The following is a 57671-nucleotide window of genomic DNA, read 5'->3' on the forward strand; positions in this document are numbered from 1 at the left end:
AAAGCTAAAACCGTTATAGCAGATGGAGCTTATGATACGCAGGAGTTTAGAAAGATAATATATGATTGGGGAGCACAAGATTTAATGCCCCCAGCACGAACATCTAAGTCACAAGATGAATTAAAGAATAAAAGCAAGGTAGAGAAAGAACATTTAGCTTACAGAGATAAAGTAATAAAAGGAATTAGAGAATATAAAAATTTTGATGAAGGTTTAAAAGCATGGAAAATTAATAGCGGCTATCATCAAAGGTTAAGGGTTGAATCGTTTATGTTTAGGTTGAAGCGAACGTTTGGCTTTAACTTACAACAAAAAACAGAGAAAGGAAGAAAAAACGAAGTAATTACTAAGATAAATATATTAAATGAAATGATTGCCCTTGGGAAAGCTCAATATAGCTTTTAGAATTATATAAAATTTAATTATTTTTATACTCTAAGCGCTATATTGACTTTTTTTAATCTCCACGCAACAACGCCTTGCGAGGAGGGACATAGTCCCGACATGGCAATCTTGTCAAAAATTCTGAGATTACGGACGTACAAATTACTACGTAATTCTTCTCGCAATGACGAAAAACAACCAACCAAATAAATAAAAAACATGTTCATAGATAAAATCAAAGCAAAAGCAAATAATGACGAAATAAACGTAATTATAGAAATTCCGATGAATAGCGGTCCAATCAAATACGAATTTGACAAAGAATCAGGAGCGGTTTTTGTTGATCGCTTTATGCAAACTACCATGAGCTATCCGTGTAATTACGGCTTTATTCCTCATACTCTTTCAAATGATGGTGATCCGGTAGACGTACTTGTCGTAGCTCATCATCCGGTAGTGCTTGGGTCGGTTATAAAATGCCGAGCAGTCGGCGTATTAATGATGGAAGACGAATCGGGGCTTGATGAAAAAATAATCGCAGTGCCGACTTCTAAACTCGATATTACTTTCGATCATATTAAAGAATTAGATGATTTATGTGAAATGCTAAAGAAACGTATCGTGCATTTCTTTGAGCATTATAAAGATTTAGAAAAAGGTAAGTGGGTTAAAGTTACCGGATGGGAAAATAAAGCAAAAGCAGAAGCTTTAATCAATGAAGGAATAGATAGAGCTAATAGCCAGTTGTAACAGGATTTAGAGGCATTGCTGCATGGCTCTTCCGATTATGTCATTCTTAACAACGGCGGGAATCCATTAAAGTAAAGCTTTTTGAAAGCTTTACTTTAAAAACACTATATAATAAAAAATTTTTAAAATTAAAGATTTTTTAGCATGGATCCCTGCTTTCGCAGGGATGACATCAGGAAAATTTAAGATAAAAAATAAACAGTGACCGACTTCTTACATAACGTAGCTAATAAAGAGGAATTTGAAGGAAACGCGGATGTGCATGCCACCGCAGCGTACACTTTAGTACGTGAGGATGCGAGTACCGGATTGACGCACAAATTACCTTTAGAAGCAAGTTATGCAGGAAGTCGATTATTTCGTTCAGGGGTCGTAGTAGCTTTTTTCACATTAATTTCTCGCATATTCGGGCTTGTGCGTGAACAATTTATCGCATCATTATTTGGCTCTACGCCTATGGGGGATAGCATTAATGTTGCTTTTAAACTACCGAATCTATTTAGAAGAATTTTCGCAGAAGGAGCATTATCAAGCGTATTCATTCCTATTTATAATGAAAAAATGCTTATTTCTAAGAAAGCCGCTAATAATTTTTCAGGCGAGGTATTTACCCTTCTACTTCTGACATTAATAGTAATAATAACATTAATGCAAATCTTCATGCCGCAATTAATGTTGTTTATTGCTCCTGGATTTCACGGTAAAAAAGAAAAATTTGAGCTTACGGTATTTTTATGCCGAATTACAATACCTTATTTAATATTTGTTTCATTAACGGCTCTACTTGGCGGAATATTAAACTCTGTAAAGAAATTTGCAGCCTTTGCTTTTTCACCGGTTATTTTAAGTGTATGCGTAATAATTTTTACTTTAACATTTGATAATTATATAGAGTCTACTATCTCAATTAGCTTATCTTTAATAATTGCCGGAATATTGCAAGTTTCTTTTATGTTTGTCTGCGTGAAAAGAGTGGATTTAAACTTTCCGATAATTTTTAACCCAAGCGATCCCGATGTAAAAAAGCTTTTGATTAATATGGGACCGGCAACCATTAGCTCCGGCGTACAGCAATTAAATCTTTTCATATCCCAATCTATTGCTAGCTTTATTGAAGGTGCTATTTCTATATTATCTTATGCCGACCGGATATATCAATTTCCTTTATCGATAATAGGTACTAGTTTCTCTACTATATTGCTACCTGAACTGTCAAAAATCTATAAATCAAATGATATATTAGCTGCAAAAAAAATACAGGATAACGCTATTAGAATGGGGCTATTGTTATCATTGCCTGCAACATTTGGTATTATCATTCTATCTCATCCGATTATTAATATAATTTATGAAAGGGGAGTATTCACGCACCAAGATACTACAAATACAGCCGAGGTTATTTCTGCATTTGCACTCGGACTTCCTGCTCTTATTTTGGCAAAAATTTTAACTCCTATTTTTTATGCTAACGGAGATACTAAAACACCGCTCAAAATAACCTTATTTTCAATAATAATTAATACCGGTATGAATCTATTATTAATGGATTCGTTGAAGCATATTGGTATTGCAGTTGGTACATCTATTGCAGCTTGGTATAATCTAGGTTTATTATATAGCTATACTACAAAACAAAATAAGCTACATATAGAAGCAGGTATAAAGCTTTTCTGTGGTAAAATTTTGTTATGCTGCATAATAATGTCTATCATCATTGCTTTAATAAAATATTATTATTTAGAATATTTTTATTCGGAATATTTATTGATTAAAGTTTGCATGCTAGGGGGTACAATTGCAGTTGGAATGGGAGCATTTTTCGGCACGGCATATTTATTAAAAGTGGTCAATTATGATAATAACAAGAAATAAGCACCAATCAAATTACCAGGATTTGCTAAAAACCTTAGCTATTATAGCTATGATTATTGATCATGTTGGTTTATATCTATACCCTGAATTAACTATTATGCGAATTATAGGTCGCACGGCTATGCCGGTATTTTGCTTTTTTGCCGGTTATAATTTTCATGATAAGCCAAAAACCCATATAATAATATTCGGTGTTTTATTACAAATATATACTACTGTACTATTTAAACAGTTTCTTACTACAAATATTCTAATCTCTATCTATTTAGGGCAATGGTATATTTATTATTTTCGTAATTCTTTAACTCACTTTCTCTATAGCGGTTATTGTCATGTAATTATAATGGTAATATTATGGTATATTAGCTGGGCTTTGATTGATTACGGGACTCTTGTAATTGCTATAATGATACTTGGATTTATTTCAAAACATGAGCAGACAAATCTAAAACTTTGCTACTTTATAGCAATTTTTGCTTCTTTCATGCATTCAACTCTTTTTACTCTTGCAATTTCCTTTAATGATTTTCATTTTTCACATACTGAATTAATTTTAGATCTCATCTTCTTAATGATTACCTATACATTAATGATACTAAAAGATTACTCACAAAAAATACCGATAAATTTAAAACGGATAAGCCGAAATGTTTTATATATTTACTGCATACAAATCATAATCTTACAATTTATATTCAACTATAAATACACATATGGTTTTAAAAATTGGTAAGTAAATATTAATCATTAGTGACAGTGGTCTTAGATTAATATTAATATGATTTAGATAATATTGATGTTACTTATATGGATTTAATAGGTCGTCTAATTTCGGGTAATGAACAATATAAAGAGCAATTTAGAAAAAACAAACTATTTGAAATTAAGTTAGATAGTACCCTACGAAAAAATAAATTTCTTAAATATTTTAGGATTTGGTCAGACGAATTTCAAAAAATGGTATTAGCAAGAGTAGTATTTTCTGAAACAAAAGAATTTAAACAACTTGCATGGGAGCATCTTACCGATGAATTTGGACATAATATAGAATTATCCCAAAATCTAGAAAATAGTGAAGAAACTACAGATTTTATTTTTGAAGCCTTAGGTTCTTGGTTTACACTAAAAATGATGACTCTTGGAGATAGTGAGCGAGCTGTTCTTGTCCATTTAGTAATAGAGTCTTGTGCTACTATATTCTATGAAAAACTAGGATCAATATTTTTAAATCATAAGTCAGCAAAACATTTCAAAACACATATGCATCTTGATCCAGAACATGAACAAATGGGAATAGATTTATTAAAACAAATAAATATTAATGATCCTTCTTTACTCACTATTCAAAAAAAAGGCTGGGATATGATTGATGCTCTGTTTACTAGACTTGCTGAAATTACTCAAGACTGATTTTATCCTCGCAAAACTCGTTTTACAATATTCGGTTCTTTCTCAATAATTTTAAGAAGTAATTTTACAGATCTTGTAGGTAATCTTCTTCCTTGTTCCCAGTTTCTTACAGTTGCTACGCTAATACCGAAAGTTATGGCAAATTGCTGTTGGGTTAATTGCAATTTTTCTCTTGCCTCATGAACATCAACATCAGGTAATGAAATGCTATGCTTTTTTTTACTTTTAGTTTACCTTTAGCATATGATAATGCTTCTTGCATTCCTATTAATATACTTTCCTCTGTTTGATTAAGTTTTTTATTATTCATTTTTGCCTCTATTAAATTATCCTTATACCGCCACTTTTTCCTTTATTATTACTACCTAGAGCAAACCTCAATTTTCTTATTCCGACCCACAATATCCCCCTTCTCAGGATTAGCAGCAATATAATTTACTATTTCCGTGCATTCTTTTTCATTCAAAAAAGCCTTAGCAAATTTTTGAAATTCAGACAGCTCAGTAACTGTAATAAATTTTTTGTTCATAAAAGTAATAGTACGCCATTAGCGTACAAAAATATTGACATTTAAATCCATTATATGTGTATCACTAAGGCTTATTTACATATTAAAAATTTTTAATATGTAAGCTATATGAATATTAAACAATATTAATGGATTAAGTTATGCCAATACTCCGCGTACTAACAGCAACACCAAAAAGCATTTTTAGTAAACTTACTTATAAATACGATTTAGCTACTACTATACGGGCTTATAATGCTGTAAATATACCTCTAGATGAAGCTTTCAAAACTTCATTACAAAATAATTCTTACAAAACTGCAAAACTACTACTTTCATCAGGTCAACTTAATCTTAATTATAAGGACGCCGAAGGAAATTCAGTTTTAATGAATATACTTCAATCACAAAATACTCCTCTACTAAAAAATTATTTTAGCAAGGCAAAAGTAGATAGTAGTTTTAAATTACCTCTTCTTATGTCTAATAACGGCGGCGATACAATCTATAACATTGCATATAACAGCACAACAGTTTCAAATATTCTTTTTAAGAATGTAGCGAAACTTCAAGCTCTTGGCAAAATAGAAGTTCAAAAATTACAATCCGATACAACAACAAACCTTCTCGAATCACCACCATCTTATTATGACCTTTGTCCTAATAGCCTAAATACTTCACATGAGGTAAATCTCAATGGAGAAATGCCAAAGGCACCGATAGAGTAAAATACTAATAGTCTTAGTATTAGTATTTGGTCCTATAGTATTGGACAGTTTTTGAAAAGACCTCGATGTCATCCCCGCGAAAGCGGGGATCCAGAATAAAAAATCTTAATTTTAAAGATTTTTATTATATCGTTTTTTTCAAATAAAGCTTTAAAAAGCTTTATTTGACTGGATTCCCGCCTCCGCGAGAATGACATAGAATAGAAATTGTCCGGTACTATAATTTGGTCCAGCCGCTAGTGTATGAACGTTGCCAAATCGTCATTGCGAAACCACAAAGTGGCTGCGGCAATCCAGAAAAATAATTAAAAAATTCTGTAAATCAGAATTTTTTACTGGATTACTTAGTCAATTGCTATGCAATTTCCTCGCAATGACGAAAATCACTAAACCTAAACCAGCTCGCTTAGTTGCGTTTTGGCGAAGAGCTTTATCTGAAAGTTAACAAAATTTAAATTACCTTTTGAACCTATTTCTGCAAATTTATGAGCTTTAAGTAATAGATCATAATCTTTCGCCAAATCAGCAAAGAAAAACTCCATTTCACCACTTTGTTTTACTCCTAAAATCTCACCGCTACCTCGAAGTTTTAAATCCTGCTCAGCGATATAAAACCCATCATTAGTTTGTTTCATTATCTCAAACCTACCTCGTGCAACTTTTCCAAGCCTTTTAGGATTATAGAGCAATATACAATATGACTGCAAAGAGCCTCGCCCTACTCTACCTCTAAGCTGATGAAGCTGAGCGAGACCAAACTGCTCGGCGTTTTCGATAACAATTAAAGTTGCTTCAGGTACGTCTATTCCGACTTCAATAACGGTTGTTGCAACTAATAACTTAATTTCGCCTTCCTTAAATTGCTTCATCACAGCATCTTTCTGCTCATTCTTCATCTTACCGTGAATAATACCGGTATAACCTTGGTAAATATTTTCAATCGAATTAAAACGACTACCCACATCCATCAATAAACTATCCTCTTGGTCCTCCATTGTCATCCCGTGGCTTGACCACGGGATCCAGTCTTTTTTAATTTTTTTCTGGATACCGCGGTCAAGCCGCGGTATGACATCATGGGAGGGACTCTGCTCTATCAATGGACATATCCAATATACTCGCTCACCTGCTACAAGCTTCTTATTTATCGCTTCGATAATATGTTCTATCTTATTAACTGACATGGTGTTCGTAGCGATAGGCAAACGATTTTTCGGCTTACCCATTAGCTTTGAGATAGTCATATCACCAAACATGGTAAGCGCAAGACTCCGAGGAATCGGTGTTGCAGTCATAACTAAAACATCGGGATTTACTCCTTTATTTATTAGATTCAAACGCTGCTGCACTCCAAATCTATGCTGCTCATCAATCACTATATAACCTAGCTTCTTAAAACTTACTTTCTCTTGAAATAACGCATGAGTACCAACTAATATATCAATCTCACCGTTTTCAAGTTGTATCATAATATTTTTACGAGCTGCCCCGAGTATCTTACCTGTAAGTAATGAGACTCTTATATTAGTATTTTTTAAGGCTTTAACAAAAAACTCGTAATGCTGATTGGCAAGTAAATCGGTTGGAGCCATAAGCGTTGCTTGAAGTCCTGCCTCCACCGTGTTTACCATCGTCAGCAGAGCTACCAGAGTTTTACCGCTGCCAACGTCACCTTGCAATAATCTCATCATTTCTACTTTATCGCTTTGCTCAAGCTCTATTTCTTCTATGACTTGCTTTTGATAGGAAGTTAGCTCAAACCCCAGCTCATTTAATATATTTGCTTGTATAGCTACAGCTTTAGGATAAATATTACCTTGTTTTCCGGCAATTTGCATACGTACATTAAAAAGAGATATTTGATTAGCGATAAGTTCTTTGGCGGCTAGTTGTTTTTTGGCGTTAGCATATAAATCGTCATTGCGAAGCCCCATCATGTCATTCCCGCGAAAGCGGGAATCTATTACTTTTTTTTCCGGATTCCCGCTTTCGCAGGAATGACATAGAGGGAGGGAATGACATAAAGAGTGCAACATCTTCAAACTCTGCAATACCTCATCCAAATAATCCTTTACCTCCTTATCTTCAAGCTCCTTGCACTTCTCCTCAAACATATCCATCGCTTTTATGATATATGAATATAGCTGCTTGTTACTAAGTAAATATGTCAGGGAATAAATAGGTTCTATTTCCTTTGTAAGTTTAGGATTTGTAATAAATTCAGGATGCGAAATCTGTAAGTAATGATCAGAAAATTGTACTTTACCACTAATAATATGCTTCGTTCCTACTTTCAGCTTATTAAAAATAAACGGTGGAGGCTTATGAAAAAACACTAATAACAACGAACCGGTATCATTGCTAGCCGTAATCTTTAAAGGCTGATTACTTTTCTTTGGTAAATTAATGCTCTCAATTATAATTTCCGTTTGGATTATTTCGCCGTCTCTAATTTCGGTTAAATTAGGCGATAATATTTTATTTTGATAAGAAGTGGGTAAATAAAATAACAAATCCCGAATATTATTAATACCGAGCCTCTTAAGAGCTGATACGGTATCTTCACGTATATTGATGAACGTTTTTACAGGAGCAAATAAAAATTTTTCTAGAATGGTTAGCATACACACTTCTGATAAATCAAGATATTCTAAATTATTTTGCTGAGAAAATTAATAAGAATTTTTAGTTTACATGATTATATTTGTTTGCTATTTTATGACAAAATTAAACAAAAGGTTAATATGCTTACTAATGAACAAGAAACAGTACAGGATAAAGCTAAAGAATTAAGAAGTAAATTCCAAAAAGCAATGGATGAAGATAATGTAGAAGATTTAAAAAAAAATTAATGCTTGAAATTACTAATTTTATCAGTACGTTCAGTATACAGCCGAACTCCGTGATATTAGAAGAAAAAACCTTATAAAAATTGCTAAACTTGATTCTATCATCTCTCTGACTTTTCTTACTAAGATATGTTTACCCTCAGAACAATCGCACTCCTCTATTATAGACAAAGCTTTAACAGATTGCATCAAATCTCAAAAAATAATAGGGGTTGGCACTTTATTATCATTATTATTCCGCTTAACAGGTAATAACATTCAAGATGACAATAAATACCTTTATGAAGGGATGAAAACAGGGAATATAGAAATAGTAACTAATCTTATACGCTACGTTGATTTAGATCAAAAAGCATTTAATATAGCTATGGAGAAAGGGGGAGAAATTAAAGATTTTATATGTCAAAGAGGTCGTGCCTCCGTATTGCAGTTTAGAGTAAATAGTCTATAATCCTCAAACAGTAATAAGAGAGAATTATAGTTAAGGAGTTATGGCAAAAATAGATGTTAAGTGTAGATATTGTAACAACACAGAAGAAGTAATAAAGTCAGGATATTCAATTTCAAAACAACAGAGATATCAATGCAAGCGGTGTAATCGATATTTTTAATTGGAGTATATTAATAATGCATCTAAGCCTGGAGTTAAGGAGCAAATAGTAGAAATGTCAATCAACGGCTCTGGAGTTAGAGATACAGTAAGAGTATTAAATGTAGAAGTCAAGATTTAATCTTACAGACATTATAAAAATTATATCTGAATGTCTGATAAGTTATGACTGTCAGATGAGTATTCAAGATATAAGATTTCGTTATTCTTTTCAACAGCTAACTTTTTACTATCCATAAAAGTCTGCATAGGTGTTTTTCCATAGCAATATTTACCGGAATGCGGTCTTTCATTATTATAATATTCTAGCCAAATATCAAGATCTAGTTGTAGATCATCAAGATCAGTATAGATCTTTTTACGCATAGCAGTATCAAAGAATTCTTGTTTCATAGTTTTATTAAAACGTTCACACATACCATTTGTTTGAGGAGAATATGCTTTAGTAGTAGTATGCTCAATACCCTCAATGCTTAAGAACAATTCAAAAGCATGATGTTCTATATTACCTTTATACCCACCACCTCTATCAGTTAAAATACGAAGTACTGGTATTTGCTGACTCTCATACCATGGTAACACTCTATCATTAAGCATGTCAGCAGCGGTAAGTGCTGTTTTATCAGTATATAGTTTAGCCTCTGCAACCCGAGTGTAACTATCAATAAACACTTGAGAATATACCTTGCCTATGCCTTTAAAATTACCTACATAATATGTGTCTTGGCATCCTAGATAACCTGGATGCTGTGTATCAATCTCACCATGAGCTTCTTTCTCGCTACGCCGTTTCTCTAATACTTGTAACTGAGCTTCGGTAAGAACAATACCATCCTGAGCCATTTTGGCTTCTAATGCTTTAAGTCTTTTATTGATATTATTTAAATCATTACGTAGCCAAATAGATCTAACTCCTCCAGGTGATACAAGAATACCAGTCTTTTTAAGCTCATTTGATACTCGCAGCTGACCATAAGCGGGGTATTCTATTGCCATATCTAATACTGCTCTCTCTACGGCAGGATCAACTCTATTCGCTATAATTGGCTTCTTCCGACTAATCTCATATAATGCTTCTTCTCCTCCTGTTTCATATAACTCTTTAAACCTATAATAACTGTCTCTACTGTAACCCATAGCTTTATATGCTGACGATATACTACCAAGACTCCTAGCTAATTCTAGTAATCCTATTTTTGGCTTTATTATTTTTTGATTTAGATTCATCTCTAATCCTCCATTTAATATTATCTTAATTTTACTAAATGTAAGATTAAATCTCAACTATTACAGATTATAGACTATTTACTCTAAACTGCAATACGGAGGCACGACCCATAATATAACTCTTTTAAATATTCTTCACAAAATGTGAAAATTATTGTTCCTCTTTTCTTTAAACTTCTGTTATATTCTTTCCAGTTGCAAACTTTTTGTAGCTTTGACATACACACTTGTGGTTAAGTTTTTTGTCAATTTACTACTTTTCTTAGTTCGCAGCTACTTTTTTTATATCTACGCAACAAGGTCTCCTCGCAATGACGGTTTTGGTATCTATGCAAGCAAACCTTTCTTGTAATGATAATAAAAATACACAACAAAAACATATGATTTGGAACTCTGAAACGCTAAGTAAAGCACTAGCTATAACAATCTCTAATTCTATCAATTGTAATGAAGTGCAATTTAACTCCAAGGATGTTAAAAAAGGTGATTTATTTATAGCACTTCAAGGTAATAGAGACGGTCACGATTATGTTCTAGATGCAATAGATAAAGGAGCGGCAGCCGTAATTGTTAGTAAGCAAGTAGAGATAAATGATAAAGATAAAATTATCCTAGTTGATGATGGTTTTGAGACTCTACAAAAAATGGCTTTATATAAACGAGAGAATTCAAAAGCTAAATTTATAGCTATCACCGGTAGTGTCGGTAAAACCTCTACTAAAGAAGCACTGAAGATATTATTGCAACATGATTCTCTAGTTTTTGCGAGTCGAGGTAACTTTAATAACCATTTGGGGTTACTCATTAATCTTGCATCAATGGCTGATGATATGGAATATGCCATTTTTGAGCTTGGCATGAATCATAAAGGCGAAATAAGGGAGCTAGTTCAAATATTAAAGCCGAATATTGCTATGATTACCAATATTTCGGAGACTCATTTAGAATTTTTTAACTCGCTCGAAGAAATAGCTGAAGCTAAATGTGAGATTTTTGAAAATTTTAGCAAGAATGATATTGCTGTTATTAATGCCGATACTAATTGCTATAACAAAATATTATCGATATTAAAAAATCTCTCTATTAATAGGGTATATAACTTCGGCATATCGCATAATACGCCTGCACAATTAGTTTTATATGAGAACCTAGGAGAGCAAGTTTATTTAAAGTATAAGATAAATAATAAGTCTTTAAGTGTAACTATACCGTTCATTCCTAGGCATTTTGCCGAAAATTATACAGCTATACTTTTAATTATCGATATATTAGGTAAAGATATAGAGATAGCTGCAAATCACTTGGCAAATATTCCTCCTAACAAGGGAAGAGGGGAAATTATCAATATACAAAACTCTCGTATAATTTGTGATTACTATAATGCAAGCCCGCAGTCAATGAAAGCTGCATTAGAATATTTAAAACAAGTACCTGCTGAAAATAAAACTGCTATAATAGGCGATATGCTGGAGCTTGGGGAAAATTCTAAACGGTTACATGAGGAGCTAGTACCTTATATATTAGATGCCGGTTGTTCTAAAGTTTATTTAGTAGGAGTAAATACTAAATATATTTATGATTTACTACCTCCCAAAATAGCTAAAAAATACTTTGAAAATGTTGATGAATTAATTACGCATATCACGGATTTATTTGAAGGTAATGAGCGTATCTTAATAAAAGGTTCAAGAGGTATAAAACTTGATAAGATTGTTGATTATTATAAATAAATACATTAGGATATTTTTAATGTTGTGCGGCTTAGTTTTAACGTCATTGCGAGGAGAAACATAGTTTCGACGCGGCAATCTCAGGAGTTTGTTATTACTTCATGGGATTGCCACGCAGCCTATGGCTGCGTAGCTCATGACGATTTTATGCAATAAGAACAACATCAAAATATACTTTTTAATTTAAATCTACAAATGTTATATAATCTTTTACTTCCTCACATTCATAATTCACATATAGCTAATTTATTTCACTATATTACTTTTCGTAGCGGTCTTGCTATTATTATAACTCTAAGCCTTAGCTTTATCACGGGTCCGATATTAATAAAATTTCTGCGTTCTCTTCAAAAAAACGGTCAGCCTATACGCTCAGACGGACCTGAATCGCATCAAACAAAAGCAGGTACTCCGACAATGGGAGGCATTATGATTATTTTGTCTAGTTGTCTTTCTACTTTATTACTTGCTGATTTAACTAATAAATATATTTGGATTACGTTATTTGGTTTTATTAGCTTTGGTATTATAGGATTTATGGATGATTATGCTAAGGTAACTAAGAATAATCATTACGGGGTAAGGGGAAAAAGTAAGCTTTTACTGCAAGGAATTATTAGCTTAATGATATATGTTTTACTAGAATATCTAGATAAAAATCCAAGTCATTTACTTCACGTACCGTTTTTTAAAAATTTAAGTTTGGATCTTGGTTATTTTTATATAGTTTTTGCTATATTTGTTATAGTCGGCTCTTCTAATGCCGTGAATCTAACGGATGGGCTTGATGGTCTTGCTACCGTTCCTATTGCTTTTACTGCCGGTTCTTTTGCTTTAATAAGTTATTTAGTAGGAAATCTAATTTACTCAAATTATTTGCAAATAACCTATATACCGAATACCGGAGAGTTAACGGTTCTATGTGCGGGGTTAGTCGGTAGCTGTCTTGGATTTTTGTGGTTTAATGCACAACCGGCAGAAGTTTTTATGGGCGATACCGGTAGTCTAAGTCTTGGTGGTGTACTTGGCATTATTAGTGTCATTACTAAGCACGAAATAGTTTTAGCTATTGTCGGCGGCTTGTTTGTTATTGAAACTGCATCCGTAATTTTACAGGTATATTATTTTAAAGCTACTAAAGGAAAAAGAATATTTAAAATGGCGCCGCTTCATCATCATTTTGAAAAACACGGTTGGGCAGAATCAAAAGTCGTAATAAGATTTTGGATTATTTCAGTTATATTTGCTCTTATAGGCTTATCATCCTTAAAATTACGTTAATGATATACTCGTCCCACTTGCAAAATTGGCTGTGTCGCCTTTGTAAGCCCTCGGATGTGCTACGTTAATTATACGCTCCGCTCCTCGTCTTATGGACTCCTTGCTCTTTTCGGTCATGCCTCCATATTGCAGTTACGCCTATTAAAAAGCTATACGTTCAATAAGAGTACCAATAACCTTATCATGAATATCCAATGACTTGGAAAAGCAGATTGTCTTACGTGCAAGCCTCTTGCATCTCGTTCTAAGGTTCAAGTTACTTCGTTCTATCCGTTGAGTGTATTTTTTACTGATAATATGCTTTTTAGGGTCTAATAACCTAGCATAACTCCCCCATCCATCTGTATAGTAAAAAGTCACCTTGAAATTCTCTAGTTTTTTCAGTAATGATTCTAATGTGCTATCACATCTTGTACCAAACGTATAAGCAACTACTTTTAACGAAATCTTATCCAAGGCATACCAAAGCCATCGTTGTCTGGATTTATTCTGTACATAAGACCATTGTTCATCTATCTCAGGAGCAATAATTACTTCTGTTGTACTGATAGAATGATTTATTGTTTTTTAATACTAGATTTTTTTAAAACACGGATAACTGTATTGATACCCACTTTTAATACTCTTACTGTATCTCTAACTCCAGAGCCGTTGATTGACATTTCTACTATTTGCTCCTTAACTCCAGGCTTAGATGCATTATTAATATACTCCAATTGAAAATATCGATTACACCGCTTGCATTGATATCTCTGTTGTTTTGAAATTGAATATCCTGACTTGGTCGTGCCTCCGTATTGCAGTTTAGAGTAAATAGTCTATAATCCTCAAACAGTAATAAGAGAGAATTATAGTTAAGGAGTTATGGCAAAAATAGATGTTAAGTGTAGATATTGTAACAACACAGAAGAAGTAATAAAGTCAGGATATTCAATTTCAAAACAACAGAGATATCAATGCAAGCGGTGTAATCGATATTTTTAATTGGAGTATATTAATAATGCATCTAAGCCTGGAGTTAAGGAGCAAATAGTAGAAATGTCAATCAACGGCTCTGGAGTTAGAGATACAGTAAGAGTATTAAAAGTGGGTATCAATACAGTTATCCGTGTTTTAAAAAAATCTAGTATTAAAAAACAATAAATCATTCTATCAGTACAACAGAAGTAATTATTGCTCCTGAGATAGATGAACAATGGTCTTATGTACAGAATAAATCCAGACAACGATGGCTTTGGTATGCCTTGGATAAGATTTCGTTAAAAGTAGTTGCTTATACGTTTGGTACAAGATGTGATAGCACATTAGAATCATTACTGAAAAACTAGAGAATTTCAAGGTGACTTTTTACTATACAGATGGATGGGGGAGTTATGCTAGGTTATTAGACCCTAAAAAGCATATTATCAGTAAAAAATACACTCAACGGATAGAACGAAGTAACTTGAACCTTAGAACGAGATGCAAGAGGCTTGCACGTAAGACAATCTGCTTTTCCAAGTCATTGGATATTCATGATAAGGTTATTGGTACTCTTATTGAACGTATAGCTTTTTAATAGGCGTAACTGCAATATGGAGGCATGACCCAATTGAAAATATCGATTACACCGCTTGCATTGATATCTCTGTTGTTTTGAAATTGAATATCCTGACTTTATTACTTCTTCTGTGTTGTTACAATATCTACACTTAACATCTATTTTTGCCATAACTCCTTAACTATAATTCTCTCTTATTACTGTTTGAGGATTATAGACTATTTACTCTAAACTGCAATACGGAGGCACGACCCTCTTTTTCACGTTGAACTTCGTCTATCTACTTCTCATTTATTGAGAATATATTAACATAAATTAACTTTCTCTTTGCTTTTGTACAAGAAATTTACTATAATGCCGACATTAATTTATAGTAGGTGTATGGCGTGGCTAAAGAAATAGATATAAATAAATTATTAGCGCAAGAAAATAATGCTTTAAATACTATATTAAGCCAAGTAAATGAATTATGCGAACAAAATAAGAAGTTGCAAGGTTTAATCGAAATACAAAATGAAACTAAAAAACTAGAAAAAGAACATAATAGATCGTTACCTTGGTTTAAAAGACTTGTAAAAACAGTTTCTAATGTAAAGTATATTTTTGTAACAAGTGAAGAACAGTTAACAAATGAAGCAATAAAGTATAATAACAAAATATTAAAAGATATTGATAATAAGATATATAATATAGCGAAAAAATCTGCACCTTTAAAGCAAGAATTACAAGAAGAAATCGAAAAAAATTTTAAGGATTTAACAAAGAAAGATTTATCCAAAGAACAAAGAGAAAGATTATCGGAAGTATATTTTAGTTATAAGAGTAAACCTGAAAGATTTTCAGCTCTAAATATGACAAATCCCTTACAATTTATTAAGGCTGAAGAACTAGAGAAACAATATAATTCTTTAAATGCTACAAAACAAAACATCCAAAATTTAATATCTGAGAATTCTAATATCAAAGAACTTAAGGAAATACAAAAGCGGGTTGCTGAAATTAGGGAAGAAATACCTTATACATTTTTTGAAAAATTAAATAATATTTGGCAAAATGTTAAAAATATTTTTGTAAATAATAGTGAGCAGGTTTTAGCAAAAAACAAAGAAAGTAATACTAGAACAATTAGAAAGATTGATGAACAATTATATAAAACGGAGCATAAATTTGAGGAATTAATTGAAAATAAGGAAAGAAATATTAATGATATAATTGCAAAGTTACCTGACAATGAGGAGTTACAAAAGATAGTAAGTAATCTTGCAAATCATATAACTTCAAAAAAGGAGCCAATATTAGAAAATTCATCCCTAGCTAAACCTTCGGAAAATAATGTAACACCGCCACCTCCTTTATCACAAAATAATATTCCATCGCCACCGCCGCCACCCCTTTTGTCGGAAAATAACATTCCACCACCACCTCCTTTATCGAAAAATAACATTCCGCCACCGCCACCGCCTATGCCTACTATGGCTCCGGCCCAGACTGAGACATTATCTAAACCTGTAGGAGTTACTACTACGGTTAAAAAACCGGAAAATCAACTACGTCCTTCTATAGATACTTCTGATTTAATGAGAGAAATAGAAGGACCAAAAAATCTAAGAAAAGTTGAGTTTGATCCTAATACAGGAAAACCGGTTGCTCATTCGCATAGTAAGCCTGCTCAGAATGTTAGCAAACCTAATGGAGTTGCATCAATTTTAGCACGAAGAGTTGCTATGGAGATGAGTGATAGTAGTAGCAGTAGTGGCAGTGAAAGCGATAGTGGTAACTGGAGTGATGCTAGTGTTAATAGCAATAAACCAAAGACTCTAAAAACTAGAGGAGAACGAGATGCTAAAATGACTACGCATGCTCAAAAAATTCTAAGTAATAGGAGTTCACAAAAACCATCATTTGTTAGAAGTTAATCTTTAATTATGCTTTGTTGCGTGGATACCTAAGCCGTCATTGCGAGGAGCCGTAGACATTGTTGCATGACTCGGTTTTTGTCATTTCTGTGAAAGCAGGAATCCACCGTTGTCATACCGCGACTTGATCGCGGTATCCATAAATACAACTTAAAAATACTAATAATTTTAGTATTTTAACTGGATCCCGTGGTCAAGCCACGGGATGACAGAGGTGAAATTGAACCACGCAACAATGCCTACTCGTAATGATGATTCGGGTTCTATCCCTTAAACTTCTTAGTTATTTCAACTATTCTTTTACCAAATAAATTAGCAGTTTTTAAATCGCCCACGGTAGGAGTAATATCAGGAGAGGATTTGTGGTGAGATTGCGTCATAAGTCCTGACCAGCTACCTAAGCTGTAATAGTTGAGATTTAATCTTACATTTAGTAAAATTAAGATAATATTAAATGGAGGATTAGAGATGAATCTAAATCAAAAAATAATAAAGCCAAAAATAGGATTACTAGAATTAGCTAGGAGTCTTGGTAGTATATCGTCAGCATATAAAGCTATGGGTTACAGTAGAGACAGTTATTATAGGTTTAAAGAGTTATATGAAACAGGAGGAGAAGAAGCATTATATGAGATTAGTCGGAAGAAGCCAATTATAGCGAATAGAGTTGATCCTGCCGTAGAGAGAGCAGTATTAGATATGGCAATAGAATACCCCGCTTATGGTCAGCTGCGAGTATCAAATGAGCTTAAAAAGACTGGTATTCTTGTATCACCTGGAGGAGTTAGATCTATTTGGCTACGTAATGATTTAAATAATATCAATAAAAGACTTAAAGCATTAGAAGCCAAAATGGCTCAGGATGGTATTGTTCTTACCGAAGCTCAGTTACAAGTATTAGAGAAACGGCGTAGCGAGAAAGAAGCTCATGGTGAGATTGATACACAGCATCCAGGTTATCTAGGATGCCAAGACACATATTATGTAGGTAATTTTAAAGGCATAGACAAGGTATATTCTCAAGTGTTTATTGATAGTTACACTCGGGTTGCAGAGGCTAAACTATATACTGATAAAACAGCACTTACCGCTGCTGACATGCTTAATGATAGAGTGTTACCATGGTATGAGAGTCAGCAAATACCAGTACTTCGTATTTTAACTGATAGAGGTGGTGAGTATAAAGGTAATATAGAACATCATGCTTTTGAATTGTTCTTAAGCATTGAGGGTATTGAGCATACTACTACTAAAGCATATTCTCCTCAAACAAATGGTATGTGTGAACGTTTTAATAAAACTATGAAACAAGAATTCTTTGATACTGCTATGCGTAAAAAGATCTATACTGATCTTGATGATCTACAACTAGATCTTGATATTTGGCTAGAATATTATAATAATGAAAGACCGCATTCCGGTAAATATTGCTATGGAAAAACACCTATGCAGACTTTTATGGATAGTAAAAAGTTAGCTGTTGAAAAGAATAACGAAATCTTATATCTTGAATACTCATCTGACAGTCATAACTTATCAGACATTCAGATATAATTTTTATAATGTCTGTGAGATTAAATCTTGACTTCTACACATCCAGGTTATCTAGGATGCCAAGACACATATTATGTAGGTAATTTTAAAGGCATAGGCAAGGTATATTCTCAAGTGTTTATTGATAGTTACACTCGGGTTGCAGAGGCTAAACTATATACTGATAAAACAGCACTTACCGCTGCTGACATGCTTAATGATAGAGTGTTACCATGGTATGAGAGTCAGCAAATACCAGTACTTCGTATTTTAACTGATAGAGGTGGTGAGTATAAAGGTAATATAGAACATCATGCTTTTGAATTGTTCTTAAGCATTGAGGGTATTGAGCATACTACTACTAAAGCATATTCTCCTCAAACAAATGGTATGTGTGAACGTTTTAATAAAACTATGAAACAAGAATTCTTTGATACTGCTATGCGTAAAAAGATCTATACTGATCTTGATGATCTACAACTAGATCTTGATATTTGGCTAGAATATTATAATAATGAAAGACCGCATTCCGGTAAATATTGCTATGGAAAAACACCTATGCAGACTTTTATGGATAGTAAAAAGTTAGCTGTTGAAAAGAATAACGAAATCTTATATCTTGAATACTCATCTGACAGTCATAACTTATCAGACATTCAGATATAATTTTTATAATGTCTGTAAGATTAAATCTTGACTTCTACAATAAGAGAGAATTATAGTTAAGGAGTTATGGCAAAAATAGATGTTAAGTGTAGATATTGTAACAACACAGAAGAAGTAATAAAGTCAGGATATTCAATTTCAAAACAACAGAGATATCAATGCAAGCGGTGTAATCGATATTTTTAATTGGAGTATATTAATAATGCATCTAAGCCTGGAGTTAAGGAGCAAATAGTAGAAATGTCAATCAACGGCTCTGGAGTTAGAGATACAGTAAGAGTATTAAAAGTGGGTATCAATACAGTTATCCGTGTTTTAAAAAAATCTAGTATTAAAAAACAATAAATCATTCTATCAGTACAACAGAAGTAATTATTGCTCCTGAGATAGATGAACAATGGTCTTATGTACAGAATAAATCCAGACAACGATGGCTTTGGTATGCCTTGGATAAGATTTCGTTAAAAGTAGTTGCTTATGTAGAAGTCAAGATTTAATCTTACAGACATTATAAAAATTATATCTGAATGTCTGATAAGTTATGACTGTCAGATGAGTATTCAAGATATAAGATTTCGTTATTCTTTTCAACAGCTAACTTTTTACTATCCATAAAAGTCTGCATAGGTGTTTTTCCATAGCAATATTTACCGGAATGCGGTCTTTCATTATTATAATATTCTAGCCAAATATCAAGATCTAGTTGTAGATCATCAAGATCAGTATAGATCTTTTTACGCATAGCAGTATCAAAGAATTCTTGTTTCATAGTTTTATTAAAACGTTCACACATACCATTTGTTTGAGGAGAATATGCTTTAGTAGTAGTATGCTCAATACCCTCAATGCTTAAGAACAATTCAAAAGCATGATGTTCTATATTACCTTTATACTCACCACCTCTATCAGTTAAAATACGAAGTACTGGTATTTGCTGACTCTCATACCATGGTAACACTCTATCATTAAGCATGTCAGCAGCGGTAAGTGCTGTTTTATCAGTATATAGTTTAGCCTCTGCAACCCGAGTGTAACTATCAATAAACACTTGAGAATATACCTTGCCTATGCCTTTAAAATTACCTACATAATATGTGTCTTGGCATCCTAGATAACCTGGATGCTGTGTATCAATCTCACCATGAGCTTCTTTCTCGCTACGCCGTTTCTCTAATACTTGTAACTGAGCTTCGGTAAGAACAATACCATCCTGAGCCATTTTGGCTTCTAATGCTTTAAGTCTTTTATTGATATTATTTAAATCATTACGTAGCCAAATAGATCTAACTCCTCCAGGTGATACAAGAATACCAGTCTTTTTAAGCTCATTTGATACTCGCAGCTGACCATAAGCGGGGTATTCTATTGCCATATCTAATACTGCTCTCTCTACGGCAGGATCAACTCTATTCGCTATAATTAGCTTCTTCCGACTAATCTCATATAATGCTTCTTCTCCTCCTGTTTCATATAACTCTTTAAACCTATAATAACTGTCTCTACTGTAACCCATAGCTTTATATGCTGACGATATACTACCAAGACTCCTAGCTAATTCTAGTAATCCTATTTTTGGCTTTATTATTTTTTGATTTAGATTCATCTCTAATCCTCCATTTAATATTATCTTAATTTTACTAAATGTAAGATTAAATCTCAACTATTACAAGTTATCTATAAAATCTAAACGATGAAATAAGCTATTTTCTGCTTTGGCAAAATATTTTACAATATTATTATTTTCTAAAATATATCTATATTCTTTATTAGCGGGGATTTGATGATCGTATTTGCTATAATTAATTTTCAACCTCTCTTTATAGATTAATTCATTTAAATTTTCTGAATTATGCTGTAGAAAATATGCTATCTCCTCACCATAACCATAATTATCTATAATTCTGTTAATTCGGTACTTTCCGGATAATTTTGAAAAAATTTCTTTTACTGAATCATTTTTTGAGGGTATTTTGTATATATCTATGTCATTTTTGTGACATTTTGGCTTTGTTACATTGCTGTTTATGTCATTCCTGCGAAAGCAGGAGTCCATTAGTCAATAAGTATAAATATAAAAGATTTAAATAGTTTCATTTTTTTCTAGATTCTCGCTTTCGCGGGAATGGCATAGTACTTTACTAATTCTGCAATATTTTCATCAGCAAATTAATCTCTTCGCGTAATTCTATATCGTTTTCCAGTAATTCTTCTACTTTCTTAATAGCATGCATAACCGTCGTGTGGTCTTTTTTACCGAATTTTTTACCGATATCTGCAAGGCTTTTCGGTGTTAATGCTTTACTAAGATACATAGCTATTTGACGTGGTCTTGCAACTTCTCGTAATCTCCGTGACGAAGACATATCAGATAATTTAATATTATAACGACTAGCTACCTTTTTCTGAATATCTTCAACGGTAATTATTCTTTCATTAGAACGTAATAAATCTCTTAAAATATTTTGTGTATTTTCGAGTGTAATTTCTTTTAAAGTAAAATTAGAATGAGCTATCACTTTATTTAAAGCTCCTTCAAGTTCTCTAACGTTTGAAACGATTTTAGATGCTAAAAAATCAATTACGTCTTTCGGTATTTTAACGTTCATCTGTTCAATCTTAGATTCTAGAATACCGAGTCGTAGCTCATAAGTAGTGCTATGAACATCGGCCACTAAGCCCCACCCAAGTCGAGACTTTATCCGATCTTCAATATTATCTAAATCTGAAGGTGACCTATCACAAGAAATAACCATTTGACGGTTATTATCAATCAATGTATTAAAAGTATGGAAAAATTCTTCCTGCGTACTATCTTTACCGCAAATAAATTGAATATCATCAATCATCAACACGTCAACCGAGCGGAATTTCTCTTTAAACGAGATTACTTCTTTATTACGCAGAGCTTTAACAAACTGATACATAAACTTCTCTGCAGACATATATATCACTTTGCGGCTTGGGTTATTCTGCTTGATATACCAACCGATTGCATGCATTAAATGCGTCTTACCGAGTCCAACCCCGCCATATAGAAAAAGCGGATTAGATTCAGAAACCGCACCTGATGATTCCGCAACAGCTCTTGCTGCTGCATAAGCTAGTTCATTTGGGGCTCCAACCACAAAATTATCGAAAGTAAAACGTATGTCAAGAGTTGAAAAGATATTTTCCGAATTAAGCTCACTGCTTCCGATATCAGCAAAAGTCTTAGTAGGTAATTCTATAACTGTTTGGGTTGTTCCAGGTAACTCTTTAGTAATTATTTCAATCGACTTAATGGTATTATTATAATGTTGAAATAGTTGCAATATGACCATAGAGTATTTGGATTTTATCCAATCTCTAACAAAGTTAGTAGGGGCACAAAGAATAACGGTATTTAATGAAGACTCTATAAAATTGACTTTACTAAACCAGCTATTATATAGAGTTTCACCGTAATGATTGTAAAGATCTTGAGTCACGTAACTCCAAACATTTACATAATTATCACCTTGATCCGTTAAAATTATTTGATTAGTACTCACTTAAAACTGCCACGGTAAGTTATTTTGTTTCCAGCCTTTGTCTTGATTATTTCCTTCAAAGCCGTCACTAATATTATAACAATTTTTATAACCCATATTAGCTATAAAATTTGCTGCGATAAATGACCTATATCCTGAACGACACAGAAAAATATTGCTGCATCTATTTTATCTTTAATTATAGATAAAAAATTATCTTCAAAATCTTTATTCAATTGCCAACTTAGAAAGACCAACTTATTTTTATTATCTAAATGAGGTATTCCAACTTGTTGCCGCTCTTCTTTAGTTCTAACATCCACAAGAAAAGTATTATCATTTGAAATTAATATATCATAAGCTCTTGTAGAACAGATATTTTGAACCGGCATATTTACGCTTTTTGCTGTTATTGATAATTTGAAAAGTTTACGTCATTGCGAGGAAAATTACGTAGTAATTTGTACATCCGCAATCTCAGGAGTCCTGCTTTATGAGATTGCCACGCCCCTTTTAGTCGCTCGTAATGACGGCATTAACTGCTTCGAGGCAATGCCTAAAGCATTTTAAAATGATCTTGGTATCTGATAAATTTAATAATATTATTATAAAAAAATTTTGCAAGATGTTATAGATGAATAAATTAAATAAAAACTCTTTACAAAAGAAACTTTTTTACCGTAGTCAAAACCGCGGTTGCAAAGAAATGGATTATATACTCGGTAGCTTTGCCGAAAAGTACCTATCCTTAATGGATGAAAAAAAACTTAGAAGCTATTCTTTAATACTTGATCAAAATGATAATGAACTTTATAATTGGATTAATAATAAATCTTCTGCTCCTTCTTATCTAGATGCCGAAATAATTGATAAATTACGCAAAATAGCAAAAATATAAATTCCTGTAGAATGTTACAACAAAAATTTCCGGCTACTGCCAAATCTTTCTTTGCAACCCATAATTTTACCAAGAATCTTAAGCAAGATTTTATCTTGAGTAGCAGTAATGAAGATGAAGCGTTGCAATTATACAAGCAAGCTTTATTTTTTTCTTCTAATGAAAATATTTATTACTTTCCAAGCTATGATACTATCCCTTACGACCATACGTCACCAAATGCAAATATCTTATCTAGACGTGCAGAAATATTAACCAAGCTAACAACAAATAATAGTAACGGCAAATTACTCATCACTCATGCAGCGAACTTATTAAACAAATTACCGCCGAAAGATTTTTTTTCTAAATATTTTTTAAAATTATCTCCTAAAATGAAATTTACTACGGATCAGCTTGCTATGTTTCTAGTAGAAAATAGTTTTACAAGAAATGCGAGTAGCATCGATGTCGGGGAATTTGCGGTTAGAGGCGAAATCATTGATATAATATTGCCTAGTCCTAAAGCTTATAGAATTAATTTTAGCTGGGATTATATTGAATCAATAAAAGAATTTGATATTGATACACAAATTTCAACTAAATCTTGCAGCGAACTCGTTATTAGTCCTGCAAATGAGATAGTTTTAAACTCTGAAACAATCGGTAATTTTAAGAATAATTACTTACGAAATTTTGGAGTTAATCATACCGATAATCCTTTATATGAGGCAGTGATATCAGGAAGAAAATTCGCAGGGTATGAACAATTACTTCCGTTATTTTATAATTCCTACTCTAACTTAGTAGATTACCTAAACGATCCTATTGTCATATTCGATAATTTATCAAAACAAGCCATTTTAGAGTTTGAGCATAGTTATAATGATTTTTATTCAGCAAGGTCAGAGGCGAATAAACTTAAATTTAATAGTTTCTATCCCGCCCTTTCACCGACTAGTTTATATTTTACTGCTTCTGAAATAACGGAATTACTAGAACAAAAAAATAATATATTGATTAGTTATGAAAATTCTGAGCAAGCAACTCTAATTGAAAATATAGCTGCCACAAGCTTTATAGGAAAGAAAACGGTTTTTGATAAATTATTTGAGATTATTAAAACTCATTCTTCTAAAAAAATCGTAATAGGTGCAGCTTCTTTAAGCGGTCTTGAGCGAATTAAAAGCATCACCCAAAATTATGAATATAAATATAATGAGATAAATAAATTAGATGAGGCTAAGGATTCAGTAATAAATGTCGGGATAATTCCTTTAAATCAAAGCTTTTGTACTAAAGAATATTTATTTATTACCTCTAGCGAATTATTGGAAGAAAAATCTAGCTCTACAAACATTAACAAAAAGCTTAAAAATATCTTGCTGGAGCTTGATAATTTAGCTGAAGGTGAGTTTGTAGTACACAAAGATCATGGAATAGGGCAGTTTTTAAAGCTAGAAGCTTTAGAAATCAAAGGCAAACTACATGATTTTTTAAAGATTTTATATGCCGGTAATGATAAATTATATATACCGGTTGAAAATATAGAGGTAATAAAAAAATACGGTAATGATAATGCAGAGCTTGATAAGCTTGGCAGCGTCTCATGGCAAAGAAGTAAGGCGAAACTTAAAAACCGTATAAAAGAGATAGCACTGCATTTAATACAAATAGCAGCTAAAAGGAAACTTAATAGCAGTGCTTCCGTTGAATTTGACCTTGAAGAATATGATAAATTTTGTGCTAATTTCCCTTTCAGCGAAACAGAAGACCAGTTAACCGCTATAAACGATATTAAAGAAGACTTGAGGAACGGTATGTTAATGGATAGGTTAATATGCGGTGATGTCGGGTTTGGTAAAACAGAGGTAGCAATGCGTGCCGTCTTTATGGTAGCAAAATCTCTAAATGAACATTTACCTCAAGTAGCTGTAGTTGTACCGACAACTATTTTATGTAGTCAACATTTTTCAAGATTCATAGAAAGGTTTAAGGGATTTGGTTTAAATATTAAGCAATTATCTAGCGTTATTAGTGCTAAAGAAGCAAAAATTATAAGATCAGAGCTTGAAAACGGTAAAATAAATATAATAATAGGTACTCATTCTTTATTACACAAAAATACAAAATTCTTTAATTTAAAATTGTTAATAATCGATGAAGAACAGCATTTCGGTGTCGGTCAAAAAGAATTTCTTAAATCGCTAAAATCCTCTTCCCATGTACTTGCAATGTCGGCAACACCGATTCCTAGAACCCTGCAAATGTCAATGACCGGTTTAAAAGAACTTAGTATTATTGCAACGCCGCCTCTAAACAGGCTGGAAGTGCGGACGATGGTTATGCCGTTTGATCCCGTTATTATCAGAGATGCATTATTACGCGAACATTTTAGAGGTGGAAGAAGCTTTTATGTGGTTCCGAGAATTAAAGATATAGAGGATATCGAAAAACAATTAAAACAAATCGTGCCGGAATTAAGTTATAAAATAGCTCACGGAAAAATGACCCCGAGTAAAATTGATGAGGTTATGAGCGAGTTTTATGCCGGTAAATTCGATATACTAGTCTCAACTACTATTATAGAATCAGGAATTGATATAGCCGAAGCAAATACCATGATCATACATAAGGCCGATATGCTGGGGCTTAGCCAGCTATATCAATTGCGTGGTCGGATAGGTCGAGGTAAAGTGCGGGGCTATGCCTATCTAACAGTAGCAAGTCATAAAAAGATGACGCCGCACTCCTTAAGACGTTTAGAGATAATACAAAATAGTTGTGCTTTAGGCTCAGGTTTTACTATTGCAAGCCATGATATGGATTTACGAGGCTTCGGTAATTTAATCGGTGAAGAGCAATCAGGACAAATTAGGGAAGTAGGTACGGAGCTTTATCAAGAAATGCTGGAAGAGCAAATAGCTCTCTTTAAAGATGAACCTATTGTTTCGGAACAACCTTTTATTCCGAATATTAATTTGGGATTATCCGTCTTTATTCCTGATAATTATATATCCGATTCAGCACTTAAACTTGGGCTATATAGAAGAATAGGTAATTTAAGTAATGAGATAGAAGTAGAGAAATTTAAAGACGAGATGATTGATAGATTCGGCTCACTACCGATTGAATTTAATAATTTACTTGATATTGTAAAAATAAAACTATTATGCTTTAAGTTAAATATTGAGAATTTGGATTCAGGAGATAACGGATTTGTGATTAAATTTTATAAAAATGCCGATATGACCGATAAAATTTTGAAGTTCGTTAGTACTTACTCTAATCAGGCAAAAATCAAACCGGATAATAAATTAGTATATATCAAGAAATTAGTAGATAAAAATATAATTGTTGAGGCGAATCAGTTACTTCGGAAATTAGGGGGGGTGTAGATTCGATGTCATTCCTAATACGTCATTGCCTGCGTGGATACTAGAACCGTCATTGCGAGGAGCGAAGCGACGTGGCAATCTCATAAAGTAGGACTCCCGAGATTACTTCGTCAAAATTTTCAATTTTTCCTCGCAATGACGGAAAAACCGATTCTCGCAATGACGATAACACTTTTTTAACGTAACAAACATGCCCTATAACCTAAAACAATTATTCCAAAAACATAAAGTAAAAGGTTTGTCGATTAATTCTAAAACCGTTAAGGATAAAGACGTCTTTTTTGCGATTAAAGGACAAAATGTCGATGGAAATGATTGTATTAAGGATGCTTTAAACAAAGGTACAATATTAGTAATTACAGACAATAAAAAAAATACTATTATAGATGATAAAGTAATTTACGTAGAAGATGTACAAGCGGCTTTATATGAAGCTATAGAAATCTTCTATCCTAAAAAACCAAAGAATCTAATAGCCGTAACAGGTACAAACGGCAAAAGTTCGGTAGTATCCTATATAGCTCAAACATACTCACTGCTTGGGAAGAAAGCTGCATCTATAGGTACAATAGGGGTAGAGATATTCGGCTGTGATAATCTTATAAATGATGTACCTGAATTAACAACTTTGGATTATTTAAGCTTTAGAAAAATTGCTCATAATTTAGCTGAAAACAATATAGAATATTTAGCTTTTGAAGCTTCTAGCCATGGTCTTGAACAAGCAAGACTTGGTGAAACAAAAGTAAATATCGCATGTTTTACAAGCTTTAGTCAGGATCATCTAGATTATCACCATACAAAAGAAAATTATTTATTAGCCAAACTGAAATTATTTACTAGACATCTTTTTAAACCAGCTTATAGAGAGGAATTTAAAGGAGACACGGAACACAGCACCACAGCGTACACACTAGTACGTGAGGATGCGAGTACCGGATCGACGTCTAAATTACTGCTAGAAGCGAAGTTTGGGAAGATGTCTACCGAGCATTTATTACCAAGTGGCATTGCAATATTAAATTCCGATATAGAAGAAATAGAGTTCGTTAAAGATTATTTACATAATCATAATATTAAATTTATCACTGTTGGAAAAAAAGGTGATGTACAAATAACTAAAATCAATGGTTCTTTAAAAGGACAAAATATTAATTTTATATTCAATAATAGAGAATGTAGTTTTAATACCTCTATAATCGGTAGTTTTCAGGCTAGCAATTTGTTAATTGCTGCCCTTACTGTACATTACACCGGATTTGCTTTTGATGAGATAATAGACGCTTTAGCAAAAGTTAAACCGGTAAAAGGTAGAATGGAGCGAATAGACGGCACTAATATTTTTGTTGATTATTCCCATACTCCGGATGCTCTTGAAAAAGCTTTAACGGAACTGAAAAATGTTAAATTACGTGATAGTAGGCTAAACGTAGTTTTTGGTTGTGGCGGTAATCGTGATAAGACAAAAAGAAGTCTTATGGGGCAGATAGCCGCAAGACTCGCTGATAACGTCATAATTACCGATGATAACCCACGTCATGAAGATCCAAAACTGATCAGAGCCGAAATCATAAGCGGTATAGAGAAAGCGGATTATACGGAAATAGCAAATAGAGACGAAGCTATTAAATATGCTATAAATAATTTAAAGCAAGATGATATCTTATTAATTGCCGGCAAAGGTCATGAAAATTACCAAATTATAGGCGATAAGAAATTACCTTTTGATGATGCTGAAATTGTGAGGAAACTAACGTCATTGCGAGGAAAGGCGAAGCCTTAACGCGGCAATCTCATGCCAAAATCCTGAGATTGCCACGTCGCTTCGCTCCTCGCAATGACGACTGGGAGTCTACGCAAGCAAGCCTTTCTCGCAAGGCGTTGTTGCGTGGAGATTAAAAAAAAGTCAATATAGCGCTTAGAGTATAAAAATAATTAAATTTTATATAATTCTAAAAGCTATATTGAGCTTTCCCAAGGGCAATCATTTCATTTAATATATTGTAATAGTTGAGATTTAATCTTACATTTAGTAAAATTAAGATAATATTAAATGGAGGATTAGAGATGAATCTAAATCAAAAAATAATAAAGCCAAAAATAGGATTACTAGAATTAGCTAGGAGTCTTGGTAGTATATCGTCAGCATGTAAAGCTATGGGTTACAGTAGAGACAGTTATTATAGGTTTAAAGAGTTATATGAAACAGGAGGAGAAGAAGCATTATATGAGATTAGTCGGAAGAAGCCAATTATAGCGAATAGAGTTGATCCTGCCGTAGAGAGAGCAGTATTAGATATGGCAATAGAATACCCCGCTTATGGTCAGCTGCGAGTATCAAATGAGCTTAAAAAGACTGGTATTCTTGTATCACCTGGAGGAGTTAGATCTATTTGGCTACGTAATGATTTAAATAATATCAATAAAAGACTTAAAGCATTAGAAGCCAAAATGGCTCAGGATGGTATTGTTCTTACCGAAGCTCAGTTACAAGTATTAGAGAAACGGCGTAGCGAGAAAGAAGCTCATGGTGAGATTGATACACAGCATCCAGGTTATCTAGGATGCCAAGACACATATTATGTAGGTAATTTTAAAGGCATAGGCAAGGTATATTCTCAAGTGTTTATTGATAGTTACACTCGGGTTGCAGAGGCTAAACTATATACTGATAAAACAGCACTTACCGCTGCTGACATGCTTAATGATAGAGTGTTACCATGGTATGAGAGTCAGCAAATACCAGTACTTCGTATTTTAACTGATAGAGGTGGTGAGTATAAAGGTAATATAGAACATCATGCTTTTGAATTGTTCTTAAGCATTGAGGGTATTGAGCATACTACTACTAAAGCATATTCTCCTCAAACAAATGGTATGTGTGAACGTTTTAATAAAACTATGAAACAAGAATTCTTTGATACTGCTATGCGTAAAAAGATCTATACTGATCTTGATGATCTACAACTAGATCTTGATATTTGGCTAGAATATTATAATAATGAAAGACCGCATTCCGGTAAATATTGCTATGGAAAAACACCTATGCAGACTTTTATGGATAGTAAAAAGTTAGCTGTTGAAAAGAATAACGAAATCTTATATCTTGAATACTCATCTGACAGTCATAACTTATCAGACATTCAGATATAATTTTTATAATGTCTGTAAGATTAAATCTTGACTTCTACACGTTATAATCCATCCTTACCGTATTTCCTTTGATGCCACCCACTGGTGCTATATACATTTACTCCGGTACTATCAAATACTATCTCTTTCCCTGAACCTTTCTCTTGTACTCCAATATTTTTTACTCGTAACTTTAGCTTACTAGCGATTCTTGATGCATGGGCATAATCCGGTATTCTTAAATCCTTACCCGCAAATATTTTGCTAAACATTCCTTCTGCAAATCCGCTTGTTGCTCGCCATGGCAATCTTAATAACAGCTTAATTGTTAGCAAATATTCATACATCTTGCTATTATATCTTCTCGCTCCTCCTTGCCTCTGTTCCCCTCCATAATATAACTCTTTTAAATATTCTTCACAAAATGTGAAAATTATTGTTCCTCTTTTCTTTAAACTTCTGTTATATTCTTTCCAGTTGCAAACTTTTTGTAGCTTTGACATACACACTTGTGGTTAAGTTTTTTGTCGATTTACTACTTTTCTTAGTTCGCAGCTACTTTTTTTATATCTACGCAACAAGGTCTTGCAGGAATGACGATATCCGCTTTTAGTTAGCAATGCCCATAGTAGCTATACGTTAAACCTAAAATGTACTATATCCCCGTCTTGCATTTTGTATTCTTTACCCTCTAAACGCATTTTGCCTACCTCTTTGGCTTTTGCTTCACTACCAAGGTTTATATAATCTTCATAGCCGATAACTTCCACTCTGATAAAACCTTTTTCAAAATCGGTATGAATAATGCCGGCAGCAGCCGGTGCAAGCGTGCCGTCTTTAAAAGTCCAACTATGGGCTTCTTTATGACCTATGGTAAAAAAGCTTTTAAGGTTTAAGAGATTATACCCTTCTTTAATCACTTTACTAAGCCCCGTTTCCTCTAAACCTATAAATTTTAAAAACTCTTTTTTTTCTTCCATGCTTTCAAGTAAAGCAATCTCAGCTTCTATTTTTGAAGAAATTACGACACTTTTAGCGTTTTCTTTCTTTGCTCTTTCTGCTACTAATTTCGTAAATTCATTACCCATAGCAGCATCTTTTTCAAGTACGTTACATATATATAAAACGGGCTTAGAAGTAATTAACTGCAATTGTTTTAAATTATCAGCTCCTAAAATTTCATTTAATGCTCTTGCAGGTTTACTGTCTGCCAACACTTTATAAACCTCTTTTAACAATTCTATCTGCTCTGCCATTGTTTTATCACCTGACTTCAAGCGTTTTTCGCTTGTTGCTAAACGCTTTTCAACCGATTCTATATCGGCAAGTATTAACTCTGTTTCAATAACCTCAAGGTCGTGAATTGGGTCGACTTTATTATGTACGTGCGTTATATCCTCATCCTCAAAACAACGCAGTACGTGCAGTATTGCATCAACTTCCCTGATATGAGATAAGAACTTATTACCAAGCCCCTCCCCTTTACTTGCATCTTTAACAAGCCCTGCAATATCGACAAACTCAATATAAGACGGAATGATTTTTCCGCTTCCTGCTAAATTTGCGAGTCGTTGCAAACGCTCATCCGGTACTAAAACTTTACTGCTATTAGGCTCAATAGTACAAAACGGATAATTAGCAACATCCGCAGCCTGACTTGCCGTTAAGGCATTAAATAACGTTGACTTACCGACATTCGGTAACCCAACAATTCCGAGTTTTAGTGTCATAAATTTTTCCGTAAATAATACATTATAGAGTCATAAGGATAACCGACTCTCGTAAATTCTAATTTGTACCCTTGTCTTCCATAAAACGGCTTTGCTTGGAAGTCCATTGTAGTTAAAGTTATAAATAAACATTTTTTTCTTTTGCTAGTTCTTCTGCTTTTTCTATTAAAACAGTACCGTAATTTGGTCATGCCTCCATATTGCAGTTACGCCTATTAAAAAGCTATACGTTCAATAAGAGTACCAATAACCTTATCATGAATATCCAATGACTTGGAAAAGCAGATTGTCTTACGTGCAAGCCTCTTGCATCTCGTTCTAAGGTTCAAGTTACTTCGTTCTATCCGTTGAGTGTATTTTTTACTGATAATATACTTTTTAGGGTCTAATAACCTAGCATAACTCCCCCATCCATCTGTATAGTAAAAAGTCACCTTGAAATTCTCTAGTTTTTTCAGTAATGATTCTAATGTGCTATCACATCTTGTACCAAACGTATAAGCAACTACTTTTAACGAAATCTTATCCAAGGCATACCAAAGCCATCGTTGTCTGGATTTATTCTGTACATAAGACCATTGTTCATCTATCTCAGGAGCAATAATTACTTCTGTTGTACTGATAGAATGATTTATTGTTTTTTAATACTAGATTTTTTTAAAACACGGATAACTGTATTGATACCCACTTTTAATACTCTTACTGTATCTCTAACTCCAGAGCCGTTGATTGACATTTCTACTATTTGCTCCTTAACTCCAGGCTTAGATGCATTATTAATATACTCCAATTGAAAATATCGATTACACCGCTTGCATTGATATCTCTGTTGTTTTGAAATTGAATATCCTGACTTTATTACTTCTTCTGTGTTGTTACAATATCTACACTTAACATCTATTTTTGCCATAACTCCTTAACTATAATTCTCTCTTATTACTGTTTGAGGATTATAGACTATTTACTCTAAACTGCAATACGGAGGCACGACCCTTTTTTTATATCTACGCAACAAGGTCTTGCAGGAATGACGGAAAGCAACAACCGCCAATCGAAAAAGCATACTATAGAACAAACTTAGCTAAGTCAAGATTAGTTATTATTTTTGATAATTGATTTTCTACGAATTTATCATCGATAGTTATTTTTTTGCCTTTCATTTCGCTAGCTTCAAAGCTTATATCCTCAAGCAAATTCTCAAGTATAGTATGCAGCCTTCTAGCCCCTATATCTTCGACTTCTAAATTAACGGTGATCGCATAATCCGCTATCTTCTCAATAGCAGAAGCAGCAAATTCAAGATGCACGTCTTCAGTACCTATTAACGCCGAATATTGCTTTATTAAACTAGTTTCAGGTTCAAGTAATATTTTAATCATATCATCTTTGGTGAGTGAATTTAATTCCACTCTAATCGGTAATCTTCCTTGTAACTCTGGTAATAAATCAGAAGGTTTAGCAATATGGAAAGCACCTGAAGCAATAAATAATATATGATCGGTTTTAACAGGGCCATATTTAGTATTAACCGTTGTTCCTTCTATCAAAGGTAGCAAATCTCTTTGCACTCCCTCTCTACTTATTTCAGCATTTTTTGCTCCGGAACTACCGGTCGAAGCTATTTTATCAATTTCATCAATAAAAACTATCCCATCATTTTCAGCTAAATTTATAGCTTGCTGAATAATTTTTTCTTGGTCTATTAATTTTTCTGATTCCTCAGGTATAATAATAGCTATAGCATCTTTAACTAGCATTTTTTTTGTTTTAGTCTTACTGCTACCAAGGACTCGTCCAATCATATCGCCAAGGTTAAGAACGCCCATAGATGCTCCAGGCATGCCTGGTATTTCAAAACTTCCACCACCGACAGGTGTAGTATCAGCTACGCTAATTTCGATCTCCGTATCATCGAGTTCGCCGTTTAAAATTTTTTCTTTGAACTTTTCTCTAGTCTCACTACTAGAAGTTTTACCTACTAAACTATCTAATATTCTCTCTATCGCTTTTTCACGTGCATTAATATCTACTTGCGTTTTTGCTAAAGTTTTTTCAGTATTAACGGCTATTTCGACTAAATCACGAATTATTGATTCTACATCACGCCCTACATATCCGACTTCGGTAAATTTAGTTGCTTCAATTTTATAGAAAGGAGAATTAGTCAACTTTGCAAGGCGTCTTGCTATTTCCGTTTTCCCGACACCGGTTGAACCGATCATTAAAATATTTTTCGGTACTATTTCGTTACGTAAATTACCTTCTACTCTTTTACGACGACAGCGGTTTCTAAGTGCAATAGCAACAGCTTTTTTGGCCTTTTCTTGACCTACGATAAATCTATTAAGTTCATTAACTATTTGAGAAGGGGTAAGCCCCATAGGGTCTTTTTTATAAGTAGTTTTAGTAGCTTTCATACAACTTTTTCCATTATAATATTATGATTAGAAAATACACACAAATCTGCAGCTATATTCATAGATTTTAAAGCAATTTCTTCAGCAGTTAAATTGTTCTCGTAAGACATTAAAGCACGAGCGGCAGATAGTGCAAATAAACCACCTGAACCTATTGCCGCAACATTATTTTCAGGCTCTACGACATCACCGTTGCCGGTTAAAATTAATATATGACTACGATCAGCAACAATCATCATTGCTTCCAAACGTCTCAAATATTTATCGTTACGCCAATCTTTTGCAAGCTCAACTGCACTTCTAAGTAGATTATGCTTATGTTGCTCTATCTTTACTTCAAGTTTTTCAAATAACGCAAGACCATCAGCCGTAGAACCCGCAAAACCGGCAATAATTTTATTATTTGCTATAGTCCGAAGTTTTCGTGCTATAGATTTTAGTATGGTATTACCATGCGAGACTTGTCCATCTGCTGCTATAATTATTTCTTCGTTCTTTTTTAAACAAAGTATTGTTGTGCCGTGTAAGGCTAAATTATCTGACATAATATAAAATTTATTGATATTAAGTTGTTAATTAGGTACTATATAGTATTGAATTACTCCTCAATAAAATAAAGAGTTATTCGACGCAACTTCAAAAAGAGCTAGGAGTTCAAAGTCCTCGGAACGGAAGCCGTTACTTAATATAGTTCGTACCGCAGCTCTTGTAGAACATTGTCACCAATTTTTGAAGTTCTATCTTAGTATATACTCAAATGATTTCAAGAATTGAATTTGTTATCAAATGGTGAACGCACGCAGCTTATACTTAATAAGTGAGTACGTGAATCCATGAAGATAACAAAGAGCAATCCTTGAAATCAGCAGAGTATACTTGACTAATCAGGTTTAATTAATTATTGTCCCTTGAATTTTCAAGGCTTAAACTTAAATAATGAATATATACGCAATATACATTAACTCCACACAAAAAAATAATAATTTTATTGTTATTGAAGAAGGCTTTTCATGGACAGCTGCTCTTTTAAGTGTATTTTGGGCATTATACCATAAAATGTGGTTAGTTATTGCTATTGTCGTAATAGCGAATATAATCGTTACGGCGATTAATATCGAAGAGTTAAAGTTTATATTTAAGATAGTCTTAATATTAGGCTTTGGCTTTTTTGCTTCAGATATTAGAGAAAATTATTTAAAAAGAAATAATTACCGACTAGAAGATATAATAATTGCCAACTCTAGCATTGAAGCTGAATTGAAATTTTTAGCACGTAGTATGCTTGTTTAATTTATGTCATTGCGAGAAGAATTACGCAGTAATCAGGGTGAAGCAATCCCAGGATATTTGAACGAGATTGCCGCGTCGCCTACGGCTCCTCGCAATGGCGATTTTCGCTTCAATAAAGCCTTTAACAGGAATAAAATGATGTATAACAAAGAAAATGTTTTTGCAAAAATTATAGATAAAAATCTTCCGGCAAAAATAATGTATGAAGACGAACAAATTTTAGCATTCAAAGATATAGCACCCGTAGCACCTGTACATATTATCGTTATACCTAAAAACGAATATATAGATTATGCGGATTTTATCTCTAAAGCTCAAATAGACGAAATAAAACATTTTTTTGCTAAAATTTCCGATATAGCGAATGAAGCAGGGCTAGACAAAGATGGTTATCGTTTAATAACTAATAAAGGTGAAAAATCGGGACAAACTATTTTTCATTTTCACTTCCATATTATCGGAGGCGAAAAACTCATCGGATTAATAAATAAATGACTAAAAAATACAATATTGCAGTAATCGGAGCTACAGGAAATGTAGGGAGTGAAACTCTAAATATTCTAGCTGAGCGTAATTTTCCCGTTAATAAAATTTATGCTATAGCTTCAGATAACTCTATCGGACGAGAAATAAGTTATGGGGAAAAAATACTGAAAATCAGTAGTTTAACTAATTTAAATTTTGATGATATCGATATTGCTTTTTTTTGTGCCGGTTCAGAAGTTTCAAAAGAATTTGTACCTAAAGCTACTGCTAGTAGTTGTGTAGTTATCGACAAATCCTCACTTTTTAGAGTTGACAATCAAGTACCGTTAATTGTACCTGAGGTTAATTTATCAACACTTACAGAGTTTAATACTAAAAATATCATAGCTAACCCTAACTGTATAGTAATTCCGCTTGCAGTAGCATTAAAACCGCTAGATAATGAAATAAAGATTAAAAGAGTAGTGATATCTACTTATCAATCAGTATCAGGAGCAGGTAAAGCAGGAATGGACGAACTCTACGACCAAACAAAATCTAAATATGTTTTTGGAGAGAATAATCCTAAGAAATTTCCAAAACAGATTGCATTTAATCTTTTTCCTCATATAGGTGATTTAAATCAAGATGGCTATACAAGTGAAGAAGCAAAAATTGCTTTCGAACTAAACAAAATTATGGGCAATCACTTTAAAGCTAGTGTTACTTCGGTGCGAGTACCGGTATTTATCGGTCATTCTATATCGGTTAACATAGAATTTAACGACAAAATGGATGCTAACATTGCTGAGGAAATATTGCAAGACGCAGATGGAATTGTTACAATTTCTAATAATAATGACCTTGCTTATTTCTCGCCCGTTGAAGTGGTAGGCGAAGATGCCGTATATGTCTCCCGCATTAGAAATGACGTAAGTAAACCTAATACGATAAATCTATGGATCACATGTGATAATTTACGTAAAGGAGCAGCTTTAAATAGCGTCCAAATTGCTGAAGAACTAATTAATAATTATTTATAATATAACTAATATGGATAATAACAATAATAATCTAAATAAAAAAAACCCGCTAGTAATAGCATTAGGCGAATGTAGAACAGCTTTTTGGATAGTCTTTTGGTTTGCTTTTGTAATCAACTTACTAATGTTAATTACTCCTCTTTACTCACTACAAGTTCTTGATAGAGTCCTTGGAAGCGGTAATCTACAAACATTATTATTTTTATCAATAATAATCGCATATATCTATTTTGTTTACGGATTATTACAAATTGCTCGTTCTTTTACACTTATAAAGGTAGGAGAATGGCTTGATAGAACAGTAGCTCCCGTAATTTTTGCTTCTTCAATTTCTGCAGCCGTAACACGAGCAAATATGGGTTCTAGCCAATTATTACGTGATTTTCAAGCTGTCAAAACATTCCTAACAAGTACCGGAATTAATACTTTATTCGATGCCCCTTGGAGCCTTATCTATATCGCCGTTATTTTCTCAATTCATCCATATATCGGTCTTATTACCGTTTTTGGTGCAGTTATCATAGTTTCAACCGCTTTCTTTAACGCTGCCGCTACTAATAAAACGCTCGGTGAAGCTACCGAATTTTCGATAAAAGGTATGACACAAGCCGATATTGCAAACAGAAATGCAGAAGCAATTGAGGCAATGGGAATGATGAAAAATGTTACAAAAAATTGGCATAAATTTAACATATTAGCACTTGATAAACAATCAGTTGCTAGCTATCGTAACGGTGTTATTTCTAACTTTTCAAGGTTTATCCGTAACATAATGCAAATGGCTGTTACCGGAGTCGGTGCTTACATTGTTGTAAAATCTCACAGTGCAGATATGACGCCCGGTAATATGATTATGAGCTCTATCATAGTCGGTAGAGCTCTTGCTCCTTTCGATAATGCTATTGATTTATGGAAAAGTATGAGCGGTGCTATTAAATCATACAAAAACATTAATAATTTATTTAACACTTATTCTTCTAGAGATGAAGCGATGCCAATTCCGAACGTTGATGGTCATCTTACTGTTGAAAATATTTATTATGCTCATCCTATACCGAAACATTTACCACAACCTCCCGTACCGAAATATATCTTAAAAGGCGTTAGTTTTACAGTACAGCCGGGCGAAGTTTTAGCAATTATCGGTCCTTCGGCTACAGGAAAATCAACTTTAGCTAAAATCATAGTCGGAGCATGGAAAGAATCATCAGGTTCAGTACGTTTAGATGAAGCAGAAGTTTACCGTTGGAATAGAGACGATTTCGGTAGACATGTTGGCTATCTTCCCCAAGGAATAGAACTTTTTAGCGGTAGTATTAAACAAAATATAGCTAGAATGGAAGAAGATGCCGATCCGCAAAAAGTTATTGAAGCAGCTAAAATAGCCGGAGCTCATGAAATGATATTAAGATTCCCTGACGGTTATGATTCTGATATCGGTCCTGCAGGCTCTAATCTATCAGGTGGTCAAAGACAACGTATCGGGCTTGCTAGAGCTTTTTACGGCAATCCAAAACTTATCATTTTAGATGAGCCTAATGCTAATTTAGATGAGGCAGGTGAAGTTGCCCTTGCAGGTGCCTTAAAACAAGCAAAGCTTAAAGGGATAGCAGTCGTTGTAATTTCACATAGACCTTCCGTATTATCCGTTGTTGATAAAATTCTAATATTACAGGATGGAGCCGTTGCAGTTTACGGAACGGAAGAAGAGATTCAAAAACACTTTAAAACTTTAAAAAGCGGCACAATTCATATTAATAATTAATGGTATTACCGCATGGCTTCCAAATCGTCATTGCGAGGAGCGAAGCGACGCGACAATCCAGAAAAAATAATTAAAAAAAATCTGATTTACAGATTTTTTTACTGGATTGCTTCGTCGAATTACTTCGTAATTCTTCTCGCAATGACGAAAAACACCAATAATTAATGATTAAATATTATGCAGGACTTAAAACACAATAAACCTCAAATTACTCCGGAGCAATTGAAACAATTATTGTCCTTACGCGAAGATTCATTAAACCTTAAAGGTCAAAGTTCTAAGCGTAAAGCTTTAATAAATACTACATTAAAGATAACCTCTCACGTTATAGAGTTCTTATTAGTAAAGCTTGACAGGTTTGTTAATTTTACTACCAAAAAAACAGATAAAGATCGTAATAACGTAGCCCAAGCTGCAAGGTCACCTATACTTTTCGGTATTTATGTTATTATCTTTTTAGTATTAATAGGCGGATTATGGGCAGCGCTTGCCCCTCTTGATAGCGGTGCTGTAGCTGTCGGTATCGTAATGCCAAGCACAAATAAAAAAACGGTTCAACATAATGAAGGTGGAATAATCAATGCTATTTACGTTAAGCAAGGTGACAAAGTCAAAGAAGGCGATAAGTTAATAGAGCTTGAAGCAACTAGAATAAAAAGCGAATATGAAAATATTCTTGGTCAGTACCGTAATTTTTTAGCAACTGAAAATCGTTTAATTGCCGAACGTGATAATTTAGAACAAATCGAATTCTCTGATTTTCTAATGCAGGATATAAATTTACCGGAAGTGGCTAAAATAATTCATACACAGGAAAATTTATTTAGATCTAGAAAAGAAGTATATAACTCAGAGAAAGATGCATTAAATCAAAATATTGCTCAACTTGAGAAAAAAATTGAAGGTTTAGAAGCAAAAAAAGTTGCCGCTTCAAAAACTGCTGAAGTTTATCAAGACCGTTTAAAAGCTGTAAGAACGTTAAAAGAAAAAGGCTTTGTACAAAAAGCAGCTTTATTAGACCAAGAAGCAAAAGTTGCCGCTTCAAAAAGCGATGTTGCAACAACTGAAGCCGAAATAGCAGGGATACGCCATGCTATTACCGAAACTCAAATTAAAATTATAAATCAACAAAATAAATATACTGAGCGGACTTTAACAGAGCTTCGTGAAGCTCAAGTACAAACAGCCTCTCTTAAAGAAAAATATAATTCCCTGACGGATTCACTTAATCGTGTGATAATAAGATCACCTGTTGACGGTATAATTAATAATTTAAAATATCATACAATAGGTGGTGTTATAAGTCACGGACAACCTATTATGGAAATTTCACCAATTAATGATCCATTAATAATAGAAGCAAAGGTATCTCAAAAAAACATTGACTCAGTACATGAGGGGCTAGTTGCAAAAATACGTTTCAGTGCATTTAAATCAAGAACGACCCCAACATTTACCGGTAAAGTAGTAAGCATATCACCCGATATCGTACAAGATGAAAGACAGCATCCGGGACAACAACAAGATAATTATTATGTTGCAAGAGTTGAAATTGATATGGATGAATTTAACAAAGTTGCTAAAGTTAAAAATCTTGAGCTACATCCAGGTATGCAAGCTGAGGTACAAATCGTAACCGGTACTAGAACACTACTTAGATATTTACTTGATCCCGTTACTGATACTGCATTTAAAGCTTTCAGAGAAAAATAGATAATTTGAAGATTTTAGGCTAGATAACTTTGCAGAACCTAAATATTTTGTAATAATATTTATTAAAAATTCTTAATCTTTTATTGACTTTTAACCAAAAAAGTATAGCTTATTTCGAAATCTAATTATATATAAAGGTTATGTTAGGCTACGAAAAAGAACAAAAAAGTTTAAATAAAGAACAAAAACAAGCTGTCGGATTACTTTCTATAGGTACATTTCTAGAGTATTTTGACCTTATGCTTTATGTGCATATGGCGGTGCTTTTAAATAATTTATTTTTTCCGGAATATGATCCTTTCACTTTTTCGCTGCTTACTGCCTTTTCTTTCTGCTCTACCTACTTGTTAAGACCTATAGGAGCATTAATATTCGGATATATAGGAGATCATTTTGGACGTAAGATTGTAGTTGTTTTAACTACTCTATTAATGGCTATTACTTGTGTGATTATAGGCAGTATGCCAACATATGCACAGATAGGTATAACAGCCTCTTGGGTTCTTACTATATGTCGTATAATTCAAGGTATGTCGGCAACTGCAGAAGCACGAGGTGCAGAGCTGTATTTAACCGAAAATTCATCTCCTCCTATACAATATCCGTTAGTAGCAATTATAACTGTATTTTCTGCCGTAGGCACGACGGTAGCACTAGGTATTGCATCAATTTTTACTAATCAAAATATTTATCAACATGAATCAAGTTGGCGTATAGCTTTTTTTGTTGGCGCAACTATTGCTTTTGTAGGTACTATTGCGAGGACTAGTTTAAAAGAAGCAGAGGCATTTTCAAATAAAAAAAATAAATTAAAACTAAGACTTCAAGAAAATAATATTACGCTTGAAGAAATTGACAAAGATATTCTAGATCAAAAAGTTCCAAACGCCACTTCTATTTGGTATTTCTTTATCCAATGTGCGAGACCTCCGTGTTTTTATTTCGTGTATATATATTGTGCTGATATATTAAAAAGAGAATGCGGTTTTACTCCGAATCAAATTATAAATCAAAATTTTTGGGTATCTATAATAGATTTACTCGGTATTATCGGTCTTGCATTTATTAGCTATAAAATCCATCCTTTAAAAATCTTAAAGGTAAAATTATATCTATTTTTTACCTCTCTCATTTTTTTTCCTATAATGCTAAATTATAACCCTACTCCTTTATATATTTTTATTTTTCAATGTTTAGCTGCATTATTCGTATTTGATCACGTACCGGCAGCTCCTATATTTTATAAATATTTTCCGGTTTTTAAGAGATTTACATATACTAGTATGCTAAGTGCAATAGCAAAATTATTTACGTATATTATAACGTCATTTGGTTTAGTTTATATTACCAATTATCTAGGATATTGGGGATTATTTTTAATTTTCATTCCGGTAGGTATAACTTTCTTTATGGGAGTAACTTATTTTGAGAGAATGGAAAAGAATCGAAATTTATAATTTTATTAAAAGTAGAATTTATATTAAACTTTAAATTATTTTTATAACATTCAGCATATATAAGCTCTGAAACTGAAGGTATTTCAAGTATTTCGCTTAACACTAAAAAGCTTTTTAATGTCTCTTTAATTATTTTATGAGCTTTTTCAGGCGATTTTGCTTCTAAAGTTTGTAAATTATGTATTCTATCAAAAAGTTTTATAAGAGCAGTATCGTATCTTTTTTGTTTAATTAATAAAATAAGACTTTTCGCACTACTTATTTTTCCACAAGGTTTAATTCTAGTTAGACCTTCTACATGCCTTGCTACCTCTTCATCAAAAATGTTACTAATCATTTCTTCAGTAAGTTCAGTATCTTCAATAGTGTCATGAAGTAATGCGGCTTGTAGCATTCTAAAAGTAAAGAGTTTAGGTGCTTCTTTTGCTACAAATTCTGCTACCATAATTGTTACTGCGATTGGATGAGAATAATAAGGATCACCCGATTGACGCATTTGCTCACCATGATATTTACGAGCATAATAAATACCTTTTTTAACTTCCCTAATATCAACAGGTTGTTTTACTTGGGTATTTAAAAATAAAAGCCTTTCGATTAATTTATGTGAATATTTACAGCTTTCAAAATTTTTTTCCCAATATTCTATATCTTGCATAAAATCTCCCAATTACATATATATTATTTTATTGGTTTTTCTTATGAGTATTTTTTATATTTTCTTTTTAAAATCCAATATTTAATAATTTTTCTATTTTTAATGCTAAAAAATAACTATATATTAAAAATAGTTTTTTACAAAGGTTTATACGTCATCCTTAACTATCATCTATATTTTTCTTATTACAACAATCTTGATATCTTTATTTTGTCGTGATAAAAGACCTGCATATTTAGGTATAGGCATTACAATTTTAGCCGCTTTATATCAAGGCGTAATAAATATTATAAGAGTTGGGGCTTTATCTATTTTTGCTGCTATTACTTATACCTATTTTAATTTACAGCTAAATAAAGTACTAAAAACCTTATTATTTATATTAATCTCCCTTTGTTTTACTTTATTTGCTTTTCATAAAGTGTCAGGATTTTTTAATATACTTGCTATTAATAAAGTACAGTTATCGGAATTATCCATACCGTTTTCTATGTATCTAAATTTTGATAAGGTAATGCCGGCTTTAATAATTTTCTCTATCAGTAATTTATATATTTTAGAAAAACAAGCGAGTAGCGGCACTGTAAAATACACATTACTACCTTTATTACTGTGTATAACAATAATGATAGCCCTGTCTTTGATAAGCGGTTACGTCTTATTTGAGCCTAAAATCCCAAGTATATTACCGATATGGGCAATTAATAATTTCTTTTTCGTATGTATAGCTGAGGAAACATTCTGTCGAGGATTTTTACAAAGAATATTACAAAATCTTTTACCGAACCAGCAAATTTTAGCTGTTATTATAGCATCTTTAATGTTTGGGGTCGCACATTTTCAAGGCGGGCTAATATATAGCCTTAAGTACTATATGCGGTTTTTTCTATGGTTATACATATTACAAGACCAATAAAATATTATGCTCTATGATATGTAGAAGTCAAGATTTAATCTTACAGACATTATAAAAATTATATCTGAATGTCTGATAAGTTATGACTGTCAGATGAGTATTCAAGATATAAGATTTCGTTATTCTTTTCAACAGCTAACTTTTTACTATCCATAAAAGTCTGCATAGGTGTTTTTCCATAGCAATATTTACCGGAATGCGGTCTTTCATTATTATAATATTCTAGCCAAATATCAAGATCTAGTTGTAGATCATCAAGATCAGTATAGATCTTTTTACGCATAGCAGTATCAAAGAATTCTTGTTTCATAGTTTTATTAAAACGTTCACACATACCATTTGTTTGAGGAGAATATGCTTTAGTAGTAGTATGCTCAATACCCTCAATGCTTAAGAACAATTCAAAAGCATGATGTTCTATATTACCTTTATACTCACCACCTCTATCAGTTAAAATACGAAGTACTGGTATTTGCTGACTCTCATACCATGGTAACACTCTATCATTAAGCATGTCAGCAGCGGTAAGTGCTGTTTTATCAGTATATAGTTTAGCCTCTGCAACCCGAGTGTAACTATCAATAAACACTTGAGAATATACCTTGCCTATGCCTTTAAAATTACCTACATAATATGTGTCTTGGCATCCTAGATAACCTGGATGCTGTGTATCAATCTCACCATGAGCTTCTTTCTCGCTACGCCGTTTCTCTAATACTTGTAACTGAGCTTCGGTAAGAACAATACCATCCTGAGCCATTTTGGCTTCTAATGCTTTAAGTCTTTTATTGATATTATTTAAATCATTACGTAGCCAAATAGATCTAACTCCTCCAGGTGATACAAGAATACCAGTCTTTTTAAGCTCATTTGATACTCGCAGCTGACCATAAGCGGGGTATTCTATTGCCATATCTAATACTGCTCTCTCTACGGCAGGATCAACTCTATTCGCTATAATTGGCTTCTTCCGACTAATCTCATATAATGCTTCTTCTCCTCCTGTTTCATATAACTCTTTAAACCTATAATAACTGTCTCTACTGTAACCCATAGCTTTATATGCTGACGATATACTACCAAGACTCCTAGCTAATTCTATTAATCCTATTTTTGGCTTTATTATTTTTTGATTTAGATTCATCTCTAATCCTCCATTTAATATTATCTTAATTTTACTAAATGTAAGATTAAATCTCAACTATTACATATGATAGTCCATTTTGGTCTAAATTTATGCCATTTATTGTTATTTACTTATCCTGCTCTTAAAACTTTGTGAAATACATTTTCAGTAGACAAACACGTAAAGTTTTTTTATTTATAAATAGTAAACATAATAACTAAGTTTTATGAACAACGACATCCCTACGGATTTATTACCTTCAGAATATGAGTTAGCAAGCTCTAGTAATACTGCGTTGACTCTACTTTTAATGGGAGCAACTTTATTATTCTTGATAGGTTATTGCTGCTACTGTTGTTTTGATAATGAGCGAAAAGATATGGGGCTTGAATTAATCGGTGACCACCACGAACATGATGAATAATATTTTTAAATTATTTCATGGTTCTTAATGTCATTCCTGCGTAGGCAATTATAGTGCTGGATTTTTACTTTATGTCATTCCTGCCTACGCGGGAAAGCATTGTTACGTAGACCGGTAAAACCTACTGTGTCACCCCGTGGCTTGCTAACTAGGTCCATAAAAACAATAAAAAATACTAATAATTTTAGTATTTTTAACTGGATCCCGTGGTCGAGCCACGGGATGAGACAGAGGTGAAACTGATCCACGTAACAATACCTCCTCGCAATGACGATTTGGTACACACAGGCAATACCTAGCCTACAACTTACTCGGATCAAAGCTAAAATTAATCTCTTTCCAGTGATTAAAGCGTGCTAGGTCAAGATTTTCGATAGGGCTTGCCTGCCATACCGCTCTAATTGCATTATCCGCCAAAGCTTCACAAACACTAGCCGGAATATTAGGGCAGATTCTTTCTTTTACCTTTGCCTGCTCAACATTACCTGCTTTATCGAGCGTAATGCTAATAATGACTTTTACCTTATTATTGCCTCTAACCCCTGCAGGCACATTGCTCCAATGTCTTTCAATTTGTCTTTTTATCAAAGATGTTTCACTATCGGAAAGAGGCAGCCCGTCCGTATAAACCCCTTTAGCTTCTTTTGCATTATCAACTTTTTTTGATCTTTGATGCTTAGTGGATTTTACATTATCCCCTTCCGAAGATTGCTCTAAATTCTTCAGTAAAGAATCAAGCTTATCAGTTTTAGGCTCTTTTTTCTTTACCTCTTTTGGTTTCTCTTCAGGTTTTTTAACTACAACTTCCTCTTTTTTCTCTTCGGGCTTCTTCTTTTCTTCTGTTTGTTTTTTTTCCTCTTCTTTAGTCTTTTCTTCCTTTGCTTCTTCTTTCTTCTCAGGTAACGCTTCTTTTGCTTCTTCAGGCTTTGGTTCTTCTATAGGTTTTTTCTCTTCTATTTTTGGCTTTTCTTCTATTGTTTTAGCCTCAAGCTCTTTTGTTTTTTCTTCTTTAGGCGAGTCTTGCGGTTTTTCTTCTTTTGGCTTACTTTGCTCCGACTTTTTAGCATCTTCGTTTTCTATAGGGGCTTCTTTTTGCTTTGTTTGGGTTATGATATTTGGTTTATCGCTAACAGGTAGCATTTCAAAAGTTATAGTTTGCCCTTCCGGTAATTTTTCAAAAAGTGACGGCATACCGAATAGAAAAAAATATAAAAGAAGTAAGTGCAGAACAACAGAGAAGCTAAGGAAAACCGTAAAATTATCCCTATTTTGGTTACTTTTCATTATTTTTAATATTTGAAATAAGAGCTACACAAGAAAAGCCGGCAGCATGAATTTCGGCAACTATCTCTACCACCCGCCCATAAGAGACATTCCTATCACCTCTTACAAAAATTCTAGCATCCTTTTTTTCTTTAGTGATATTTGCAAGCTTGTCGGTTAAATGTGTGCTCTCTATAAGAGATTCAAGCAGGAAAATTTCACCTTTATTATTGATAGTAACGACTAGCGGTTCATCCTGCCCTGAAATCGGACTTGAATTTGTCTCAGGTAAATCCACATTTACTCCTGAAACAAGCATTGGAGAAGTAATCATGAAAATAATTAATAGAACAAGCATCACATCAACGAGCGGAGTAACATTAATTTCACTAACTACCGCTCTTTTACTTTTTCTATTACTTCCGGCAAGCTTTATAGCCATTACATTTTCTCCTGATCAATTGCCTTAGAAAGTATAGAATTTAACTCGCTACTAAAATCTTCAATCTTATTATTTATAAGAGTAATACGGGAAATAAGATAGTTATAAAAAATTACTGCCGGAATAGCTGCAAACAAGCCTATCGCAGTTGCAAGTAGTGCTTCGGCAATCCCTGGGGCTACTACTGCAAGAGAAGTATTTTTTGAAGTAGCAATCGACTGGAAACTGTGCATAATCCCCCAAACCGTACCGAATAACCCTACGAAAGGAGCACTTGACCCAACGGTTGCCAGGAAGCTTAAATTCTTCTCAAGTTTTTCGACTTCCCTATTTTGAGCTAAGTACATTGCACCCGTTATACGCTCTTTATGGTTGTTTTTTAACGCATCAGAAAGCCCTTTAGTATTTAAACTCTTACACTCATCCATAGCCGAGACAAATATCAAAGCTAGCGGATTATTAACCGACCTCTTTATGCTTTCATATAATTGCTCTAATACTCCACCGGACCAAAACACATTTTCAAAATTTTTCATTCTTCGCTGCACTTGTGCTAGCTTAAATATTTTATCCAAAATAATAGTCCACGACCAAATGGAAGCGATAAGCAACATCAGCATAACCGATTTACCGATTATGTCGGAGGAGCTTATTAAAGAAAAAATCGATAAATGATCTTGCGTAACAATTTCTAAGCTATCGCTAATATTATTAATATCCGTACTCATAACTTCCTTGATAAATGATAGACGAAGTTTAATTTGGAAAAAAGCAAGGCATTTTGGAGCTTTTAACCGCAGCGTACATTATTTAGTACGTGAGGATTAAAAGCAAAAAATAACGTAGCCAATTTTTCAAATTAAACGAGTATATAAAATAATATATTCATATTTTACTTTTGTCATTAAATTATGTGAAAAAATTTTGTCATTGCGAGAAAAAATTGAAAATTTTGACGAAGCAATCTCAGGAGTTTGTTATTATTTCATGAGATTGCCACGTCGCTTCGCTCCTCGCAATGACGACTGGGAGTCTACGCAAGCAAGCCTTCTCGCAAGGCGTTGTTGCGTGGAGATTAAAAAAAGTCAATATAGCGCTTAGAGTATAAAAATAATTAAATTTTATATAATTCTAAAAGCTATATTGAGCTTTCCCAAGGGCAATCATTTGTAGAAGTCAAGATTTAATCTTACAGACATTATAAAAATTATATCTGAATGTCTGATAAGTTATGACTGTCAGATGAGTATTCAAGATATAAGATTTCGTTATTCTTTTCAACAGCTAACTTTTTACTATCCATAAAAGTCTGCATAGGTGTTTTTCCATAGCAATATTTACCGGAATGCGGTCTTTCATTATTATAATATTCTAGCCAAATATCAAGATCTAGTTGTAGATCATCAAGATCAGTATAGATCTTTTTACGCATAGCAGTATCAAAGAATTCTTGTTTCATAGTTTTATTAAAACGTTCACACATACCATTTGTTTGAGGAGAATATGCTTTAGTAGTAGTATGCTCAATACCCTCAATGCTTAAGAACAATTCAAAAGCATGATGTTCTATATTACCTTTATACTCACCACCTCTATCAGTTAAAATACGAAGTACTGGTATTTGCTGACTCTCATACCATGGTAACACTCTATCATTAAGCATGTCAGCAGCGGTAAGTGCTGTTTTATCAGTATATAGTTTAGCCTCTGCAACCCGAGTGTAACTATCAATAAACACTTGAGAATATACCTTGCCTATGCCTTTAAAATTACCTACATAATATGTGTCTTGGCATCCTAGATAACCTGGATGCTGTGTATCAATCTCACCATGAGCTTCTTTCTCGCTACGCCGTTTCTCTAATACTTGTAACTGAGCTTCGGTAAGAACAATACCATCCTGAGCCATTTTGGCTTCTAATGCTTTAAGTCTTTTATTGATATTATTTAAATCATTACGTAGCCAAATAGATCTAACTCCTCCAGGTGATACAAGAATACCAGTCTTTTTAAGCTCATTTGATACTCGCAGCTGACCATAAGCGGGGTATTCTATTGCCATATCTAATACTGCTCTCTCTACGGCAGGATCAACTCTATTCGCTATAATTGGCTTCTTCCGACTAATCTCATATAATGCTTCTTCTCCTCCTGTTTCATATAACTCTTTAAACCTATAATAACTGTCTCTACTGTAACCCATAGCTTTATATGCTGACGATATACTACCAAGACTCCTAGCTAATTCTAGTAATCCTATTTTTGGCTTTATTATTTTTTGATTTAGATTCATCTCTAATCCTCCATTTAATATTATCTTAATTTTACTAAATGTAAGATTAAATCTCAACTATTACACATTAGAATCATTACTGAAAAAACTAGAGAATTTCAAGGTGACTTTTTACTATACAGATGGATGGGGGAGTTATGCTAGGTTATTAGACCCTAAAAAGCATATTATCAGTAAAAAATACACTCAACGGATAGAACGAAGTAACTTGAACCTTAGAACGAGATGCAAGAGGCTTGCACGTAAGACAATCTGCTTTTCCAAGTCATTGGATATTCATGATAAGGTTATTGGTACTCTTATTGAACGTATAGCTTTTTAATAGGCGTAACTGCAATATGGAGGCATGACCTACTCTCTATTGCGATTAAAAATGGGAGGATTACCTAATTAATTTTTATTTTATCCATTTTTTTCTCATGTTAATTTATGCACCTCTATATACAATATCTAATATTATAATTCAACTACTAATTGTAATTTTTTATATTTCATTTATTCAGAGAAACATAAAAACGCTCTATGTTTCTTGACAAATGCTATGCTTTTATATATGCTTCTTCGTATGTTAGCAAACAAGAAATAAGGCTTAGGAATAAGTACTTCAAGCTCAGCACCCGTAGCTCAATTGGATAGAGTATATGACTACGGATCATAAGGTTAGGGGTTCGACTCCTCTCGGGTGCGCCATTCTTCATTTTCCGGTATTTCTACAAAAATATCAAACGACCGACCTCGTATAAAATCAAGCTTTTTGCCATTTAATTGAAAGCTCGATAGAACTAATTTTATTAATTGTCTTTCACTAAATCTCTAAACTAAGCAACTTTTCTCTTTCTTCTAAATAGTAAATTTACTACCTTATAAAAAGAAATATTAATAATTTAATTAAGCAACAAGTTGCCTTAATTTGGTCATGCCTCCATATTGCAGTTACACCTATTAAAAAGCTATACGTTCAATAAGAGTACCAATAACCTTATCATGAATATCCAATGACTTGGAAAAGCAGATTGTCTTACGTGCAAGCCTCTTGCATCTCGTTCTAAGGTTCAAGTTACTTCGTTCTATCCGTTGAGTGTATTTTTTACTGATAATATGCTTTTTAGGGTCTAATAACCTAGCATAACTCCCCCATCCATCTGTATAGTAAAAAGTCACCTTGAAATTCTCTAGTTTTTTCAGTAATGATTCTAATGTGCTATCACATCTTGTACCAAACGTATAAGCAACTACTTTTAACGAAATCTTATCCAAAGCATACCAAAGCCATCGTTGTCTGGATTTATTCTGTACATAAGACCATTGTTCATCTATCTCAGGAGCAATAATTACTTCTGTTGTACTGATAGAATGATTTATTGTTTTTTAATACTAGATTTTTTTAAAACACGGATAACTGTATTGATACCCACTTTTAATACTCTTACTGTATCTCTAACTCCAGAGCCGTTGATTGACATTTCTACTATTTGCTCCTTAACTCCAGGCTTAGATGCATTATTAATATACTCCAATTGAAAATATCGATTACACCGCTTGCATTGATATCTCTGTTGTTTTGAAATTGAATATCCTGACTTTATTACTTCTTCTGTGTTGTTACAATATCTACACTTAACATCTATTTTTGCCATAACTCCTTAACTATAATTCTCTCTTATTACTGTTTGAGGATTATAGACTATTTACTCTAAACTGCAATACGGAGGCACGACCTTTTTTTCTTCCTTGCTTCGTCGAATTACTACGTAATTCTTCTCGTAATGACGGAAAAGCAGGTCCACGCAACAATGCCCACTCGCAATAACGATTATTGAGCCATGCAACAAAGCCTTTAGTCGCGGCTTTGTTGCGTGGCTCAATTTCGTTTCTGTCCATCCCGCGAACTTGTAGCGGGATCCAGTTAAAAATACTAAAATTATTAGTATTTTTATTGTGTTTTGGATACCATGGTCAAGTCACGGTATGACACCGAACGGATTTTTCGGTTCACACGGGTGATACCTCCTCGCAATGACGGAAAAACCGCTCCATGTCGGGCGATGTTAAGCCATTCAATAAAATCTAAATATTTCTTAGCATTATTTTACTTAATTCAAAATTCAAGTGTGAGAAGTTTATCTCTTCAAACCCTTTTCTTGGAATAATAATCATTGCGAATTTTATAGCATTAAGCTTAGAATCGCTAACAATAATTCTAATCAGATGTCTTATACGCCTTTTAATTTTGTTGCGAACCACAGCTTTTTTATTTAGCTTTTTGCTAACTTTGATTCCTAAAAAGGTGTTATATTTTGATTCAAGGAAGATTTTTGGAAGTTTTTTGGCTATTACCAAAATAAAATATCTCTCATGGAACTTCTTTCCAAGCTTATTTATAAGATCAAATTCTTTTTGATTTTTTAAAGAGGTAATAGACAATTTGATAAGTCAGATTATTTTAAACAGATAATTTATGTCTACCTTTAGCACGACGTTTTCTTAAAATTGCTCTTCCGGTTGGAGTAGCCATTCTAGATCTAAAGCCATGTCTTCTTTTTCTAACTAAATTGCTAGGTTGAAATGTACGTTTCATAATATTTATACCGAACGAAAATTAATTACTTGTAACAAAATAAATGTCATTGCGAGGAAAAACTGTAAGTTTTGACGAAGCAATCTCAGGGTTTTATACTATTTCATGAGATTGCCACGCTTCTTTCAGTCGCTCGCAATGACGTTTACTATTTATACTTAAATATGTGTTTTTGCTTGCTCTACGATACTTGCGAATCCATCACTGTTATTGACGGCAAGTTCTGCAAGTACTTTACGATCTATATCGATTTCTGCTTTTTTAAGAGCTCCCATAAATTGAGAGTAAACAAGCCCATGCTTCCTTGCTGCCGCATTTATTCTTTGAATCCATAACCCTCTGAAATCACGCTTACGATTTCTACGGTCTCTGTAAGCATATTGAAGGGCTTTTTCTACTTTTTCAATGGCTACTCTAAAACAGCTATTAGCTCTACCTCTATAGCCTTTGGCTAATTTGAGGATTTTTTTATGTCGATTTTTGGAAATTTTTCCTGATTTTGCACGTGTCATTGCTGTGGCTCCTAATTAAATTAATTTATACCGTATGGTAGAAAATATTTTTTAATATTATATCCGTCTTGAGGACACAGTATTGTAGTTCCTCTAAGGTTACGAATTTGAGCTTTAGTACGACGACGCATAAAATGTTTTTTACCTGCTTGAGATGCGATAACCTTACCGGTAGCAGTAAGTTTAAAACGCTTTTTTACAGCAGATTTTGTTTTTAATTTAGGCATGATTATTCCTTTAAATTGGTATTTACTAAGATTTAAACTGTAATTAGGCATACCAAAGCCACGTACAGATAGAAAACTAGATAATAGTTTTTTTTATTAGTTATTGCAAGATTTTTTTATAAAAATGTATTATAATGTGCTTAACCAATAAATAAATTATTAAAAAATGTTTGGACAAAATCCTAAAAGAAACATATTAAGCGGTGACGGTACTAAGCTAGAGGTACAGTCCATTTTTAAGACTATACAAGGGGAGGGTATTTTTGTAGGTTACCCCGCCATCTTTATTAGGCTTGGAGGGTGTAATCTTGCTTGTAATTTTTGCGATACGGAGTTTGAAGATTTTGAGTTAGTAGATATAGCCGAGATTTTAAATAAAATAGAAAGTTTAGCATTAAATTCTAAAAATGAAAAATCAATTAATTTGGTAGTAATAACCGGCGGCGAGCCGATGCGTCAACCTATAGAATTATTATGTCAGAAGTTATTAGACCGAGATTTTAAGGTTCAAATAGAGACTAACGGTACGTTATATCGCTCTTTGCCGAATGAAGTGTCTATAATTTGTTCGCCGAAAGCCGGTAAAAACGGTTATAGTAAAATAAGGGAAGATTTATTACCTAAAATTAGTGCAGTGAAATTTATTGTTGCTAAAAATATTTTAGAATATAGCATCATACCGGAAATAGGGCAAACCTCTTATAATATACCGGTTTTTATTCAGCCTATGGATCAAAACGACCAAAGACTTAATGCCGAAAATAATGAGTTAGTAGTAAAATTAGTCCTAGAAAGCGGTGCTAGGTTATCGTTGCAGACTCATAAATTTTTAGGTATTGAGTGAGATACTCGTTTAATTTGAAAAACTAGCATCGTCGTTTTATATTTTTTGTTCCTCACGTAGCTTATCTACGCTGCGGTCAAAAAATATAAAACGCCTTGCTCTCCTCCAAATTAAACCTCGTCTCTCTGAAAATTATTAGTTAAGTTATATAGTATCCTAAAAGTACTTGAATTTTATATTAATTGAAGCTATTATAATCTTTTTTAAGTTTAAAGTGTTGAAATAATGAGCGAAATATTAGAACTCGAAGCGAAATCCCGCACGGAATTCGGTACGGGAGCGGCAAGAGCATTAAGAAGAGAAGGGTGTGTTCCGGCTATTGTTTACGGAGCGGGTAAAACCCCTGTTAGTATTGCTTTGGAAGAAAAGGAAATAACTAAATATTATAGAAAGCCGGCATTTATCTCTCAGTTAATTAATTTAACGATCGATAAGAAAAAATATAAAGTATTACCGAAAGCGGTGGAATTACATCCCGTTACGGATATAGTTCGCCATGTTGATTTTGTCTTTTTAGAAGAGAAAACTCAAAAAATGGAAGTACCTGTAGTATATGAAGGGAAAGAAAGAGCTTTAGGCGTTAAAAGAGGCGGATATTTTAATATAGTAAAAAGAAGAGTTACTTTATTATGTGATGTTAATAACATCCCAAGAAACGTAACTATCGACGTTACTAATATGCCTATTGCTACTTCGCTAAAATCCTCAAAAATAGAATTACCGAAAGGATGTAGTTTTACTACTAAAAAAGAATTTATTCTTGCAACTATTATAGGACGTAGAGGAGCAAAAACTGAAGCTGAAGGTGAACAACAAGCCGTTGAAGCAGGGTAGTAAGATAATTCTCACGATAAGGACTTGCTTAGATACTTAAATCGTCATTGTGAGCGGGCAAGATACCAAAACCGTCATTCCTGCAAGACCTTGTTGCGTAGATATAAAAAAAGTAGCTGCGAACTAAGAAAAGTAGTAAATCGACAAAAAACTTAACCACAAGTGTGTATGTCAAAGCTACAAAAAGTTTGCAACTGGAAAGAATATAACAGAAGTTTAAAGAAAAGAGGAACAATAATTTTCACATTTTGTGAAGAATATTTAAAAGAGTTATATTATGGAGGGGACAGAGGCAAGGAGGAGCGAGAAGATATAATAGCAAGATGTATGAATATTTGCTAACAATTAAGCTGTTATTAAGATTGCCATGGCGAGCAACAAGCGGATTTGCAGAAGGAATGTTTAGCAAAATATTTGCGGGTAAGGATTTAAGAATACCGGATTATGCCCATGCATCAAGAATCGCTAGTAAGCTAAAGTTACGAGTAAAAAATATTGGAGTACAAGAGAAAGGTTCAGGGAAAGAGATAGTATTTGATAGTACCGGAGTAAATGTATATAGCACCAGTGGGTGGCATCAAAGGAAATACGGTAAGGATGGATTATAACGGTAAGGATGGATTATATCGTAAGAGAGAACAGTGGAAGAAGATACATGTAGCAGTCGATTTAGATAGTATGGAAGTACTATCTGTAGCCTATACGGATAGTAACACAAACGACTGTGAAGTTGTTGGTGATATGAGCAAAGAGATAACAGGCAAAGCTAAAACCGTTATAGCAGATGGAGCTTATGATACGCAGGAGTTTAGAAAGATAATATATGATTGGGGAGCACAAGATTTAATGCCCCCAGCACGAACATCTAAGTCACAAGATGAATTAAAGAATAAAAGCAAGGTAGAGAAAGAACATTTAGCTTACAGAGATAAAGTAATAAAAGGAATTAGAGAATATAAAAATTTTGATGAAGGTTTAAAAGCATGGAAAATTAATAGCGGCTATCATCAAAGGTTAAGGGTTGAATCGTTTATGTTTAGGTTGAAGCGAACGTTTGGCTTTAACTTACAACAAAAAACAGAGAAAGGAAGAAAAAACGAAGTAATTACTAAGATAAATATATTAAATGAAATGATTGCCCTTGGGAAAGCTCAATATAGCTTTTAGAATTATATAAAATTTAATTATTTTTATACTCTAAGCGCTATATTGACTTTTTTTAATCTCCACGCAACAACGCCTTGCGAGGAGCGAAGCAACGTGGCAATCCAGAAAAAGATTAAAAAAATTCTGTAAATCAGCATTTTTACTGGATTGCTTCGTCGAATTACTACGTAATTCTTCTCGCAATGACGAAAAACCAATCCATGCAGGTAATACTGAGTTAAGGATGACATTATTCTATACTTCTTCCAAATTAATATTTCTTCAAAAATTTTCCATTAATATTTATTAGGTATATTATTATGATTCTTGTTATTGGTCTTGGTAATCCAGGAAAAGAGTATCAATATACGAGGCATAATATCGGATTTATTGCTATAGAGAAAATAGCAAACCAATATAATTCATCATTTAGTATAAAGAAAAAATTCAATTGTGAGATCGCTGAAACTATTAGTGATGGACAAAAGATAGTTTTTATAAAGCCCACTACCTATATGAACTTGTCCGGTAAGTCAGTGATATCGGTGAAAACATATTATAATATCCACTCCGCAAAAATCTTTGTTATTCATGATGATATTGATTTAGAAACAGGTAGAATAAAGTTTAAGCTTGGCGGCGGTAACGGCGGGCATAGCGGTTTAAAATCGATTGACGGAGTTATAGGTAATAATTATAACAGAATTAGGATTGGAGTCGGTAGACCGCAAAATAATCAGGATGTAGCAGATTACGTACTTAATAATTTCCTGAAATCCGAATATGCAACAGCAATGCAAGCTATAGATAAAATTACTGATAATTTTGATTTAATATTAGAGAATAAGTTAGAAGAATTTAAGAATAAGATAGTATAAAAATCGTCATTGCGAGAAAAAATTGAAAATTTTGACGAAGCAATCTCAGGAGTTTGTTATTATTTCATGAGATTGCCACGTCGCTTCGCTCCTCGCAATGACGACTGGGAGTCTACGCAAGCAAGCCTTTCTCGCAAGGCGTTGTTGCGTGGAGATTAAAAAAAGTCAATATAGCGCTTAGAGTATAAAAATAATTAAATTTTATATAATTCTAAAAGCTATATTGAGCTTTCCCAAGGGCAATCATTTGTAGAAGTCAAGATTTAATCTTACAGACATTATAAAAATTATATCTGAATGTCTGATAAGTTATGACTGTCAGATGAGTATTCAAGATATAAGATTTCGTTATTCTTTTCAACAGCTAACTTTTTACTATCCATAAAAGTCTGCATAGGTGTTTTTCCATAGCAATATTTACCGGAATGCGGTCTTTCATTATTATAATATTCTAGCCAAATATCAAGATCTAGTTGTAGATCATCAAGATCAGTATAGATCTTTTTACGCATAGCAGTATCAAAGAATTCTTGTTTCATAGTTTTATTAAAACGTTCACACATACCATTTGTTTGAGGAGAATATGCTTTAGTAGTAGTATGCTCAATACCCTCAATGCTTAAGAACAATTCAAAAGCATGATGTTCTATATTACCTTTATACTCACCACCTCTATCAGTTAAAATACGAAGTACTGGTATTTGCTGACTCTCATACCATGGTAACACTCTATCATTAAGCATGTCAGCAGCGGTAAGTGCTGTTTTATCAGTATATAGTTTAGCCTCTGCAACCCGAGTGTAACTATCAATAAACACTTGAGAATATACCTTGCCTATGCCTTTAAAATTACCTACATAATATGTGTCTTGGCATCCTAGATAACCTGGATGCTGTGTATCAATCTCACCATGAGCTTCTTTCTCGCTACGCCGTTTCTCTAATACTTGTAACTGAGCTTCGGTAAGAACAATACCATCCTGAGCCATTTTGGCTTCTAATGCTTTAAGTCTTTTATTGATATTATTTAAATCATTACGTAGCCAAATAGATCTAACTCCTCCAGGTGATACAAGAATACCAGTCTTTTTAAGCTCATTTGATACTCGCAGCTGACCATAAGCAGGGTATTCTATTGCCATATCTAATACTGCTCTCTCTACGGCAGGATCAACTCTATTCGCTATAATTGGCTTCTTCCGACTAATCTCATATAATGCTTCTTCTCCTCCTGTTTCATATAACTCTTTAAACCTATAATAACTGTCTCTACTGTAACCCATAGCTTTATATGCTGACGATATACTACCAAGACTCCTAGCTAATTCTAGTAATCCTATTTTTGGCTTTATTATTTTTTGATTTAGATTCATCTCTAATCCTCCATTTAATATTATCTTAATTTTACTAAATGTAAGATTAAATCTCAACTATTACATTTTATCTATTTAATATCTCTTCTTTTTCCTGTAAAGCTTTCCATAGCTCCTTATTTCCTGCTATTACCGTATCTATAATTTTAGTATTTTCATAAAGAAATTGATCTTGTTTTAAACAACCTACTTTAGAGTTCTTAGGTATGTTGATATCACCGAAAGCCGGTTCTTCTTCCTTAGTCAAGACCTTGAAAAAAGTTGTTTTACCTGCTCCGTTAGCATCTACTAAACCATATCTTTTATTATTTTTAATATGCAAATTTACATCGGTAAATAGTATTCTTGCACCATAAC

At 33.2% G+C, this 57671-nt stretch carries 65 protein-coding genes, 1 tRNA gene and 5 pseudogenes (2 of these 71 cut by a window edge); 39 read left to right on the forward strand and 32 right to left on the reverse strand.

Annotated features, from left to right (window positions below; genetic code table 11):
* The 5 genes from AC0ODJ_RS06980 to AC0ODJ_RS07000 form a co-directional block, all read left to right on the forward strand.
* Positions 1-405, forward strand: partial view of a transposase gene (locus tag AC0ODJ_RS06980; protein WP_474465473.1) — the 3' portion only. Its footprint begins 165 nt before the window's first position; 405 of the gene's 570 nt are visible here — the last part of the coding sequence; the start codon falls outside the window, past its left edge; its stop codon occupies positions 403-405.
* Between the two features lie 198 nt (positions 406-603).
* Positions 604-1134, forward strand: coding sequence for an inorganic diphosphatase (gene ppa / locus AC0ODJ_RS06985; RefSeq protein WP_218460887.1), 531 nt, complete (start codon positions 604-606; stop codon positions 1132-1134).
* Between the two features lie 309 nt (positions 1135-1443).
* On the forward strand, positions 1444-3006 hold the full coding sequence (gene murJ / locus AC0ODJ_RS06990) for a murein biosynthesis integral membrane protein MurJ (protein WP_410528051.1): 1563 nt from the start codon (positions 1444-1446) through the stop codon (positions 3004-3006).
* Positions 2987-3739: a TraX family protein gene (locus AC0ODJ_RS06995; RefSeq protein ID WP_218460885.1), complete on the forward strand. Its 753-nt coding sequence runs from the start codon at positions 2987-2989 to the stop codon at positions 3737-3739. Before murJ ends, AC0ODJ_RS06995 begins: the two co-directional genes overlap by 20 nt.
* Positions 3740-3813: 74 nt before the next feature.
* Entirely contained in the window at positions 3814-4416 is a 603-nt protein-coding gene (locus AC0ODJ_RS07000; protein WP_218460884.1) for a hypothetical protein, read from the forward strand.
* Between the two features lie 2 nt (positions 4417-4418).
* On the opposite strand, the gene AC0ODJ_RS07005 is transcribed toward AC0ODJ_RS07000, so the two are convergent.
* The 3 genes from AC0ODJ_RS07005 to AC0ODJ_RS07015 are packed head-to-tail and all read right to left on the reverse strand — an operon-like array spanning position 4419 to position 4945.
* Complete coding sequence (locus AC0ODJ_RS07005; protein WP_256621527.1) at positions 4419-4580, reverse strand: helix-turn-helix domain-containing protein; 162 nt, start codon at positions 4578-4580, stop codon at positions 4419-4421.
* On the reverse strand, positions 4571-4726 hold the full coding sequence (locus AC0ODJ_RS07010; RefSeq protein ID WP_256621525.1) for a hypothetical protein: 156 nt from the start codon (positions 4724-4726) through the stop codon (positions 4571-4573). Before AC0ODJ_RS07010 ends, AC0ODJ_RS07005 begins: the two co-directional genes overlap by 10 nt.
* Before the next feature lie 51 nt (positions 4727-4777).
* The gene (locus AC0ODJ_RS07015; RefSeq protein WP_218460882.1) at positions 4778-4945 is read right to left on the reverse strand and encodes a hypothetical protein; all 168 of its coding nucleotides are present in this window, start codon (positions 4943-4945) and stop codon (positions 4778-4780) included.
* Between the two features lie 140 nt (positions 4946-5085).
* Here AC0ODJ_RS07015 and AC0ODJ_RS07020 point away from each other — a divergent pair, with 140 nt between their 5' ends.
* A complete protein-coding gene (locus tag AC0ODJ_RS07020) occupies positions 5086-5652 on the forward strand; it encodes a hypothetical protein (protein WP_256621523.1) in 567 nt (188 codons plus the stop codon).
* 392 nt (positions 5653-6044) lie between these two features.
* Here AC0ODJ_RS07020 and AC0ODJ_RS07025 read toward each other — a convergent pair whose 3' ends face one another.
* Positions 6045-8276, reverse strand: coding sequence for an ATP-dependent DNA helicase RecG (locus AC0ODJ_RS07025; RefSeq protein WP_218460881.1), 2232 nt, complete (start codon positions 8274-8276; stop codon positions 6045-6047).
* A 514-nt stretch (positions 8277-8790) separates the two neighbouring features.
* On the opposite strand from AC0ODJ_RS07025, the gene AC0ODJ_RS07030 reads away from it, so the two are divergent.
* The 3 genes from AC0ODJ_RS07030 to AC0ODJ_RS07040 are packed head-to-tail and all read left to right on the forward strand — an operon-like array spanning position 8791 to position 9232.
* Entirely contained in the window at positions 8791-8952 is a 162-nt protein-coding gene (locus tag AC0ODJ_RS07030) for a hypothetical protein (protein WP_474465520.1), read from the forward strand.
* Positions 8953-8992: 40 nt separating this feature from the next.
* Positions 8993-9112, forward strand: a complete 120-nt coding sequence (locus AC0ODJ_RS07035) for an IS1 family transposase (RefSeq protein ID WP_121834047.1) — start codon at positions 8993-8995, stop codon at positions 9110-9112.
* Positions 9113-9232, forward strand: coding sequence for an IS1-like element transposase (locus AC0ODJ_RS07040; protein ID WP_474465522.1), 120 nt, complete (start codon positions 9113-9115; stop codon positions 9230-9232).
* A gap of 20 nt (positions 9233-9252) precedes the next feature.
* On the opposite strand, the gene AC0ODJ_RS07045 is transcribed toward AC0ODJ_RS07040, so the two are convergent.
* Both AC0ODJ_RS07045 and AC0ODJ_RS07050 read right to left on the reverse strand, forming a co-directional pair.
* Complete coding sequence (locus tag AC0ODJ_RS07045) at positions 9253-10338, reverse strand: IS481 family transposase (protein ID WP_474465612.1); 1086 nt, start codon at positions 10336-10338, stop codon at positions 9253-9255.
* An 83-nt stretch (positions 10339-10421) separates the two neighbouring features.
* Positions 10422-10559 (reverse strand): hypothetical protein, encoded by a 138-nt coding sequence (locus AC0ODJ_RS07050; RefSeq protein WP_474465524.1) that lies wholly within the window; start codon positions 10557-10559, stop codon positions 10422-10424.
* 159 nt (positions 10560-10718) lie between these two features.
* Here AC0ODJ_RS07050 and AC0ODJ_RS07055 point away from each other — a divergent pair, with 159 nt between their 5' ends.
* Positions 10719-12068, forward strand: coding sequence for a UDP-N-acetylmuramoyl-tripeptide--D-alanyl-D-alanine ligase (locus AC0ODJ_RS07055; protein ID WP_218459963.1), 1350 nt, complete (start codon positions 10719-10721; stop codon positions 12066-12068).
* A 195-nt stretch (positions 12069-12263) separates the two neighbouring features.
* Positions 12264-13349: a phospho-N-acetylmuramoyl-pentapeptide-transferase gene (gene mraY / locus AC0ODJ_RS07060; RefSeq protein WP_218459961.1), complete on the forward strand. Its 1086-nt coding sequence runs from the start codon at positions 12264-12266 to the stop codon at positions 13347-13349.
* Positions 13350-13490: 141 nt separating this feature from the next.
* Here the strand turns inward: mraY and AC0ODJ_RS07065 are convergent.
* A protein-coding gene (locus AC0ODJ_RS07065) for an IS1 family transposase (RefSeq protein ID WP_474465835.1) occupies positions 13491-14164 on the reverse strand; the annotation gives its coding sequence in 2 pieces (ribosomal slippage) (positions 13491-13912 and positions 13912-14164; 675 coding nt in all).
* Positions 14165-14213: 49 nt separating this feature from the next.
* Here AC0ODJ_RS07065 and AC0ODJ_RS07070 point away from each other — a divergent pair.
* Positions 14214-14907, forward strand: a pseudogene (locus AC0ODJ_RS07070) (IS1 family transposase).
* Here AC0ODJ_RS07070 and AC0ODJ_RS07075 read toward each other — a convergent pair.
* The gene (locus AC0ODJ_RS07075) at positions 14851-15060 is read right to left on the reverse strand and encodes an IS1 family transposase (RefSeq protein ID WP_474465528.1); all 210 of its coding nucleotides are present in this window, start codon (positions 15058-15060) and stop codon (positions 14851-14853) included. The pseudogene AC0ODJ_RS07070 and the gene AC0ODJ_RS07075 overlap by 57 nt on opposite strands.
* A gap of 215 nt (positions 15061-15275) precedes the next feature.
* Between AC0ODJ_RS07075 and rickA the strand changes: the two genes are divergently transcribed.
* The 6 genes and pseudogenes from rickA (at position 15276) to AC0ODJ_RS07105 (ending at position 19501) form a co-directional block, all read left to right on the forward strand.
* Entirely contained in the window at positions 15276-16805 is a 1530-nt protein-coding gene (gene rickA, locus AC0ODJ_RS07080; protein ID WP_218460226.1) for an Arp2/3 complex-activating protein RickA, read from the forward strand.
* Between the two features lie 468 nt (positions 16806-17273).
* Entirely contained in the window at positions 17274-18359 is a 1086-nt protein-coding gene (locus AC0ODJ_RS07085) for an IS481 family transposase (RefSeq protein WP_474465620.1), read from the forward strand.
* A 39-nt stretch (positions 18360-18398) separates the two neighbouring features.
* Positions 18399-19004: pseudogene (locus tag AC0ODJ_RS07090) on the forward strand (integrase core domain-containing protein); the annotation flags it as partial.
* Between the two features lie 66 nt (positions 19005-19070).
* Positions 19071-19190 carry an IS1 family transposase gene (locus AC0ODJ_RS07095; protein WP_121834047.1) on the forward strand — a complete coding sequence of 40 codons (120 nt, stop codon included), beginning with the start codon at positions 19071-19073 and terminating at the stop codon, positions 19188-19190.
* The gene (locus AC0ODJ_RS07100) at positions 19191-19349 is read left to right on the forward strand and encodes an IS1-like element transposase (protein WP_474464717.1); all 159 of its coding nucleotides are present in this window, start codon (positions 19191-19193) and stop codon (positions 19347-19349) included. It begins immediately after the preceding gene.
* 29 nt (positions 19350-19378) lie between these two features.
* Positions 19379-19501, forward strand: a complete 123-nt coding sequence (locus tag AC0ODJ_RS07105; RefSeq protein WP_474465731.1) for an IS1 family transposase — start codon at positions 19379-19381, stop codon at positions 19499-19501.
* Between the two features lie 20 nt (positions 19502-19521).
* Here the strand turns inward: AC0ODJ_RS07105 and AC0ODJ_RS07110 are convergent, their stop codons facing one another.
* The 5 genes and pseudogenes from AC0ODJ_RS07110 to AC0ODJ_RS07130 all read right to left on the reverse strand — a co-directional run.
* Entirely contained in the window at positions 19522-20607 is a 1086-nt protein-coding gene (locus tag AC0ODJ_RS07110) for an IS481 family transposase (RefSeq protein ID WP_474465637.1), read from the reverse strand.
* A 60-nt stretch (positions 20608-20667) separates the two neighbouring features.
* Positions 20668-21057, reverse strand: a complete 390-nt coding sequence (locus AC0ODJ_RS07115) for a DUF6314 family protein (RefSeq protein ID WP_474465531.1) — start codon at positions 21055-21057, stop codon at positions 20668-20670.
* An 85-nt stretch (positions 21058-21142) separates the two neighbouring features.
* Positions 21143-22534, reverse strand: coding sequence for a chromosomal replication initiator protein DnaA (dnaA, locus tag AC0ODJ_RS07120; protein ID WP_218459830.1), 1392 nt, complete (start codon positions 22532-22534; stop codon positions 21143-21145).
* Positions 22535-22905: pseudogene (locus AC0ODJ_RS07125) on the reverse strand (rhodanese-like domain-containing protein).
* Positions 22906-22943: 38 nt separating this feature from the next.
* Positions 22944-23042: pseudogene (locus AC0ODJ_RS07130) on the reverse strand (lytic transglycosylase domain-containing protein); the annotation flags it as partial.
* A 105-nt stretch (positions 23043-23147) separates the two neighbouring features.
* Here AC0ODJ_RS07130 and AC0ODJ_RS07135 point away from each other — a divergent pair.
* From AC0ODJ_RS07135 to AC0ODJ_RS07150, 4 genes are all read left to right on the forward strand, one after another.
* The gene (locus AC0ODJ_RS07135) at positions 23148-23411 is read left to right on the forward strand and encodes an FAD assembly factor SdhE (RefSeq protein ID WP_218459831.1); all 264 of its coding nucleotides are present in this window, start codon (positions 23148-23150) and stop codon (positions 23409-23411) included.
* A gap of 11 nt (positions 23412-23422) precedes the next feature.
* Positions 23423-26788, forward strand: a complete 3366-nt coding sequence (gene mfd / locus AC0ODJ_RS07140) for a transcription-repair coupling factor (protein ID WP_218459832.1) — start codon at positions 23423-23425, stop codon at positions 26786-26788.
* A gap of 190 nt (positions 26789-26978) precedes the next feature.
* Positions 26979-28571, forward strand: coding sequence for a UDP-N-acetylmuramoyl-L-alanyl-D-glutamate--2,6-diaminopimelate ligase (locus AC0ODJ_RS07145; RefSeq protein ID WP_218459834.1), 1593 nt, complete (start codon positions 26979-26981; stop codon positions 28569-28571).
* A 284-nt stretch (positions 28572-28855) separates the two neighbouring features.
* Entirely contained in the window at positions 28856-29941 is a 1086-nt protein-coding gene (locus AC0ODJ_RS07150) for an IS481 family transposase (RefSeq protein ID WP_127896995.1), read from the forward strand.
* Between the two features lie 41 nt (positions 29942-29982).
* On the opposite strand, the gene AC0ODJ_RS07155 is transcribed toward AC0ODJ_RS07150, so the two are convergent.
* The 5 genes from AC0ODJ_RS07155 to hslV form a co-directional block, all read right to left on the reverse strand.
* Positions 29983-30423 (reverse strand): transposase, encoded by a 441-nt coding sequence (locus AC0ODJ_RS07155; RefSeq protein WP_121843865.1) that lies wholly within the window; start codon positions 30421-30423, stop codon positions 29983-29985.
* A 129-nt stretch (positions 30424-30552) separates the two neighbouring features.
* Positions 30553-31650, reverse strand: coding sequence for a redox-regulated ATPase YchF (ychF, locus tag AC0ODJ_RS07160; protein ID WP_474465535.1), 1098 nt, complete (start codon positions 31648-31650; stop codon positions 30553-30555).
* 215 nt (positions 31651-31865) lie between these two features.
* Positions 31866-32560, reverse strand: a protein-coding gene (locus AC0ODJ_RS07165) for an IS1 family transposase (RefSeq protein ID WP_474465112.1) whose coding sequence is annotated in 2 segments (ribosomal slippage) — positions 31866-32287 and positions 32287-32560 — 696 coding nt in all. Because the reading frame shifts where the segments join, the coding sequence is not laid out codon by codon here.
* Between the two features lie 154 nt (positions 32561-32714).
* Entirely contained in the window at positions 32715-34067 is a 1353-nt protein-coding gene (gene hslU, locus AC0ODJ_RS07170; protein WP_218460417.1) for an ATP-dependent protease ATPase subunit HslU, read from the reverse strand.
* Complete coding sequence (gene hslV, locus AC0ODJ_RS07175; protein ID WP_218460416.1) at positions 34064-34612, reverse strand: ATP-dependent protease subunit HslV; 549 nt, start codon at positions 34610-34612, stop codon at positions 34064-34066. Before hslV ends, hslU begins: the two co-directional genes overlap by 4 nt.
* A 391-nt stretch (positions 34613-35003) precedes the next feature.
* Between hslV and AC0ODJ_RS07180 the strand changes: the two genes are divergently transcribed.
* The 6 genes from AC0ODJ_RS07180 to AC0ODJ_RS07205 all read left to right on the forward strand — a co-directional run bounded on the left by AC0ODJ_RS07180 (position 35004) and on the right by AC0ODJ_RS07205 (position 41800).
* Positions 35004-35357 carry a DUF2628 domain-containing protein gene (locus AC0ODJ_RS07180; RefSeq protein ID WP_218460415.1) on the forward strand — a complete coding sequence of 118 codons (354 nt, stop codon included), beginning with the start codon at positions 35004-35006 and terminating at the stop codon, positions 35355-35357.
* A 138-nt stretch (positions 35358-35495) separates the two neighbouring features.
* The gene (locus AC0ODJ_RS07185) at positions 35496-35852 is read left to right on the forward strand and encodes an HIT domain-containing protein (protein WP_218460419.1); all 357 of its coding nucleotides are present in this window, start codon (positions 35496-35498) and stop codon (positions 35850-35852) included.
* Entirely contained in the window at positions 35849-36865 is a 1017-nt protein-coding gene (asd, locus tag AC0ODJ_RS07190) for an aspartate-semialdehyde dehydrogenase (RefSeq protein WP_474465538.1), read from the forward strand. The genes AC0ODJ_RS07185 and asd overlap by 4 nt, the downstream gene beginning before the upstream one ends.
* A 10-nt stretch (positions 36866-36875) precedes the next feature.
* The gene (locus tag AC0ODJ_RS07195) at positions 36876-38630 is read left to right on the forward strand and encodes a type I secretion system permease/ATPase (RefSeq protein WP_218460413.1); all 1755 of its coding nucleotides are present in this window, start codon (positions 36876-36878) and stop codon (positions 38628-38630) included.
* Between the two features lie 177 nt (positions 38631-38807).
* Complete coding sequence (locus AC0ODJ_RS07200) at positions 38808-40343, forward strand: HlyD family type I secretion periplasmic adaptor subunit (RefSeq protein ID WP_218460412.1); 1536 nt, start codon at positions 38808-38810, stop codon at positions 40341-40343.
* Positions 40344-40483: 140 nt separating this feature from the next.
* Entirely contained in the window at positions 40484-41800 is a 1317-nt protein-coding gene (locus tag AC0ODJ_RS07205) for an MFS transporter (protein WP_218460411.1), read from the forward strand.
* On the opposite strand, the gene AC0ODJ_RS07210 is transcribed toward AC0ODJ_RS07205, so the two are convergent.
* Positions 41751-42458 (reverse strand): HD domain-containing protein, encoded by a 708-nt coding sequence (locus AC0ODJ_RS07210; protein ID WP_218460410.1) that lies wholly within the window; start codon positions 42456-42458, stop codon positions 41751-41753. The genes AC0ODJ_RS07205 and AC0ODJ_RS07210 overlap by 50 nt on opposite strands.
* A 196-nt stretch (positions 42459-42654) precedes the next feature.
* Between AC0ODJ_RS07210 and AC0ODJ_RS07215 the strand changes: the two genes are divergently transcribed.
* On the forward strand, positions 42655-43374 hold the full coding sequence (locus AC0ODJ_RS07215; protein ID WP_256621229.1) for a CPBP family intramembrane glutamic endopeptidase: 720 nt from the start codon (positions 42655-42657) through the stop codon (positions 43372-43374).
* Positions 43375-43432: 58 nt separating this feature from the next.
* Here the strand turns inward: AC0ODJ_RS07215 and AC0ODJ_RS07220 are convergent, their stop codons facing one another.
* Positions 43433-44518 (reverse strand): IS481 family transposase, encoded by a 1086-nt coding sequence (locus AC0ODJ_RS07220; protein WP_474465759.1) that lies wholly within the window; start codon positions 44516-44518, stop codon positions 43433-43435.
* Between the two features lie 208 nt (positions 44519-44726).
* Between AC0ODJ_RS07220 and AC0ODJ_RS07225 the strand changes: the two genes are divergently transcribed.
* Together AC0ODJ_RS07225 and AC0ODJ_RS07230 are read left to right on the forward strand one after the other, a co-directional pair.
* Positions 44727-44924 (forward strand): hypothetical protein, encoded by a 198-nt coding sequence (locus tag AC0ODJ_RS07225; RefSeq protein WP_218460784.1) that lies wholly within the window; start codon positions 44727-44729, stop codon positions 44922-44924.
* Positions 44925-45017: 93 nt separating this feature from the next.
* A pseudogene (locus AC0ODJ_RS07230) lies at positions 45018-45184 on the forward strand (tRNA lysidine(34) synthetase TilS); the annotation flags it as partial.
* Positions 45185-45224: 40 nt separating this feature from the next.
* On the opposite strand, the gene AC0ODJ_RS07235 reads toward AC0ODJ_RS07230, so the two are convergent.
* From AC0ODJ_RS07235 to AC0ODJ_RS07250, 4 genes are all read right to left on the reverse strand, one after another.
* A complete protein-coding gene (locus tag AC0ODJ_RS07235; RefSeq protein ID WP_474465542.1) occupies positions 45225-46208 on the reverse strand; it encodes an energy transducer TonB in 984 nt (327 codons plus the stop codon).
* Entirely contained in the window at positions 46198-46629 is a 432-nt protein-coding gene (gene tolR / locus AC0ODJ_RS07240) for a protein TolR (RefSeq protein ID WP_218460786.1), read from the reverse strand. The genes AC0ODJ_RS07235 and tolR overlap by 11 nt, the downstream gene beginning before the upstream one ends.
* Complete coding sequence (gene tolQ, locus AC0ODJ_RS07245) at positions 46629-47357, reverse strand: protein TolQ (RefSeq protein ID WP_474465545.1); 729 nt, start codon at positions 47355-47357, stop codon at positions 46629-46631. Before tolQ ends, tolR begins: the two co-directional genes overlap by 1 nt.
* A gap of 479 nt (positions 47358-47836) precedes the next feature.
* Positions 47837-48922 (reverse strand): IS481 family transposase, encoded by a 1086-nt coding sequence (locus tag AC0ODJ_RS07250; protein ID WP_121834048.1) that lies wholly within the window; start codon positions 48920-48922, stop codon positions 47837-47839.
* A 28-nt stretch (positions 48923-48950) separates the two neighbouring features.
* On the opposite strand from AC0ODJ_RS07250, the gene AC0ODJ_RS07255 reads away from it, so the two are divergent.
* Complete coding sequence (locus tag AC0ODJ_RS07255; protein ID WP_474465838.1) at positions 48951-49244, forward strand: IS1 family transposase; 294 nt, start codon at positions 48951-48953, stop codon at positions 49242-49244.
* A 291-nt stretch (positions 49245-49535) separates the two neighbouring features.
* Positions 49536-49612 (forward strand) — tRNA-Arg (locus AC0ODJ_RS07260).
* 252 nt (positions 49613-49864) lie between these two features.
* Here AC0ODJ_RS07260 and AC0ODJ_RS07265 read toward each other — a convergent pair.
* The 6 genes from AC0ODJ_RS07265 to rpmI form a co-directional block, all read right to left on the reverse strand.
* Positions 49865-50559, reverse strand: a protein-coding gene (locus AC0ODJ_RS07265) for an IS1 family transposase (RefSeq protein ID WP_240466735.1) whose coding sequence is annotated in 2 segments (ribosomal slippage) — positions 49865-50286 and positions 50286-50559 — 696 coding nt in all. Because the reading frame shifts where the segments join, the coding sequence is not laid out codon by codon here.
* Between the two features lie 40 nt (positions 50560-50599).
* A complete protein-coding gene (locus AC0ODJ_RS07270) occupies positions 50600-50803 on the reverse strand; it encodes a hypothetical protein (RefSeq protein ID WP_474465847.1) in 204 nt (67 codons plus the stop codon).
* A gap of 186 nt (positions 50804-50989) precedes the next feature.
* On the reverse strand, positions 50990-51346 hold the full coding sequence (gene rnpA / locus AC0ODJ_RS07275) for a ribonuclease P protein component (protein WP_218460757.1): 357 nt from the start codon (positions 51344-51346) through the stop codon (positions 50990-50992).
* Between the two features lie 19 nt (positions 51347-51365).
* Positions 51366-51500, reverse strand: a complete 135-nt coding sequence (gene rpmH / locus AC0ODJ_RS07280) for a 50S ribosomal protein L34 (RefSeq protein ID WP_218460758.1) — start codon at positions 51498-51500, stop codon at positions 51366-51368.
* 158 nt (positions 51501-51658) lie between these two features.
* A complete protein-coding gene (gene rplT, locus AC0ODJ_RS07285) occupies positions 51659-52012 on the reverse strand; it encodes a 50S ribosomal protein L20 (RefSeq protein ID WP_218460759.1) in 354 nt (117 codons plus the stop codon).
* Between the two features lie 20 nt (positions 52013-52032).
* Entirely contained in the window at positions 52033-52239 is a 207-nt protein-coding gene (rpmI, locus tag AC0ODJ_RS07290) for a 50S ribosomal protein L35 (protein WP_202068800.1), read from the reverse strand.
* 166 nt (positions 52240-52405) lie between these two features.
* On the opposite strand from rpmI, the gene AC0ODJ_RS07295 reads away from it, so the two are divergent.
* From AC0ODJ_RS07295 to pth, 6 genes are all read left to right on the forward strand, one after another.
* Positions 52406-53083 (forward strand): 7-carboxy-7-deazaguanine synthase QueE, encoded by a 678-nt coding sequence (locus AC0ODJ_RS07295; RefSeq protein WP_474465548.1) that lies wholly within the window; start codon positions 52406-52408, stop codon positions 53081-53083.
* Positions 53084-53308: 225 nt separating this feature from the next.
* Positions 53309-53917 carry a 50S ribosomal protein L25/general stress protein Ctc gene (locus tag AC0ODJ_RS07300; protein ID WP_218460761.1) on the forward strand — a complete coding sequence of 203 codons (609 nt, stop codon included), beginning with the start codon at positions 53309-53311 and terminating at the stop codon, positions 53915-53917.
* A 168-nt stretch (positions 53918-54085) separates the two neighbouring features.
* Complete coding sequence (locus AC0ODJ_RS07305) at positions 54086-54259, forward strand: hypothetical protein (protein ID WP_474464565.1); 174 nt, start codon at positions 54086-54088, stop codon at positions 54257-54259.
* Positions 54241-54525: a transposase gene (locus AC0ODJ_RS07310; protein WP_474464682.1), complete on the forward strand. Its 285-nt coding sequence runs from the start codon at positions 54241-54243 to the stop codon at positions 54523-54525. The genes AC0ODJ_RS07305 and AC0ODJ_RS07310 overlap by 19 nt, the downstream gene beginning before the upstream one ends.
* Complete coding sequence (locus AC0ODJ_RS07315) at positions 54515-55084, forward strand: transposase (protein ID WP_474465473.1); 570 nt, start codon at positions 54515-54517, stop codon at positions 55082-55084. Before AC0ODJ_RS07310 ends, AC0ODJ_RS07315 begins: the two co-directional genes overlap by 11 nt.
* A gap of 299 nt (positions 55085-55383) precedes the next feature.
* The gene (pth, locus tag AC0ODJ_RS07320) at positions 55384-55941 is read left to right on the forward strand and encodes an aminoacyl-tRNA hydrolase (RefSeq protein WP_218460219.1); all 558 of its coding nucleotides are present in this window, start codon (positions 55384-55386) and stop codon (positions 55939-55941) included.
* A gap of 287 nt (positions 55942-56228) precedes the next feature.
* Here the strand turns inward: pth and AC0ODJ_RS07325 are convergent, their stop codons facing one another.
* Positions 56229-57314, reverse strand: coding sequence for an IS481 family transposase (locus AC0ODJ_RS07325; RefSeq protein ID WP_121834048.1), 1086 nt, complete (start codon positions 57312-57314; stop codon positions 56229-56231).
* A gap of 67 nt (positions 57315-57381) precedes the next feature.
* Positions 57382-57671: the 3' portion of an ATP-binding cassette domain-containing protein gene (locus AC0ODJ_RS07330; RefSeq protein ID WP_218460713.1), read on the reverse strand. It continues 28 nt past the right edge of the window; 290 of the gene's 318 nt are visible here — the last part of the coding sequence; its start codon lies beyond the right edge, outside the window; the stop codon is at positions 57382-57384.

This window comes from Rickettsia senegalensis (assembly GCF_056135685.1).

Coding starts and splice junctions, on each gene's coding strand:
- AC0ODJ_RS07095 (WP_121834047.1), top strand. CDS start 19,071: ATGGCAAAAATAGATGTTAAGTGTAGATATTGTAACAACACAGAAGAA.
- AC0ODJ_RS07250 (WP_121834048.1), bottom strand. CDS start 48,922: ATGAATCTAAATCAAAAAATAATAAAGCCAAAAATAGGATTACTAGAA.
- hslU (WP_218460417.1), bottom strand. CDS start 34,067: ATGAAAGCTACTAAAACTACTTATAAAAAAGACCCTATGGGGCTTACC.
- AC0ODJ_RS07015 (WP_218460882.1), bottom strand. CDS start 4,945: ATGAACAAAAAATTTATTACAGTTACTGAGCTGTCTGAATTTCAAAAA.
- AC0ODJ_RS07225 (WP_218460784.1), top strand. CDS start 44,727: ATGAACAACGACATCCCTACGGATTTATTACCTTCAGAATATGAGTTA.
- AC0ODJ_RS07020 (WP_256621523.1), top strand. CDS start 5,086: ATGCCAATACTCCGCGTACTAACAGCAACACCAAAAAGCATTTTTAGT.
- AC0ODJ_RS07270 (WP_474465847.1), bottom strand. CDS start 50,803: ATGGACAGAAACGAAATTGAGCCACGCAACAAAGCCGCGACTAAAGGC.
- AC0ODJ_RS07220 (WP_474465759.1), bottom strand. CDS start 44,518: ATGAATCTAAATCAAAAAATAATAAAGCCAAAAATAGGATTAATAGAA.
- pth (WP_218460219.1), top strand. CDS start 55,384: ATGATTCTTGTTATTGGTCTTGGTAATCCAGGAAAAGAGTATCAATAT.
- AC0ODJ_RS07045 (WP_474465612.1), bottom strand. CDS start 10,338: ATGAATCTAAATCAAAAAATAATAAAGCCAAAAATAGGATTACTAGAA.
- AC0ODJ_RS07195 (WP_218460413.1), top strand. CDS start 36,876: ATGGATAATAACAATAATAATCTAAATAAAAAAAACCCGCTAGTAATA.
- AC0ODJ_RS07185 (WP_218460419.1), top strand. CDS start 35,496: ATGTATAACAAAGAAAATGTTTTTGCAAAAATTATAGATAAAAATCTT.
- ychF (WP_474465535.1), bottom strand. CDS start 31,650: ATGACACTAAAACTCGGAATTGTTGGGTTACCGAATGTCGGTAAGTCA.
- asd (WP_474465538.1), top strand. CDS start 35,849: ATGACTAAAAAATACAATATTGCAGTAATCGGAGCTACAGGAAATGTA.
- AC0ODJ_RS07180 (WP_218460415.1), top strand. CDS start 35,004: ATGAATATATACGCAATATACATTAACTCCACACAAAAAAATAATAAT.
- AC0ODJ_RS07235 (WP_474465542.1), bottom strand. CDS start 46,208: ATGAAAAGTAACCAAAATAGGGATAATTTTACGGTTTTCCTTAGCTTC.
- AC0ODJ_RS07075 (WP_474465528.1), bottom strand. CDS start 15,060: ATGGCAAAAATAGATGTTAAGTGTAGATATTGTAACAACACAGAAGAA.
- AC0ODJ_RS07150 (WP_127896995.1), top strand. CDS start 28,856: ATGAATCTAAATCAAAAAATAATAAAGCCAAAAATAGGATTACTAGAA.
- AC0ODJ_RS07010 (WP_256621525.1), bottom strand. CDS start 4,726: ATGAATAATAAAAAACTTAATCAAACAGAGGAAAGTATATTAATAGGA.
- tolQ (WP_474465545.1), bottom strand. CDS start 47,357: ATGAGTACGGATATTAATAATATTAGCGATAGCTTAGAAATTGTTACG.
- AC0ODJ_RS07055 (WP_218459963.1), top strand. CDS start 10,719: ATGATTTGGAACTCTGAAACGCTAAGTAAAGCACTAGCTATAACAATC.
- AC0ODJ_RS07300 (WP_218460761.1), top strand. CDS start 53,309: ATGAGCGAAATATTAGAACTCGAAGCGAAATCCCGCACGGAATTCGGT.
- AC0ODJ_RS07310 (WP_474464682.1), top strand. CDS start 54,241: ATGTATGAATATTTGCTAACAATTAAGCTGTTATTAAGATTGCCATGG.
- rpmI (WP_202068800.1), bottom strand. CDS start 52,239: ATGCCTAAATTAAAAACAAAATCTGCTGTAAAAAAGCGTTTTAAACTT.
- ppa (WP_218460887.1), top strand. CDS start 604: ATGTTCATAGATAAAATCAAAGCAAAAGCAAATAATGACGAAATAAAC.
- AC0ODJ_RS07030 (WP_474465520.1), top strand. CDS start 8,791: ATGAAAACAGGGAATATAGAAATAGTAACTAATCTTATACGCTACGTT.
- AC0ODJ_RS07325 (WP_121834048.1), bottom strand. CDS start 57,314: ATGAATCTAAATCAAAAAATAATAAAGCCAAAAATAGGATTACTAGAA.
- AC0ODJ_RS07050 (WP_474465524.1), bottom strand. CDS start 10,559: ATGTCAAAGCTACAAAAAGTTTGCAACTGGAAAGAATATAACAGAAGT.
- AC0ODJ_RS07135 (WP_218459831.1), top strand. CDS start 23,148: ATGAATAAATTAAATAAAAACTCTTTACAAAAGAAACTTTTTTACCGT.
- AC0ODJ_RS07085 (WP_474465620.1), top strand. CDS start 17,274: ATGAATCTAAATCAAAAAATAATAAAGCCAAAAATAGGATTACTAGAA.
- AC0ODJ_RS07145 (WP_218459834.1), top strand. CDS start 26,979: ATGCCCTATAACCTAAAACAATTATTCCAAAAACATAAAGTAAAAGGT.
- rplT (WP_218460759.1), bottom strand. CDS start 52,012: ATGACACGTGCAAAATCAGGAAAAATTTCCAAAAATCGACATAAAAAA.
- rpmH (WP_218460758.1), bottom strand. CDS start 51,500: ATGAAACGTACATTTCAACCTAGCAATTTAGTTAGAAAAAGAAGACAT.
- AC0ODJ_RS07315 (WP_474465473.1), top strand. CDS start 54,515: ATGGATTATAACGGTAAGGATGGATTATATCGTAAGAGAGAACAGTGG.
- AC0ODJ_RS07200 (WP_218460412.1), top strand. CDS start 38,808: ATGCAGGACTTAAAACACAATAAACCTCAAATTACTCCGGAGCAATTG.
- AC0ODJ_RS07000 (WP_218460884.1), top strand. CDS start 3,814: ATGGATTTAATAGGTCGTCTAATTTCGGGTAATGAACAATATAAAGAG.
- AC0ODJ_RS07025 (WP_218460881.1), bottom strand. CDS start 8,276: ATGCTAACCATTCTAGAAAAATTTTTATTTGCTCCTGTAAAAACGTTC.
- tolR (WP_218460786.1), bottom strand. CDS start 46,629: ATGGCTATAAAGCTTGCCGGAAGTAATAGAAAAAGTAAAAGAGCGGTA.
- AC0ODJ_RS07305 (WP_474464565.1), top strand. CDS start 54,086: ATGTCAAAGCTACAAAAAGTTTGCAACTGGAAAGAATATAACAGAAGT.
- AC0ODJ_RS07295 (WP_474465548.1), top strand. CDS start 52,406: ATGTTTGGACAAAATCCTAAAAGAAACATATTAAGCGGTGACGGTACT.
- hslV (WP_218460416.1), bottom strand. CDS start 34,612: ATGTCAGATAATTTAGCCTTACACGGCACAACAATACTTTGTTTAAAA.
- AC0ODJ_RS06995 (WP_218460885.1), top strand. CDS start 2,987: ATGATAATAACAAGAAATAAGCACCAATCAAATTACCAGGATTTGCTA.
- mfd (WP_218459832.1), top strand. CDS start 23,423: ATGTTACAACAAAAATTTCCGGCTACTGCCAAATCTTTCTTTGCAACC.
- AC0ODJ_RS07115 (WP_474465531.1), bottom strand. CDS start 21,057: ATGGACTCCTGCTTTCGCAGGAATGACATAAACAGCAATGTAACAAAG.
- AC0ODJ_RS07210 (WP_218460410.1), bottom strand. CDS start 42,458: ATGCAAGATATAGAATATTGGGAAAAAAATTTTGAAAGCTGTAAATAT.
- AC0ODJ_RS07155 (WP_121843865.1), bottom strand. CDS start 30,423: ATGTCAAAGCTACAAAAAGTTTGCAACTGGAAAGAATATAACAGAAGT.
- AC0ODJ_RS07110 (WP_474465637.1), bottom strand. CDS start 20,607: ATGAATCTAAATCAAAAAATAATAAAGCCAAAAATAGGATTACTAGAA.
- AC0ODJ_RS07035 (WP_121834047.1), top strand. CDS start 8,993: ATGGCAAAAATAGATGTTAAGTGTAGATATTGTAACAACACAGAAGAA.
- AC0ODJ_RS07205 (WP_218460411.1), top strand. CDS start 40,484: ATGTTAGGCTACGAAAAAGAACAAAAAAGTTTAAATAAAGAACAAAAA.
- mraY (WP_218459961.1), top strand. CDS start 12,264: ATGTTATATAATCTTTTACTTCCTCACATTCATAATTCACATATAGCT.